This window comes from Geomonas propionica (assembly GCF_016458235.1).
GTDB lineage: Bacteria > Desulfobacterota > Desulfuromonadia > Geobacterales > Geobacteraceae > Geomonas > Geomonas propionica.
In genome coordinates this window covers 55943-103970 of sequence record NZ_JAEMHK010000020.1, presented here as the reverse complement: position 1 = coordinate 103970, position 48028 = coordinate 55943, and the positions used below count along the sequence as shown (strand labels likewise).

Below are 48028 nucleotides of genomic sequence, written 5' to 3'. Positions count from 1 at the left end.
CGTTTTTCTAAAAACGGAAGAGGTTTTTGGGAAAACGGATCCGGTTCACTCTAATCTGGAACCAGTTCGGTCTGATGAAGAACCATTTTTCCCGAAACGGGTACCGTTTTTCTGAAAACGGAAGAGGTTTTTGAAAAAATAGATCCGGATCACTCTAATCTGGAACCAGTTCGGTCCCATGTTGATCCGGTTCTCGGGAAACAGGAGTCGGATTTTCTAAAAGGGATGGATTGCGTCGCGGGTTCTGGTTAATGGTTCAGAGAGTGCCCGCTTGTATTAAGACGCCTTTGCGATACAACTAATTAAATGGGCCACCGCAGAAAAAGACAATCTCCTCACTGTGGCAGAGCAAGGATCTGATGGGGATTTCGGACTAAGGGGCAAATGAGCCCCCTGTCAGCTGCAAAAACCTGGTAGTGCCAGGCTTACCAACTGAGAACTCGACAACTTTAGTTGCACGGCCGGAGAGTTGCCTCTCCGTATTCCACCAAGGAGGACGGTATGAAAAGACTGGCTGTAGTACTAGTGGCGGTTGGACTGTTTGTGGCAATGCCGGCGTTTGCTGCCGAGCACGAAGGAATGAAGATGGACACCGACGAAGGTGTGAGGGAATGTGCCCTTCAGGCTGAATCCATTCAAAAGAAGATCAACCGGATTCAGGGGGAGATCAAACAAGGCTCCAAGAAGTACACCGCTGAGGAGCTTAAACAACTCCAAAATAAGCTGAAGGAGGCTAATGAGGTGTTGGACACCATCACTAGGCAGTAATGGACTTTCTAGGCGGGCTGATGCAGCCCGCTTTTTTTTAGTTTCATCTTAGTCTTGTTAAAACATTAGAACTCGAAAAGAGGGACTGGAACGCCAAGGGCGCCGCAAACGACACAGCAACCAGGCAGTACTCCATTTTAATGGTATACCCTCAACTGGTTCCATAGCACAAGTTAACGTGATCGGGTCCGGAAATCTACGCTTGCCAGGAAGGTTATTGAGGACAAAAAACGCGACTGCATCTTCCTGCAGCCGCGTTCTTTTTTCTTCTCACCGGGGAGACGCCTCACAAAACGATGATGGTGACGACCTGCGACCATGGGCCGGTCTTTCCGTCGACGTGGAGTCGGGCTCTGAAGGATACTCGGCTGGCCGGCTCAAGGCCGGTATATTCGATGCGTGCTTTCTGGTGGATACCCTGACCGCCCCATGACGACTCGTTGGAAGGATCGTACGACATCTGCAGTTCGCAGGGGGCGTTCTTCGGCCGGCTTATCAGGACCATGACTGCGCCCGATATCGGGCCCGATGCCGATTGGGCATGTTTCAAGGCAAGTGAGGGAATTTCCCAAAGCAGATTTGTCGACGGCTTGCTGGTTTGTTGCTTTTGCTTCAGTTCGAAACCCGTGTCGTTCAAAATGTTGGGGTCGTTCCTGTGCAGCGAGAGCATGGTGAAATGCTGGATATTCATGGCGAGGGCCAGCTTGCCCGTGTCCCAAAGTTCCAGCTTTTTCGCCTTCGCGTCACGGTTGCCCGTGGCGGCTGCGTCACGCCACTGCCCAAGTTCCGCCGCCAGTGCCCTTAGCTTCTCCCCCATCCAGAAGTACTCCGGCGTGCCGTCCTTGACGGCTGCATGCGCATCGACCTTGGCTGCATGGGTGAGTAAGAGGGCAATGAAGTCGTTGATACCCAAATCCTGGAAGTGTGCAACTAAGAGCTCCGGAATGACTGGCACGGTGGCACCTCCTTTTCTGGCTGGATTGAAAGCACGGAGTGAACCTTAAACGAGGCTAATAGTTTTGTCTAGAGGGCGGTGAAACTTTTTCTTACCACGGTTCCGGTAATGGAGGACGAACAAGAAAGGCACCCAGTGAGCGGGTGCCTTTCTTGTTTCACAAATCTGGCGGGGGGCAGTACGCCGGTTGGCGACTGGACTAATCCTGCACCGCCACAGCGACGAGCAGCGCGTCGTCTTCCTCTGCCGCCTCGGGCTCCGCACCCAGATCACCTTCCCACTTGGAGACGACAGCGGTGGCGATGCTGTTGCCGATTACGTTGGTCGCGGTGCGACCCATGTCGAGGAACTGGTCGATGCCCATGATGAGCAGCAGACCCGCCTCGGGGAGGTTGAACATGGGAAGGGTGGCGGCAACGACCACGAGCGAGGCGCGGGCGACGCCGGCCATCCCTTTGCTGGTCAGCATCATCACCAGGAGCAGGGCGATCTGCTTGGAGATGGAAAGCTCGATGTTATAGACCTGGGCGATGAAAATTATGGCGAAGGCCTGGTACATCATGGAGCCGTCCAGGTTGAACGAGTAGCCCAGCGGCAGCACGAAGCCGGACACCTTCTCCTTGACGCCGAAGCGCTCCAGGGATTCCAGGGTCTGAGGGTAGGCGGCCTCGCTGCTCGCGGTGGAGAAGGCGATCAGCATCGGCTCGCGGATCAGCTTGAGCAGGGTCCAGGTGGAGCTACGCAGGAAGATGTAGCCGGCTCCGATCAGCACGGCCCAGAGCACCACCAAGCCGATGTAGAAGCTCCCGATGAACTTGCCGTAGGTGGTCAGCACACCTAGCCCCTGAACGGTGATGCAGGACGCCATGGCGGCGAAGACACCCACCGGGGCGAATTGCATTACGTAGTCGGTCACCTTGAGCATGATGTTGACCAGTTCCTTGACGAAGGCGACCACGGTTTTGGTGGCGTCATCTTTGAACGAGGCGATGGCGAACCCGAAGAAAACGGAGAAGATCAGGATCTGCAGGATGGAGTTCTTCGCCATGGCATCGAGGAAGCTGGTCGGGAAGATGTTGGTGACGAAATCCTTGAAGTTGAGGGCGGCGACGTTGAGGTTGGTGGTGGCGCCGGTTGTCGGTGCGGGGAGCGAGGTGCCGACGCCGGGCTGGAACAGGTTGACGAACACCATGCCCAGCACCAGGGAGATCACGGAGGCACAGAGGAACCAGCCCATGGCGCGGATCCCGATCCGGCCGATCGCCTTGGAGTCGCCGTTGCCGGCGATGCCGGAGACGATGGTGCCGAAGACCAGCGGCGCGATGATCATCTTGATCAGGCGCAGAAAGACCGACGAGATGATGTCGAAGTACCCCGCAATGACTTTGGCGGCCTTGGCGTCAGGCGCATTGAGGTTACAGAAGTAGCCGACGACGATTCCTAGAATCATCGCCACCAGGATGTAGAGGGTCAGTTTGTTCTTTTTCATGCCGCATACTCCTTCAGGTTGAATTGCATCGTTATCCCCAATTTCACAGCTTCCCATAAAATAGTTTTCTACATCCTGCAGCACTGATGAGATAGCAAGACAACTGCCAACTCGTCTACAAAAGGATAAGTGGTCGTAATTCTGCACGTTATGAGGTGTGCGCGGGGGAGCGGGGATGCAAAGGGGGGTATAACCTGTGGGCGGCAAAGCGGGGGTCGCGCGGGAATTCACTTGGAATTATGGGTGGTTAGTCTGATTTGTCGGAGGTTATAACCTGGGCGCAGGTTATAGGGGTTATGCGGGAATAGAAGCGGCGGCTGCCCTCGCCGCCGCACAGGCGGCGGGAGAGGGTAAAACCTTGTTGGGTGTTGATGATTACGGCAAGGAATCCCCTGTCTTTTTAAGGCGTTTGCTCAGCGCCGGCTGGGAGACTCCGATGAGGCGGCAGGCGATGGACTGGTTCCCCTGCGCCCGGCGCATCGCTTCGGCGACCAGGAGATCGCTCACCTCGTGCATGCCGGGAAGCGGCTCGGTAGGGACGAACACATTCCGTTGTCCCTGCTCGTCCAGCCGCACCGGCCGGCTCTGATCTTTGCCGAGGACCCGCTTGAAGGTGTCCATGGAGAGCATGTGCGCTTCGTGGCGGCTCATGGCGTCGTACACCAGCGCGCGCAACTCGCGCACGTTGCCGGGGAAGGAATAGTTGGTCAGCAGGACTGGCAGTTCCTTGGGGACGGTAGGTTTCTTCTTGTTGAGCTCCCGGGCCGCCTCCTCCAGGAAGTGATCGAAGAGAAGCGGGATGTCGTCGGGGCGCTCGCGCAAGGCCGGGATGTGGATGTGGTGGCCGCACAGGCGGTAATAGAAGTCCTTGCGGAACTCTCCGGCGGCCTGCTTGGCCGCCAAGTCATGATGGGTCGCCACGACCACGCGCGCGTTCATCCGCTTGGGCACGTCGCTGCCGAGGGAGAAATATTCACCCTCCTGCAACAGGCGCAACAGTTTGACCTGCGAGGTTGTGGCCAGGTCCCCGATCTCGTCGAGGAAGAGGGTGCCGTCCGCCGCTCGCTCGATCATGCCGCTGCGGGGAAGCTCGGCGCCCGTGAAAGCGCCCTTGGTGTGACCGAAGAGGGTGTCGCTGAAGATCTGATCGTCCAGTCCCGCCACGTTCACCGAGACGAGTTGGCCGGGGCGTCGGCTCACCTTATGGACCGCCCGCGCCACCAGCTCCTTGCCGACGCCGCTTTCGCCGGTGATCAGGATCGGCTGGCTGCTCCCGGCCACCGCCTCGATGTACCGGAAGATGGAGAACATGGCCCGGTCCACGGTAAGGATGTCGGCGAAGGCCTCGGCGTATTCCAGCCGGTCGCTCAAAATGCGGGATTTCATCTCGCTGTTTTCCCGCTGCAGGTCGATCATCCGGATGGCGCGGTGGATCCCCTGGATCAGGCGCTCCTCCTCGACGGTCTTCACGAAGAAGTCGAAGGCGCCCTTTTGCATGCAGTCCACCGCGACGGAAACCTGGTTTAGCCCGCTCAGCACGATGACCGGGACCTCGGGGTGCTGCTCGATGATGGCGGGGAGCAGGTCCTGGCCGGAGAGGTTCGGCATGTTCAGGTCCAAGAGGACCAGGCCGATGGGGCGGGACCTGAGCAGTTCCAGCACTTTGGTGCTGTCGGAGCAGCGCACCACGTTGTTGATGCCTCCCGACATGGCGAGGGTCATGCTGATGCTGCGCAGCCACGCCTCCTCGTCGTCCACCAGCAGAATCTCGAAAGCGGGGTTAAGTGCGTCGATCATAGTCATGCTCCTTGAAGGGCGGGCAGCGCTACCCGCACCGAGGTACCCTCGCCCGGCTCGGACTCGAAAACCATGGTGCCCTGGTGTTCTTTGATGATGGAGGCTGATACCGAGAGCCCGAGGCCGGTCCCGCCGGTCTCGCGCTTGGTGGTGAAAAATGGGTCGGCGATGCGGTGCAGATCCTCGCTGGCTATGCCGACCCCCTCGTCGCGGACCTGCAGGAGGACTTCGTTACGTTCGGCATCAAAACTGGTGCTGAGGAAGATCCCCTTGGTCGGGTCGGGGAGCGCCTGGCAGGCGTTGAGGACCAGATTAACCACCACCTGCTCGATCCGTTGCGCGTTGCCCCGTACCGCCGGGAGTCCCTCGGCGAGGGTGGTGACGACGTTGCCGGTGGTCTTGCGGATGGAATTATCCACCAACCTGAGCGCCGCCCGGACCACGTCGTTCAACAGCACCGACTGGTCCATCTGCGAGGTGTCCTTGCGGGCGAAGTCCTTCAGGTCCTCCACGATGCGTTTGATCCTGGTGGCACCGTCCTGCATCTCGTCGATGAGCAGCGGGATGTCCTCCCGAAACTGAGAGTAGCGCAGCCCGCCGATCATGAAGTCCCCTTCCTTTTGAAACCTCTGTTCCAGGTGCTCTTCGGTGGAGCGGAAGATCTTCTTCAACACGGGCAGGTTGTAGAGTAAAAGGCCGGTCGGATTGTTGATCTCGTGGGCGATACCGGAGACGAGGACCCCGAGCGAGGCCATCTTGTCCGCCTGGATCAGTTGCTGCTGCTGCAACTGCATCTCCTGGGTGCGTAGCGCGACCTCCCTGGCGAGCCTGCGGTTGATGTAGCCGATGGCGCTCAGCAGCAATAAAAGCGGCAGCGCCGTGATGGCCGCGTAGGTGAGGATCTTGCGCCATGAGACGGTGGGAGGTTCCAGCGCGCCGAGCCACTTGTCATGGATCTTCTGGTAGCGCCCGGTATTTTTCAGGATGGCGAGCCCTTCACTGAACTGGGACAGGATCTGCTCGTTTCCCTTTTTCACCGCGTAGCAATACGGCTGACCGGCGAAAAGCCTGCCGACTGGGACGATATTGGAGAGGCCGAATTCGCGGCTTAAGTAGAGTCCTGGAAGGTTGCCGACCAGGGCGTAGTCGTGTTTGCCGGCGGCGAGTTGCCGCAGGGCGTCGATGTGGGTATCCACCGGGACGATCCGCGCGCCCACGTTTTTTTCCAGGAGGTAGTCGTGCATCATGCCGCCGTTTTGCACGAAGACCTCTTTCCCCTTCAGGTCGTTCAGGTCTCGAACCGGCTTGGTGCCGCGGCGGGCGAATACGGACTGGTTGATGATCGAGTGCGGCGGCGAGAAGTCGTAATCCTTGGCCCGCACATCCGCCTGGACCATCCCCTGGACGATGTCCACCTCGCCGGTCCGCAGCGCCCTGCGTATCTCGTCCCAGCGGCCGAGGCGGATCTCCACCGACATCCCCATCACTTCCGCGATGGCGCGGGTCAGGTCGACATTGAACCCGGCGGGGTGGCCGTCTTTGTCGATGAACTCGTAAGGGGGATAGTTGTGGTCGCCGCCGACGACGATGGTCCCGGCGGCCGCAGCCCAGGCTGAGCACGGCATTATTACGCACATGGCCAGCAGAAGAAGTGCCGGCAGGAAGCGCCGCGTGATAAGGAGGGCAGTTTTGATGTATCGCGAACGGATCAAAGGGAGTGGTCCTTCTGAGCCAGGTGGAGGTTGGAGGTGGGCTTCGGAGCGTCCCAAGTATAAGTCGCGAAAAAGATAAAAGTCAATCCGGGCTTTCTTTGAGGCTGAGTCGCTCCGCCCTTCATCAGGTTGCGGGAGACATTCACAAAAACAGCTGATATTCGGCGGAATACGTGATAGATTCCTGTCATCTTGGAAACGACAGGAGCAAGCGATGCAACTGGATATCCGCTGGCAGCAAAGGTTCCAGAACTTCGATAGAGCTGTAGTCCTTCTCCGCGAACCGATTGAGCGGGACGTGACGACGCTTTCCAACCTGGAAAAGGAAGGCACGATCCAACGATTCGAATTCGCTGTGGAACTCGCCTGGAAGACGCTGAAGGATTTTATGGAGTACGAGGGGGGATTGATTGCTCCGGTTACGCCCCGGAATGTGATCAAACAGGCGTTTGCTGCGCGCATCCTATCAGACGGACAGGTTTGGATCGATATGCTGGACCACCGGAATCTTCTGGCTCACACCTATGATGAGGCAACCTTCGACAAGGCTCTGCTCGCCATTCGCGACCGCTACCTGCATGCTATTGAGGAATTGCATCTCTGGTTCATTGAGCGGAGAGAGCTTTGAAGTCTGCACCTGAACTCCATGAGTCCGAATTGAACGCAATTCGACAGGTGTTGGCCCGACATCCCGCTATAACCGGCGCCATACTTTTCGGTTCCCGCGCCAAGGGAACCGCAACTCCCGCCTCCGATATCGACCTCGCCCTCGAAGGGATAGAAGACCCCCTGCAGGCCGAAGCCATCGCCAGCGAGCTTGATGAACTTCCGCTTCCTTACACGTTCGATGTCAAGGCCCTGGCTTCGATCCGGCACCGGCCGTTACGGGAGCATATCGAGCGGGTAGGGGTGAGGGTTTATGGGTAGCTTGCGATCTGATGAAGTGCTTTGATCTAAGGGGGCTATGATAAGAGGGAACGAAGGCAGCCCTACACGAGACGGTGGTGACTCGTGTAGGGCTGCCTTTTTCTTTACTGATTGCCGGAGCTAGCCCTACCAGGTCTGGGTGACCGTGTCGGGGGTGACGGCAAGGGTGGCACGCAGCCAGCTGAACTTCGATTTTAGTTGATCGAATTCGGGTCCGGACGTTATAAATGCGGCTTTGCCCTTGATCAGAAAACCTGCGCCCGGTCCGTGCAGCCCCTGCACCTTGCTGCTGCCCACGGTGATGAGGACTTCCGGGTTGAAGGCGACGTTGGCCTCGGTCCGGTTCATGTAGCCGGCGGGAATCAATATGCGCCCCTCGTCGGAGATGCGGATGTAGCTGTTCCAGGTGTTGACCAGGTGCGGACCATCCTCTCCCAAGGTGGCGATGGCGACCACGCCATCCTGTTTCAGAATTTCCAGCAGCTTTTCGGGAATCATTTCTTCTACCTCCTGTTATTGATCTTGCATAGCCACTGTGTGACTGGAAGGTTTATGTTCGTCCTCGATACCAACGACAAGGTCCCTCTTTATCGGCAACTCTACAACCAGATCAAGGAGCAGGTGCTGTCTGGGACGCTTCCTGCGCATGCCAAGCTCCCTTCTGTCCGGGACCTGGCGACAGAGCTTGCGACGAGTCGCAACACGGTCGAGGGGGCGTACCAGGAACTGTCCGCGGAAGGCTATATCTACTCCAGGCAGCGCAGCGGCTACTTCGTGTCCGCCATCGACCAACCGGCCGCGTCCGTGTCGCGAGTCACAGCAGCGCGCAAGCCGCAGCGCCCCTCCGGCTCGGAACCCATATTCAGGTTCGACTTCCATCCCGCGCGCCTCGACCCGGCGAGTTTCCCGGTGGCGCAGTGGCGCAGCTGCCTTCTGGAGACCCTGCGCGAGAGCCCGGTGGAACTTTCCCACTACGGCGGCTTCCAAGGTGATTGGAGTTGCGCTGCAATCTGCAACGGTACCTGGAGCGCTCCCGCGGGGTGATCTGCGACCCCGAACGGATCTTCATCTGCGCCGGCCTGCAACAGAGCCTGGACCTGGTGGCGCACCTGCTGCGAGGCGGTCACTCCACACTGGCGGTCGAGAATCCCGGATACCATCTGCCGCGAGTGGTGTTCCAAAACAACGGCTTCGAGATCCTCCCGGTCGAGGTCGGGGCAGGGGGGATGGACCTGGAAGCGTTGCGCGCGAGCCGGGGCAGCATCGCCTACGTCACTCCCTCTCACCAGATGCCGCTGGGCCAGGTGATGCCCATCGCCAACCGGTTGAATCTGATCGAGTGGGCCGACTCCGGCGGCAACGTGATCATCGAGGATGATTACGACAGCGAACTGCGCTATCACGGCAAACCGATTCCTTCCTTGCAGGGGCTGCGCCCCGACGCGGACATCATCTACCTGGGAACCTTCTCGAAAGTACTCTCGCCGGCGCTGCGCCTTTCCTACATGGTGCTGCCGAACGCCCTGCTGCCGGGTTTCAACGCCTTGTACCGCGACTATTTCCCCACCGTCTCGCTCCTCGAGCAGAAGGCGATGGCAAAGTTCATGGCGGAAGGACATTGGGAGCGCCACATCCGGCGCATGCGCATCGTTTACCAGAAAAAGCACGACGTCATGCTGAAGGCGATCGAGAAACACTTAGACGCCAGGGCCACCGTGATCGGTGCTGGTGCTGGACTGCACATGGTCCTTCAGTTGCGGGACATGCCGTGCACCGAGAACTCGATCATGAGCGCCGCCGCGGCAAAGGGAATAAACCTGTTTCCCTTCAGTGCGACCTGCGTCGGCGCCGCCCCTGCCGCGACCCGTCTCATGCTCGGTTTCGGCGGCATGGCGGCCGCCGACATCGAGGAGGGGATCAGGATCCTCGCCGGGGTATGCCTCAAAGTAGATGAAAATTGCCCCCGGGAACAGGGGCAGAAATGAATAATTTTGCGGGGGCAGGAGACACTACCGTTGCCGGTGACGCCGGTACCGGTGCCTTTTTTAGATGCTGCTTTTCTAGAAACGCAGCTTGAGAGTGTAGGCCTTGTCCCCTCTGCGCTCGAAGCGCTGGTCGCCGTCCAAGGCCGCTTCGGCTTCGCCCATGAAGAGCAGCCCGCCCGGTTTCAGCATTCCCGCCATCCGCCCGACCAACTCCTGCTGGGTCTGGGCATCGAAGTGGTCGCAGACTTCCCTGCAGAAGATCACCTCGTATTTCCCTTTCAGCACCCACTCCCGCGCCGCGAGGTTGCAGGGAAGGAAGGAGACCATGCGCCGGATCTCCGGCACGACTTGGTATGCCTCCTCGTGGCAGGCAAGGCGGACAAGGTATTTCTCCTTGTACCGCTGGGGGAGGTGCCGTAGCCGGTCCGCGGTGTAGACTCCGTCTTCCGCAATCGCCAAGGCGGAGAAATCGATGTCGGTAGCGAGGATCTTGATGGAGCGGACGTTGCCCCCCAATGCGTCGTGTGCGGTCATCGCCATCGAGTACGCTTCCTCTCCGGTGCCGGCAGCACAGGACCAAAGCAGGGCGCCGGGAACCTGGAGGGCTTGCAGGTACTCCTTCAGCGCCGTGAAGTGGTCTGCTCTGCTAAAAAAAGAGCTCGGGGCTGCACCGAGAGCGCTGGTGAAGGCGCCCCACTCGCTTTTGCCGCCCGTCATCAATCGGTCCAGGTACTGGGAAAAGCTCTGCGCCGAGGTGGCATCTATCCGTTGCGATATGCGGTTATAGACCAGGTCCCTGGTGTGATGCCCCAGAGTGACGCCGGTAGAGGAGCGGTACATATGGCGGATTCGGTGGAAATCGTTGCTGGTGTAATTAGTCTGTGCTGTCATGGCTTCTCCCTCTGAGTTTGTGTCCCCATTCGCCTGGACCTTTGCGTGCCTGTGTCGTCCGCTGTTTCAGTATTTGGTAAACACGATTCGTTCCCATTGGGGTTAACGGAGGGGGGGGATTGCCTTTTCCGGTGGTGGCGCCTTGTTAAGGTGCTGGAAAAGTTTGGAATTTGTTCGAGGAGGACGTGCGCGGTATGGCGTGAATCGGAGGGGTGGGGTCTTTAATGAGGGGCGCGAAGTTGTGGCATGCCACACTCTACCAGCCACAGTTTTGGGGTGCGCCCCAACAGCAAATCCCTCTGTCTCCCCTTCGCAAAGGGGAGGACATGAGTTCGCGTTCTGCGCTTCGTGGCCACCTGGTAAAGGGCCTCTGGACAAAAAAAGGCACCCGGTTTTCCGGGTGCCTTTTTTTGTCTGCTGCTGCAACAAAACTACGCGAGTTCGGTCTCTCCCATCAGGAAACGGTCGCATTCGCGCGCGGCACCGCGCCCTTCGTTGAAGGCCCACACCACGAGACTCTGGCCGCGGCGGCAGTCGCCGGCGGCGAAGACGCCCGGAATGTTGGTGGCGTAGCGGTTGAATTCGGCCTTGATGTTGCTGCGGCCGTCGCGCTCGAGGCCGAGCGCCTCGGGAAGTTCCTGCTCGGGGCCGAGGAAGCCCATGGCGAGCAGCACCAGGCCCGCCGGGCGAACCAGCTCCGTCCCCGGCACCGGGACCGGTATGAACTGTCCCTTCTCGTTCTGCTTCCATTCCACCTGGACGGTGTGCACCGCCGTCACGTTGCCGCTGGCGTCGCCTTCGAACTTGGTCGCGGTGGTGACGAAAACGCGCGGGTCGGCGCCGAACTTCGCCGCCGCTTCCTCCTGGCCGTAATCGACCTTGTGCAGCTTGGGCCACTCCGGCCACGGGTTGTCGGCGGCGCGGGTGTCGGGGAAGCGGGGCATGATCTCCAACTGGGTTACCGACTTGCAGCCGTGGCGCAGCGAGGTGCCGACGCAGTCGGTGCCGGTGTCGCCGCCGCCGATGATGATGACGTCTTTCCCCTCGGCGGAGATGAAGTCGGCACCCTCGTTCAGGACCGCCTTGGTGTTGGCGGTGAGGAAGTCCATGGCGAAGTGGATCCCCTTCAGGCTTCTCCCGTCGATGGGAAGGTCGCGGGGGAGGGTGGCGCCGGTGGCGAGGACCACGCCGTCAAAGTCGCCGCGCAGTTTCTCCACCGGGTAGTCGGCGCCGCCGATGGCGGTGTTGCAGACGAAGTTGATCCCTTCCTGCTCCATCAGCTTGACGCGGCGCAGCACCACCTCGCGCTTGTCGAGCTTCATGTTGGGGATGCCGTACATCAAAAGCCCCCCCGGAAGGTCGGCGCGCTCGAATACGGTGACCTGGTGCCCGGCCTTGTTGAGTTGGGCTGCGGCGGAAAGGCCGGCGGGGCCGGAGCCGACCACGGCGACCTTCTTGCCGGTCCGCACCTGCGGCGGGTTGGGGGTGATCCACCCCTCCGACCAGGCGCGGTCGATGATGCTCACCTCGATGTTCTTGATGGTGACCGCCGGATCGATGGAGCCCAGGGTGCAGGATCCCTCGCACGGGGCGGGGCAGACCCGGCCGGTGAACTCGGGGAAGTTGTTGGTCCGAAGCAGACGGGCCAGGGCCTGTTTCCACAGACCGCGGTACACCAGGTCGTTCCACTCGGGAATCAGGTTGTTGATGGGGCAGCCGCAGGCCATGCCGCTCACCAGCATGCCGGTGTGGCAGAACGGGATGCCGCAGTCCATGCAGCGGGCGCCCTGGGTGCGCAGATGCTCTTCCGGCAGGTGCAGGTGGAACTCGTTCCAGTCCTTGAGCCTCTCAAGCGGCTCGCGGTCGGCTGGCAGTTCGCGATTGTATTCCATGAATCCGGTAGGTTTTCCCATAGCTCTATCCTATCTGAAGTATCAGGTCGATTTGCTTTTCTAGTGTGCTGCCTGGTGCGCGTTCTCTTCGAAGGCGGCAGCCAGCGCGTCGTCGCCGGTCAGGCCGGCCGCCTTGGCGCGTTCCAGGGCCTGGAGTACCCGCTTGTAGTCCATCGGCATCACCTTGACGAACTTGTGGACGTGAGTCTTCCAGTCGTGCAGGATGCGCGTGGCGCGGGCGCTGCCGGTACGTCTGGCATGCTGCGCGATCATCTCCCTGAGGGTGTCCTGGTCCTTCTCGTCCAAGAGTTCCAGTGCCACCATCTCGGCGTTGCAGCGCTCCTTGAAGTCCCCCGCGCTGTCGAGGACGTAGGCGACCCCGCCGCTCATGCCGGCGGCGAAGTTCCTTCCGGTTTCACCCAGTACCACGACGGTGCCTCCGGTCATGTACTCGCAGCCGTGATCGCCGACTCCTTCGACGACCGCGTTGACGCCGGAGTTACGGACGCCGAAGCGCTCACCGGCCATGCCGCTGATGTAGGCGGTGCCACTGGTGGCGCCGTAGAGGGCGACGTTGCCGGCGATGATGTTCTCCTCGGCCTTGAAGGGGGAACCGTCCGGCGGATAGACCACGATGGTGCCGCCGCTTAGGCCCTTGCCGAGGTAGTCGTTCACGTCGCCGGTCAACTCCAGGGTCATCCCTTTGGGGACGAAGGCGCCGAAGCTCTGCCCCGCGGAGCCGCGGAACTTGAGCCTGATGGTGTCGTCGGGAAGTCCCTCGGAGCCGTGGGCGCGGGTGACCTCGTTGCCGACGATGGTGCCGACCACGCGGTCGATGTTGGTGATGGGAAGCTCCGCGCTCACCTTCTCGCCTTTCTCGATGGCGGGCTGGCAGATCTCCAAAAGCCTCGTCATGTCGAGCGACTTCTCAAGGCCGTGGTCTTGGGACTCGGTGCAGTAGCGGCTGCCCTTGATGCCGGTCTGCGGCTGGTACAGGACGTTACTGAAGTCGAGCCCCTGCGCCTTCCAGTGGGCGACGGCGCGCCTGGGCTCGAGGCGGTTGGCGCGGCCGACCATCTCGTTGAAGGTGCGGAAGCCGAGTTCTGCCATGATCTCGCGCACTTCCTGCGCGATGAAGCGCATGTAGTTGACCACGTACTCGGGCTTGCCGGAGAAGTTCTTCCTCAATTCCGGATCCTGGGTCGCGACCCCGGCCGGGCAGGTGTTGCTGTGGCAGACGCGCATCATGACGCAGCCCAGCGTAACCAGCGGCGCGGTGGCGAAGCCGAACTCCTCGGCGCCCAAAAGGGCGGCGATGGCAACGTCGCGGCCGGTTTTCAGCTGGCCGTCCACCTCGACGATGATCCTGCTCCTCAGGTTATTGAGCATCAGGGTCTGATGAGTTTCGGCGAGGCCCAACTCCCAGGGAAGACCCGCGTGCTTGATCGAGGAGAGCGGGGAGGCGCCGGTGCCGCCGTCGTAGCCCGAGATGAGCACGACGTCGGCATGGGCCTTGGCCACGCCGGCCGCGATGGTGCCGACGCCGACCTCGGAAACGAGCTTGACGCTGATCCGGGCGCGGCGGTTGGCGTTCTTCAGGTCGTGGATCAACTCCGCCAGGTCCTCGATGGAGTAGATGTCATGGTGCGGCGGCGGCGACACGAGGCCGACGCCCGGGGTGGTGTGGCGGGTCTTGGCAACCCACGGGTACACCTTGTGCCCCGGCAGCTCGCCACCTTCGCCCGGCTTGGCGCCCTGCGCCATCTTGATCTGCAACTCGCTCGCGTTGGTGAGGTAGTTGCTGGTGACGCCGAAGCGGCCGGAAGCAACCTGCTTGATGGCGCTGTTCTTGGAATCGCCCAGCTCGTTGGTCCAGGTGAAGCGTGACGGGTCCTCGCCACCTTCGCCGGTGTTGGAGCGGCCGCCGATGCGGTTCATCGCAATGGCCAGCGCCTCGTGCGCCTCCTGGCTGATGGAGCCGTAGGACATGGCGCCGGTCTTGAAGCGCTTCATGATATCTTCGACCGACTCGACCTCCTCGATGGGGACCGGGATGCGGATGTCGCGGTTGAAGTCCAAAAGGCCGCGCAGCGTGTAGAGACGCTCGTTCTGCTCGTCGATCAGCTTGGAGAAGACCTTGAACTCGTGGTAGTCGTTGGTCCTGGTGGCCTTCTGCAGCGACTGGATGGTGAGCGGGTTGAAGAGGTGCTCCTCACCTTCCTTGCGCCACTGGTACTGCCCGCCCGGGTCGAGGGTCGGATCGGCCGGCACGCGCTTCGGATAGGCCTTTCTGTGGCGGATCAGGAGTTCCTGGGCGATGCCGTCGAGATCGATGCCGCCGATCCTGGACGGGGTCCAGGTGAAGTATCTTTCGATCACGGACTGGTGCAGGCCGACCGCCTCGCAGATCTGCGCGCCGCGATAGCTCTGGATGGTGGAGATACCCATCTTGGCCATGGTCTTGACGATCCCCTTGATGGAGGCCTTGACGAAGTTCTTGACCCCCTTTTTGTAATCGAGCCCGGGGAGCATCCCCTGCTGGATCATGTCCTCGATGGACTCGAAGGCGAGGTAGGGGTTGATGGCGGTGACGCCGTAGCCCAAAAGCACCGCGAAGTGATGCACCTCGCGCGGCTCGGCCGACTCCAGGATCAAGGAGGCGTGGGTCCTGGTCGCGGTGCGGATCAGGTGGTGGTGCAGGCCCGCCACGGCCAGAAGCGCCGGCAGGGCCGCGTACTCTTCGTTCACGCCGCGGTCGGAGAGGATGAGGACGGTGGTCCCCATCTCGATGTGACGGATCGCGCTGTTGAAGAGGCTTTCCAGCGCCTTCTCCATGCCGTCGGCGCCGTCGGCCGCCTTGAACAGCAGCGACAGGGTCGCGGTCTTGAAGCCGGGGCGGTCGAGTTCGCGCAGCTTGCCGAGGTCCTCGTTGCTGAGGATCGGGTGCTCCAGGCGGATGACGCGGGCGCTGGTCGACGACGGCTTCAGGAGGTTGGACTCGGAGCCGATCCTGACCGCGGTCGCGGTGATGATCTCCTCGCGGATCGGGTCGATGGGCGGGTTGGTCACCTGGGCGAAGAGCTGCTTGAAGTAGCTGTAGAGGAGCTGCGGCTTCTCGGAGAGGACCGCGAGCGGCGTATCGGTGCCCATGGAGCCCAGCGGCTGGATGCCGGAGGTCGCCATCGGCCCGATGATGGTCTCCTGGTCCTCGAAGGTGTAGCCGAAGGCCTTCTGGCGCTGCACCAGGGGGGATTCCTCGACCGCCTGCCCCTTCGCCTTGGGAAGGTCGGCAAGGGGGAGGTGGTTCACCTTGACCCAGTCCGCGTACGGCTTGGCGGTGGCCAGATCGTTCTTGATCTCCTCGTCTGAGATGATGCGCCCCTGCTCGGTGTCGACCAGGAACATCTTGCCCGGCTGGAGGCGCCCCTTCTTGATCACCTTCTCGGGCGGTATCTGCAGCACGCCCGCCTCGGAAGCCATGATGACCAGGTCGTCGTCGGTCAGGTAGTAGCGGCAGGGACGCAGGCCGTTTCTATCGAGGACGGCGCCGATGATGCGGCCGTCGGTGAAGGTGAGGGCGGCGGGGCCGTCCCACGGCTCCATCAGGCAGGAGTGGTACTCGTAGAAGGCACGCTTCTCCTTGCTCATGGTCTCGTGGTTTTCCCACGGCTCCGGCACCATCATCATGACGGCGTGCGGCAGGGAGCGGCCGGTCATCAAGAGAAGCTCGAGGCAGTTGTCGAACATCGCGGAGTCGGAGCCGTTGGTGTTGATCACCGGCAGCAGCTTCTTGATGTCGTCGCCGAACAGTTCGCTGTTGAACATGGACTGGCGCGCATGCATCCAGTTCACGTTGCCGCGCAGGGTGTTGATCTCGCCGTTGTGCGCCAGGTAGTGGTAGGGGTGGGCGCGGTCCCAGCTCGGGAAGGTGTTGGTGGAAAAGCGGGAATGCACCACCGCGATGGCGGAGGTGACGTCCTCGTCGCGCAGCTCGGGGTAGTACTGGTCCAGCTGGGCCGGCATCAGCATCCCTTTGTAGACGATGGTGCGGGTCGAGATGCTCGCCACGTACCAGTAGGGATCGACTTCCTGATCGCGGATCTCGTGGATCGCCCGCTGGTTTACCAGGTAGAGTTTGCGGTTGAAGGACTCCTCGTCCGGGCAGCCGGCATTGCGCTTGAAGAAGATCTGGCGCACCAGCGGCTCGCCCGCCTTGGCGGTGTCACCCAGGGAAGAGTTGTCGGTCGGCACTTCGCGCCAGCCGATCACCTCGACCCCTTCCTCGGCGATGATGCGCTGGAAGATGTGCTTCGCGGCGCTGCGCTCGGTGGCTTCCGGGGAGGTGAAGAGCATGGCCACGCCGTAGTCGCCGGGAGCGGGGAGCTCGATGCCGGCTTCGGGGCAGACCTTGCGGAAGAAGGCGTCGGGGAGCTGGATCAGGATGCCGGCGCCGTCGCCGGTGTTGTACTCGCTGCCGACGGCCCCGCGGTGGTCCAGGTTTTCCAGGACGGTAATCGCCTGCTGGACGATCTCGTGGGACTTCTTCCCCTTGATGTTGGTGACGAAGCCGACGCCGCAGGCGTCGTGCTCGAACTGGGGATCGTACATCCCCTGCTTCTTGGGTAATCCGATTGTTTTCATTGATGCAACCTTTGCCGGTGGGTAGAGTTCGGTCGATGGATCAACCTTTATCAGCAGTTACCGTGCCATGTGTAACGTATACGTTCTGCCGGGGCGATTGACTCACAAATACAAGCGTTTTTACTGTTGGATTGTTTTAATTTTCTGCAGTTTGGCGCCGCTTTTGTCATACACGTGACTACAACTGTTACTCACTTGTGTACTCATAAGGGGGGTGGCCGTCGGGGATGAGGTTGGGCCGGAAGATAAGCCGTCAGCGTAGTGCTGCCAAGAGTGCTGCTCCTTTTCTGTCGCCAGGGATGGTGTCCCGCAGGCAGAGAGAGTAGGTTTATTGTCTCATCGGATCTTTCAGGAAACATTTAAGAGAAAAGGTTATCACGGCGTCTGTGTCAGTCCCTTGGTACTGAGCAGGGTGAGAGTGGTTTAAGGTAAAAAGCGGGATAAACAGCTAAAGCATCGTGGTTCTGCTCCGAAAAGGACTTCAGAAGCAGATGGCGTGGATGCCTGTCTGCCACCGAAAGCAATATAACGCTGGGGACGGTCATGAACTTTTTACTCGATCTCTACCTCCACCTCCGGATCCGGACCCGGATCATCCTGCTGTGCATCTGTTACAGCTTCTGCATCGTCTTCGCCGTGGTGGCGGGCAGATCCTTCTCGCTGTCGCTCTCGGTGGTCTCGACCAGCGTCTTCCTCGTCCTGGGCGCCTTCTTCAGTGCGCTCTTGTTTTGGTCGGTCAACGACGCGCTGCGACGCATCATCGACATCCTGAAGACCATGATCGACGGCGACCTCTCCCAGCCCATTGCCGCCAAGCGCAACAACGAGATCAGCACCATCATCCGATCCATCGATGCGCTGCAAACCACCATGCGGGACATCATCCGGCAGATTCAGCAGAACTCGGAGCAGGTGGCACTCACCTCGCACCAACTGCAGGAGAACGCGGAGCGTATCTCGGCCGGTACCGACGACGCCGCCGCGCAGACCAACGCCGTGGCCGTCGCCAGCGAAGAGATGGCGGCGACCTCCGGCGACATCGCGCGCAACTGCATGAGCGCCGCCGACAACTCCAAGCGCGCCAGCCAGACCGCCGGCCTCGGAGCCGACGTGGTGCGCGAGACCACGCTGGGCATGGAGCGGATCGCGAACCGGGTGCAGGGTGCCGCCACCACCGTGGAGGAACTGGGCGCCCGCTCGGACCAGATCGACCAGATCATCGGCACCATCCAGGACATCGCCGACCAGACCAACCTGCTGGCGCTCAACGCCGCCATCGAGGCGGCCCGGGCCGGGGAGCAGGGCCGGGGGTTCGCCGTGGTTGCCGACGAGGTGCGCGCGCTCGCGGAGCGGACCACCAGCGCCACCCGTGAGATCGGGGAGATGATCAAGGCGATCCAGGGGGGGACCCGCGGGGCGATCGCGGCCATAGAGGAAGGGGTGGCCGAGGTCGGCAAGGGGGCCGAGTACTCCGCGCGCTCGGGGCAGGCGCTGGAGGAGATCCTGGCCCAGGTGGGCGAGGTGAACGGCCAGATCGGGCAGATCACCGCGGCGGCCCAGCAGCAGACCTCCACCACCGACGAGATCACCCGTAGCATCCAGAAGATCACCGACGTGGTGCAGCAGACGGCGCGAGGGGTGAACGACACCGCCGCGGCGGCCACCACGCTGGCGCTGCAGTCGGAAGAGTTGGAGCGGCTGGTGCGCCAGTTCAAGCTGTAGGCGCCGGCACTGGTGCCACGCGCCTGTCGGTCCTGCTCGGGCCCGGTGCCTCGTGCCTTAGTGTCGCAGGGCCTTCTTGATGATCTCTTTTAGCGGGGCCAGGTGATAGGGTTTTTGAATGAAGCCGCTGGGAGGCGTGTCGCGGAATTCCTCGGCGACCTCCTGCTCGTTGTAGCCGCTGGAAACGACCACGGTTACGCTGGAATCGATCCTGCGCAGTTCGCGAAAGCATTGCCTGCCGTCCATCCTGGGCATGGTCAGATCCAGGATAACCAGCCTTACCTCCGGAGTCTCCCTGAACACCGCCAGCGCCTCCGCGCCATCCTTTGCCAGCACGGGCGTGAACCCCAGGTGCTTCAGCATCTCGGCCCCGATACTGCGTACCGTCTCCTCGTCGTCGACCAGCAGCACGTTTCCGCTACTGTGCCACTCCTCCGCGCCCGCTGCCTCGCCCTCGGTTCCTGCCGTCACAGCCTGAGAGACCCCCGCGGGTAAAAAGACCTTGAAGGTAGTCCCCTTGCCCGGCTCGCTGGTGATGCTGATGGTCCCCTTGTGTCCCTTCACGATTCCCTGTACCGCCGCCATGCCCAGACCGCGGCCTGTGAACTTTGTGGTGAAGAAGGGGTCGAAGAGCCTGGCCATGGTCACCTTGTCCATGCCGCATCCGGTGTCGGTGACCATGAGATAGATGTAAAGCCCCTCTGGGAGGTCCACCTCCTGCCAGGACTCCTGGAGATAGTGGCGGCCGTAGACTATGCTGCCGGTGGTGACGACGATCTCTCCCGTTTTGTCCCCTATCGCCTCCGAGGCGTTGATGACCAGGTTCATGACGATCTGCCGCAATTGGGTCGGGTCGGCGTCGACCGGCGGGAGCGGCCGATGCAGGTCGTACCGGAGCGTGGCCTTCTTGGAGATGGAGACCTCCAGCAGGTGCACCAGGTCCTCGAGCAGGCTGTTCAGGTCCACCGTCTCGATGACGAACTTACCCTTGCCGGAGTAGGCGAGCATCTGCTTGGTAAGCTCGGTCGCCCGGGCCGACGCCTGTTGAATCCGGTGCAGGTTGTCCGCCGCGGGGGCCCCTGGAGGCATGCGCATCAGGGCGAGGTCGGCGTTGCCCACGATGGCCATGAGGATGTTGTTGAAGTCGTGGGCGATGCCGCCTGCCAGTACTCCCAGGCTTTCCAGCTTCTGCGCGTGCAGTAGCTGCTGCTCCAGTTCGGCCGCCTGTTTTCTCTGGGTGATGTCCCGGGTGATGCCGTGATAGCCGGTCACCTCGTCGTTGGCCTCCCGCTCCGGGGTTATGGAAACCTCGGTCCAGATCAGGGACCCGTCCTTGCAGCGCTGCTGGATTTCGAGCGAGGTGGAGGGGGGCTGACCGGCGCGGTGCGACGCCATGGCCGCCGAAATGGCGTCATGCCAAGCCTCGGTCGTCTGCTCGAAAATGGTGTGACCGAGGATCTCCGCAGCCGGGAATCCGCGCAGCTTTTCGTCGGCGGGACTGATGTAGGTAAAACGGAACTCCCCGTCCAGCTTCCAGACCACGTCGGCGACATCCTCGGTAAGCAGGCGGTAGTGGCTTTCACTGCTGCGCAGTTGCGATTCCATCGCCTTTCGTTCCGTGATGTCCTGGATGATCCAGATCGAGCCGTCCTCAGGTGCACCGGGATTCACCATCTGCCCCATGAGGTTGCACCAGGTCAGGGACCCGTCCTTGCGCCTCATCTGGACATCCGAGCAGTAGATCTCCCCATTGTCCAGCGCCAGGTACCCCAAGTCTCCGACCCGCTGGTACCACCCGGCGTCCGGGTACAGCATCGAGGTGTCCCGGCCCAACGTTTCCCCAGAACCATACCCCGTGATCCGGTCGAAGGCGGGATTGGTCCTGTGAATTTTCCGGTCAATGAGCAGGCAGGCGCCCAGGGGCATGGTGCTGAGGATGGTGCGTTGCTCGCTGGCGAGTCGTTCCACCTGGCGGGTGCGCTCCTCGACCCGCTGCTCCAGGGAGTCGTTCAACTGCTTCAGTTCGGCCAGGTACTGCTCGATGCTGCCACTCATCTCCTTGAAGTTGGCAATGAGATCGCTGGTCTCGGTAACGGCGCTCTCGGGCCAGGTCACGCTTCCGCCCGATGCCAGCGTGGCCGGGACATCGCTGGTGATCCTGCGCAGGTTTTCGAAGGTTCCCATCAGGCGACGGCTGAGCAGGTCGGCGAGCGCCAGCGACAGGAGCAGGATCACGAAGAGTACGGTGAGCTTGCCGGTGTAGCTGTCGTTGAGCCGCTTTTGGAACGGGGCCACCGGCTGTTCCAGGATCAGCTTCCACTCGGCGGAAATGCCCACGGTCGCCTCTGCCACGTAGTACGACTTCTTCCACCGTTCCGATACCGGGACGTTGCGCGCCGCCACGGGAACCCACTGTGAGATCCCCCCATCGATCTGACTCAGGCTCCCCTTACCCCTGTGCAAAGGGGTCATGACCTTCTGGCCCGGCCTGTTGCTCATGATGACCTTGCCGTTTCTGTCCAGCAGCGTGTACAGCATCTCGCTGTGACTCGACAGCTTGTCCAGTTGGTCCTTGACCTGCTGCAGGCTCAGGATGCCGATGGCGTAGCCGTTGTAGTTTCCCCCCACGACCACCGGGGCGAGCACCGAGACGATCGGGTGCGGTGTCCCGATGCGCGCCATCACCACCTCGGAGAGCATCGGCTTCAAGGTCCGCTCCATTTGGGGGATGAAGGGGCGGTCAGCGAAGTTCTTGCCGATACAGGGTTGGCCCAAGTCATCGAAGAGTGGCCAGTAAGCGGTGGTGGTCGCATCCCGGTCCAGGAGGCCGGCGCGCGTGAGGTTGAGGTTGGTTTTCACCGTCTGCTCCACGAAAGGCTGCACCTGCCGTGGTGGGGAAGAGGCCGCTAATTGCGCCAAGCGCACCACCGGAGTCTTCTGGTTCTCCAACCAGGTCTCCAGCCGCTTTGATTCGCGACCGATGTCCTGCAGCAGTCCCTGCCGGATCATCCGGTCCGTTTCTGTGAATTCTGTGCGGCAGCCGATGGCCAAGAGCACCAGGGACGGGACCAGGACGAAGCAGGCCAGCAGGGTGGTGATCACCTCTCCGAAGGAGATGCGCACGGACTTGGACCTGAGGGCGAATCCGGTGAAGATGAGCCGGGCGATGATGGCGTTGGCAATGCCGTTAACCGCCTGCTTGGTCATCACGATGTAGGTGTTGCTCAAGGGGACCTGCATCACCACGTGGTAGAACAAAAAGACCAGGGGCATGCCGATCACGGTCCAGTACAACGCGTCGGCGGCGACCAGGCCCAGACGGCGCCGCTGCATCAGGAAGGCCACCAGGCCTGTTTCGGCGACGAGGATGATGGTGGCGTAGGGATGGTTCCACAGGAAATACGTGTAGCTCCCTATGACCAGTGCCGCGAGAAGGCCGGGGCCGCGGCCGAGGATCTGCAAGGCCAGCATGGCGAAGATGCTGCCGAAAAGGAAGTCGATGTTCAGGAAGATGGTGAACTTGAAGTAGTTGCCGGCAAGGCCCAGGATCACGAGGCCCAGAAGCGGCAGGAACCGCTGGCGGGTATAGGGTGCGCTTTGAAGCAAGATTACCCCCGAAGCGGTAGGTGGGGCAGACGCCATTGAGTTTAGCTGTCAGAGGCGATGTCTGCCAAGTGTATTATTGCAAGAGTAACCGTAATGAATAAACAACTGCCAATATAATAACAGGCTTTAACAGTATTTTACTAGTGAGGAATTTTGGTACCAGTCATTGCGCACCGTCCTATGACTTTGGAGTAAAGCAGGAGTGTTGTACGGGAGGCAGGGAGCCGTGGCCAAGGCTTGCGTCGGGGATTGATATATGCTATAGCTGGCCCACATCTGATCGGCCTGAACCGATGTCGTCGCCGCATGAAAGGCCACCCGTATCCTGTCCCCGCAACATATTTGTCAAAGGGGTTACCCAGCCAGGTAACCCCTTTTTCTGTCCGGAATCTGCAGCCATGTCGAAAAACGGTAAGTTGAAAAAAGCGAAGAAGGTGGAAAAACGCCGCCTCCAGATGGAGGAAGCCCTGGAGTGCCTGCCTCTCAAGGAGGCCGCTGAAAGCGATCCGGTTGCCAGCACCCCCTTGCAGGACACCGACGAATTTCAGCCGGTGCCGCCACCAAGGAAGCAGCCCAAGCAATGTCCTTTCCCCCCCTGCGGACGCTACCTGGACCCCTCCTGTCGAGTCTGCCCCTATTGCGGAACTCCTCTGTCGGAGTGAGTGCGCCGCATAGAAACCTATCCCCCTTAAACAAAAAGGGACGGCGTTAACGCCGTCCCCTTCTGGTCATACCGATCAGCCGTCCGGATTAGTATCTGCCGTGGCGGCTGGTGTCCTCGTCGAGGTCATCCTCGATATTTTTTTCTGCCTTGCCTACATTTTTCTGCACTTTGCCGGCTATCTTTTCGGCCTTGCCTTCATTTTCCAATGAAACATTCCCAAATACTTTACCGGTAGTTTCTTTTATTTTGCCTTTTGCTTCGTGGAGTACGCCTTTTGATGTATCTCTTGAGCTGGATCTCATGGCTAGTCTCCTTCTTTAAACCAGTTTTATAACCGCTGTAGTTGAGGTGATTCCCCTACTACAAACTGATTTTATCATGTATCCACTTCTGAAATATAGTACCTATATTTGTGATAATGAGAAGCGTCAGCAGGTGGTACTTGGCTCCGGTCGCCAGGCGTCAATGGGCGGTGTCGGGGATTTCGAAAGCGGGGCCGGGGATGAAGATACCCCTCCAGGGTCTCGGGGAGACAATGCGCAGGTCCAGCTTGAACTGCGAGGGCGTAGCATCCCCGGAACAGTCGTAGGTCTCGCCGTCACTGTTAGGAGGGCAGCAGACCCAGAAACAGGCGCCGGCCGCGTCGCGGTAGCCCAAAAGGAGCTGTTCGTGGCCGCAGCGCAGCCCTTGGGGTGGGGAGGTGCCGGGGCCGCACAGGTTTACGCCGATGAGCGCGTGCGCGGGGTGCGCGAGAGAACAGGTGAGGAGTGCGATCAGCAACGGCTTGCCAGGCATGGGATACCTCCTTTCGGGGCGGTGGTGGGAGTGAACCCGCCTTCGGCATCTGCAGATTCTGCCCCGAAAAACATACCCGCACCGCGACGAATAGCAAATGAACAGGAACGTTGGGCGGCGCCAAACCATTGGCCACGGAGAAAATCTGAGAAAATCTGAGAAAACAAAGGCGGAGGTACCCAAACCACGACCGGTGACAGAGTCGACGGTACTGTGATTGCTCTGTGACGGCTGGGCGGCATCAGGAAAAACGCAGCCTGCGGTTAGATTCGAGTAAAGTGCCCTGACACATTAAATTTTTTTTGACTTGCCGCGCTGCATCTACTACTCTTTGCCTCCAGTGTATTGTCATGTGATGTTCATCCTGCGGCTTTGCCGTAAATCAGGAGGCCGATATGCGACGGATCTTCACGCTGAAGAACCTGCTGCTGCTCAGCATCGTTCTCAACTCTACCTTCGCCCATGCAGCCTTTGACAGCAAGACCACACCTCCGTCCCTGCACAACGGCCGTTCTTCCCTCGCGGATTCCTCACGCCCCCCGAAGGCTGCCCCCAAATATAAAAGCGACGAGTTGCTGGTCAAGTTCAAGGCCGGAACCCCGGTGCAAAACAGCAAGAACGTGCACGCCAGGCGGGGTGGGGCCGTCATCAGGGAGTTTTCCCGGCTGCGTCTGCACCACGTCAAGCTGAAAAAAGGGGTGACGGTCGAGGAGGCGTTGCAGAGCTACCGGGCCGAGCCGGAGGTGGAATACGCGGAGCCGAACTTCCTGTACGAGACCATGCGTCAGCCGGACGACGCCATGTTCAACGACCAGTGGGCGCTGCGCAACTCGGGGCAGACGGGGGGGACTTCCGGTGCCGACATCAAGGCGACCGCGGCCTGGGACCTCTCCACCGGAAGCAACGAGGTGGTGGTGGCCATCATCGATACCGGCATCGATTACACCCACCCCGATCTCTCGGCCAACGTCTGGACCGGCGGCGGGCTGGATACCGCCAACCAGGACCTGGATCCTTTCGACGATCACGGCCACGGCACCCATGTTGCGGGCATCATCGGAGCCCGCGGCAGCAACGGTATCGGCGTGGCCGGCGTCAACTGGAACGTCAAGCTCACCGCCTGCAAATTCATAGGCGCTAACGGGTCCGGCGACACCGCCGCCGCGGTGCAATGCCTGGAGCACATCAAGGGGCTCAAGGATGCCGGCGCCAACATCGTGGCCACCAACAACAGCTGGGGGGGGGGCGGTTTCTCCCAGGCCCTCTACGACGCCATCGACGCCCAGCGGGACATTCTTTTCATCGCTGCCGCCGGCAATAACGGCTCCGACAACGAAAGCCTCCTCTTCTATCCGGCCGCCTTCGAACTCCCCAATGTCATCACCGTGGCTGCTACCGATCTCAACGACAACAAGTCCTACTTCTCCAACTACGGACTCCGCAACGTCCACGTGGGGGCGCCGGGTACGGACATCCTAAGCACGCTTCCCGCCGTCAACACCTGGAGCCTCACCGGCGGCTACGGCAACCTCTCCGGCACGTCCATGGCGGCGCCCCACGTGGCGGGGCTTGCCGCCCTGCTGAAGGCACAGCAGCCGGCCCGGGACTGGCGTACCATCCGCAACCTCATCCTGGCCGGCGGCGACCCGGTGCCGGGGCTGGCGGATAAGACTCTTACCGGGCGGCGCATCAACGCTCTTGGCTCCCTGAGTTGCAGCGACAAGCCGTTGCTGGTCCCAGTCCAATATCCGGCACAGTTCCCGGTGAGCTCCGGCACCTTCACGCTAGCCGCGCAGAGTATAAACTGCGGCAATCCCGCCGGCCCCGTGACCGTGACCACCTCCGCGGGGGAGACCATCACCCTCCAGGACGACGGCGTCTTTCCCGACCAGGCTGCCGGCGACGGCATCTTCTCCGCATCCTGGACGGTGCCGTCCTATCTCGTGCCGACCCCGGTGCAGGTCCTGAAGTTCTCCTCGCCCGCCGGGATGGTCTATGTGCCCTCCCTGTCCATCAACGGCTACCTCCCGGATGGGAACCTGGACCACGATTACCGGCACTACCTGGAGGCCACCAGCGGCGTCGCCCCCTACACGTGGGTGGTGCAGTCGGGGACGCTTCCGGACGGCCTGACCCTGAACAGTGCCACAGGCGAGGTGTCCGGTTTACCCCGGCGCAGCGGCATGTTCCCGTTTACCGTCACCGTCACCGACGCCATGGGACGCAGCGGAACCAAGCAGTATTTAGTCCAGATGTCGGACGGCCTGGTGGTCGAAGAGCGCTCCATGAGCTACCGCGCCGCCACCCTCAGCATTCCCAGGGATATTGCCGTCGACGGGGCGGGCAACACCTACCTCACCGGATTCCTCCAAACCGGCGCACAGGATGATTACCTGACACTGAAGTACAGCCCATCCGGGGCGCTGCTTTGGAGCAGGAGCTACGATAGCGGCATCAACGAACGGGCCACTGGGGTTGCCCTTGATGGCAGCGGGAACCTCTACGTAACCGGCGGCGTTTCCGACCCCTTCGATATCCCTCTCGGCATCACGCACCTCGCCTGCACCACGGTGAAGTACGACCAGCAGGGGAACGAAATCTGGAGCCGTAGTTTCGACAACGGAACCATAGACTCCGCCCAGGGGGTGGCAGTCGATGCCCTCGGCAATGTCTACGTCGCCGGGTACACCACCTACGACTATCCCTGGCGACACGATACCCTGCTGGTCAAGTACGACGCCGCCGGCAACGAACTCTGGACCAGAAGCTACGACTCTGCCGAAGTGGACCGCATCTTCTCCGTTGCCCTCGACGGAACCGGCAACGTCTACCTGACCGGACATAAAGGGGTGGTGGGAGCCGACGGCTGGTACAGTTACCAATATGAGACCTTGAAGTACAGCCCCGAGGGCGTGCTGCTCTGGGTCAGAAACTACGACGACCAGACCGCATACGCGGTCACTGTCGGCGCCGACGGCTCGGTGTACGTGGCGGGGGACTATTTCTGGGTGGTGAAGTACAACGGCGACGGCGCCCAGCTCTGGAGCAAGGCTGTGCCGGTGGACGGGGTGAACGGACAAGAACTGCATGTCACGAGCCTTGCCGTGGGCAAGAAGGGGCAGGTCTATGCGGCCGGCCGTTTCTTCGACGGCTTCGGCACGGCCTACGCCCTTGCCAAGCTGGACGCCAACGGCACCATCCTCTGGACCAAGCGGATCCAGGGGGACGCCAAGGATTACGCGTCGATCGCCCTGGCACTGGACCGCAACGACGCCTTCTACGTAACCCGCCCCTACGACGGCGGCATGCTGACCAGCGTCTATATCGAGCCGTTGTTCGCTGAGCCGCTCCCGGTGGCGGTGAAGGGGAAGCCGTACCGCCACGCACTGACATTCAAGGGGGGCAGCGCCCCCTACACCGTTTCCGTCGCGGTCGGGGCACTCCCCTCCGGGCTTGTCATCGACCCGGTGACTCAGGTCATCTCCGGCACCCCGACTGCCAGCGGGACCTTCACCTTCGCCCTGCAGCTGGGGGACGCGGCGGGTGCCCAGAACCTCGCCGACACGGTGCTGCGGGTCCACGAGCCCCTGGAACTCACCTACACCGACAACGGGACCGGCAGGGTCGACTTCTCCAACGGCGCGAGCTGTTCCGGTCCGTGCAGCCTTTCCTTCGAGCCGGGCACTCTGGTCACCATGAGCGCCACAACGGGGGGTGACTCCCTTTTCACCGGCTGGGGCGGCGCCTGCTCCGGTACCGGTGCCTGCACGGTGACTATGGACGGCACCAAGGAAGTGGGCGCTGGATTCAAGAAATTGACCACCACCCTCACCGTCAAGCGCTCCCCGGGACCGGGTTCGGGAACTGTCCAGTTTTCGCCAGGCATCCCCTGCACGGGCAGTTGTTCCCAGATTTATGACTTCGGTGCGGAGGTGATCCTGACCGCTATCCCCGCAGTAGGCTCGGTGTTTGTTGGATGGGGCGGGGCCTGCAGCGGGGTGGCGGCGTGCACACTGTCCATGATCACGGAGCGGTTGGTGTTCGCTAAATTCCAGCCTGCGGGGCCGGACTTGCCGCTCATCGCCAGCGGGGAGTGGTTCGGCGCCGTGCTCAGGGCGGACGGGACACTCTCCACCTGGGGCGAGAACGTGGACGGCGCCCTGGGCGACGGCACCTCGGGGTACCGTCTTGCGGCGACCGCCAACCCGGTGCTGGCCGGGGGCATAGCCGTTGCTGCCTACTCGCACACACTGGTCCTGAAAGAGGACGGCACCGTCTGGGGCTGGGGCAAGAACGGTTCCGGGCAACTGGGCGATGGTACCATCGTTAACCAACCTGTTCCGCATCAGGTGTCGGGCTTGGCGGGCATGGTCGGCATTGCCGCGGGCTCCTCGCACAGCGTTGCGGTGAAGAGCGACGGCACGGTCTGGGGCTGGGGAGCCAATGCCAATGGCGCCCTGGGTGACGGCACCACCACCCAGCGACTGACGCCGGTTCAAGCAGGCATCGCGGGGGTGGTCGCTGCTTCTACTGGGGCAGGGTACACCCTTGCTTTGAAAAGCGACGGCACGGTCTGGGGGTGGGGATTCAACCCGTCCGGCCAGCTTGGCGACAACACCCTCACCACCAGGTTGAACCCGGTGCAGACTAACTCGCTCACCGGAGTGGTTGCGGTCGCGGCTGGTTCGTCGCATGCGGTGGCTCTCAAGAGCGACGGTACCGTCTGGACCTGGGGCGACGGTTCCCTGGGAAGGCTCGGTACCGGCCCCACAGCCACCAGCAAGGTGCCCGCGCAGGTCACCGCCCTTTCTGGAGTCGTTGCCATAGCGACCGGGGATTACCACACCCTGGCGCTCAAGTCGGACGGCACGGTCTGGGCCTGGGGGTACAACCCCTTCGGCCAGATCGGCGACGGCACCACCACTGCCCAGCGCAACACACCGGTCCAGGTAACCGGTCTGACCGGGGTGGTGCGTATCGCTGCCGGCCCCACCCATTCCTACGCCGTCAAGGGTGACGGCACCGTCTGGGGCTGGGGCGACAACACCCGTGGTTCCCTCGGGGACGGCACCGCGGAACGCAGGTACGCCCCCTACCGGCTTCCCATACCGGCTGCGACCCTCGGCAGCGATTTCACCGCTTCCGCAACCTCCGGGCCTGCTCCGCTGGCGGTCACCTTTTCCGACCTCTCGACCGGGGCCCCCACCTCGTGGCTGTGGAATTTCGGCGACGGGAGCACCGCCACCTCGAAGAACCCCGTCCATGTCTACGGCACCCCGGGGAGCTACACGGTGTCCCTGACTACGACCAACCAGACCGGCAACGTCACCAAGAGCAAGGCCGGATACATCAGTGTCCTTACCTGCTCCAACCCGCCGGTGCGGGTGCAGTCGGCCCCGTCGGTGCTGTTCGCCGACCCCGAGACCGCCTTCCTGCAGGCACTCGATAACGACGTCATCCAGCTCCAAGGAGTTCCCTTCAGCGGCGACCTCAACTTCGACCGGGAGATCGTGGTGCGCCTGGAAGGAGGCTACGACTGCGCCTATAACACCAAGGCGGGGAGTGCCGCCATTACCGGGAAGCTGAAGGTGACCAAGGGGACGCTCAGGCTGGACGGCGTCCGGCTGAAATGATGCCGTAACAGCGGCCGACGCCGCCGCAGGTTGAAAACTGTTCTATATCTGACAAACTCTCCTGATTGGAAAATTCCAACCTTTCAAGGAGGCATAAATGGCTAGTGCAATGTTTTGTCGGCAATGCGAACAGGCGGCGCGCGGGGTAGGCTGCGACGTGATGGGTAACTGCGGCAAGAACCCCGAGGTGTCGGCGCTTCTGGACCTGATGATCCACGGGCTGCAGGGGGTCGCGCTTTACGCGAGCAAGGCGCGCGAGGCGGGGCGCAAGGATGAAGAGGTGGATCGCTTCATGCTGGACGGCCTTTTCACCCGGGTCACCAACGTCAACTTCGACCCGGACGACATCGCCCGGCGCCTGCAGAACTGCTACCGGATCAAGGAGAAGGCCAAGGCGCTCTATGAGCAGGGGGGGCAGGCACCGCAGCTGACCCAGGAGGCGGCCAACTGGCAGCCGGCGGGAGACACCCAGGGGCTGATCGCCCAGGGGCGGCAGCACGGAGTCCGCACCTGGCACCAGGACCCGAACATACTCTCCACCATCGAGATCCTGATCTACGGCCTGCTCGGCATGGGCGCCTTCGCCTGGCACGCCGCCGAGATGGAGAAAGAGGATGACGGCATCTACGAGTTCATCCACCGCTCGCTGGCCAAGACCACCGACCCGCAGGCAAGCCTCGAGGACTTCGTCGGCCTGTCCCTTGAGTGCGGCAAGTGGAACCTGCGCACCATGGAACTCCTCTACGACGGGCACGCCGAGCTGTTGCAGGCTCCCGAGCCGATGAAGGTGAATCTCGGCACCCGTGGCGGCAAGGGGATCGTGGTCTCTGGCCACGACCTCCCCATGATGGAGGAGATCCTGAAGCAAAGCGCGGGCAAGGGGATCAACGTCTACACCCACGGCGAGATGCTCCCCGCCAACGGCTACCCCGGCCTCAGGAAATACCCCCACTTCGCCGGTCATTTCGGCACCGCCTGGCAAAACCAGGCCCGCGAGCTCCCCGGCTTCAACGGGGCCATCATCTTCAACACGAACTGCATCCAGAAGCCGGAGGCCAGCTACACCGACCGCCTCTTCACCTGGGGCGAGGTGGCCTGGCCGGGCATCCCGCATCTGGAGGGGTACGACTTCACCCCGGTGATCGACAAGGCGCTCGCGCTGCCCGATCTCCCCGAGAACCCGGGGCAGGAGATCCTGGTCGGCTTCGGCCACGAGGCGGTCTTCAAGGTGGCCGGCGCCGTGGTGGACGCGGTGAAAAACGGCGACGTCCGTCACTTCTTCCTGATCGGCGGCTGTGACGGGGCCAAGGCCGGGCGCAACTACTTCACGGAACTGGCGGAAAAGGTCCCGAAAGACTGCGTCATCCTGACCCTCGCCTGCGGCAAGAACCGCTTCAACCGGATGGAGTTCGGCGACATCGGCGGCATCCCGCGCCTGCTCGACGTGGGTCAGTGCAACGACGCCTATTCCGCCATCCGCATCGCGGTGGCCCTCGCGGACGCCTTCCAATGCGAGGTCAACGAACTGCCGCTGTCCATGATCCTTTCCTGGTACGAGCAGAAGGCCCACGTGATCCTGCTCACCCTTTTGCACCTGGGCATCAAGGGAATCCGTCTGGGCCCCTCACTCCCCGCCTATGTCTCGCCGGCGGTGCTCGACTTCCTGGTGCAGAATTACGACCTGGGTCCCATCTCCACCCCGGAGCAGGACCTGCAGCACGCGCTGGGACAATGACAGTTTCCTCCTGAGACGGTGGAGGGCGGCAGCGCCCTCCACTATCTTGTCCGCCATCCACCCGATCGAGCCGCTCCCTCAGCACATCTTTATTCAGTTCTTCCTGCCCTGTGCCGATAGGTATGACTGGACAGTCCCAGTTTTTCTATCTGAGGGAGCGGCATGCAACTCTGGCTTAAACTTCTACTAAGTTACCTCGCCATCATCTGTGCCACGGTTCTCATCTCCATCGGTGGTATCTCCGGTGCTCAAAAAGTAAGGGACAGCTTCTACAAGGTGAACGAGGAGGTCATCCCCCACCTGCTTGCCCTTAAGGATCTCCGCTACGCGGGGCTGCGCATCGTATCCTCCTCCATGGAGTACGCCTTCCTCACCTCGGTCGAGCCTGCGGGGGGGCAAGGGAAGGAGGACCTGCAGGCCAAGGAGGAAGAGGTGCGGCTTCTCACCGATGGGCGCGCCAGCTTTCTCTCCAGCTTGGAACTCTGCAGCAGGACCCTGGTACATGGGGCGGAAAAGAACCCCAGGGCGTTGGAGCTGAGCGGACAGGCCCTCTTGAAGGGTTCGCAGGATTACATCTCGGTGGTTGACGCGAGGGGGACCGGTGCGCAGCTGATCGAGTCCAAGGAGCGCTTCGAGCAGGCGGAGAAGGATTTTCTGCAGGCCGTGAACGCGGCCCACGACAGTGAGATGGTCGAGCTGCACCAAAACCTTGCCGCAACCCTGCACAGCATCTCCACTTCCATCGCCTCGGTGGTAATACTCTCCGTGGTGGCGCTCTCCGCAGCTGTCCTGTTGAGTGTCGCCATCCCCTTGAAGGTCTCGCGCCGTATCCGCATCCTGAAGGACGCCGCCGCCGCGATTGCGGCAGGCAAACGCGACGTAATCGTCCCGGTAACCGAACACGACGAGATCACAGCGGTGTCCGACTCCTTCAACACCATGGTGCAGCGCTTGCGAGGCTCCGAGGAGCAACTAAACGCCACCAACAAGTACCTGGACAGCATCATCGCTACCATGCCCGAGGCTCTTACCGTGGTCTCCCGCGACGGGGCCATTCTCGACATGAACCGGGCCACCGAGGAGGTGTTCGGCTTCGCCAGGCATGAACTCGTGGGGCTCGACTTCACCTCACTCTTTGTCGACGCGAGCCTCGGACTCGATTTCATCGGCGCGGTGCTGCGCCAGGAGGGGCTGGTCGAACGGGAGGCAACCCTTCTCACCCATGACGGACGCGCCATCCACGTAAACCTGTCGGCCACCATGCTGGAATTAAACGGCGAACGGGACCGTTTCCTCTGCCTGAGCCACGACATCACACTGCGCAAAAAGGCTGAGGAGGAGGTTCACAACCTAGCCTACTTCGACCAGCTGACCGGCCTGGCCAACCGGACCCTGTTCTACGACCGCTGTTCCCAGGCCCTTGCCCGCGCCAAGCGCTACGGCGAGATGTTCGCCATCCTCTTCTTCGACCTGGACCACTTCAAGGACGTCAACGACACGCTGGGGCACCACGCAGGCGACCAGTTGCTGCAGCTCGTGGTGCAGCGCTTCGGGAGCGTGATGAGGGCGAGCGACACCTTCGCGCGCATCGGAGGGGACGAGTTCGCGCTGCTTTGCTGTCAGGTGTCGGGGATCGACGGTGTCGCCAAACTGGCGGAAAAGCTGCTCGAACTGGGCAAACAGCCGTTCGAGGTAGAGAACCGGCAGATCTACTCCGGCGCCAGCATCGGCATCGTGCTCTTCCCCGAGGACGGGGACGACATTGCTACCCTGCTCAAGAACGGGGACCTGGCCATGTACGCCGCTAAAAGCGCCGGGGGCGGGCGGTTCCAGTTCTTCTCGGAGGGGCTGAACCAGAAGGCGCAGGAGCGGGTGGCGGTCGAGGCAGCCTTGCGCGAGGCGCTCAAAAAGAATTTGCTGACAGTGCACTACCAGCCGCAGCTTGAGCTGCGGGAGGGGAGGGTGGTGGGCATGGAGGCCCTGGCACGCTGGCACGACGAGACGTTGGGAACGGTCTCACCGGCGCGCTTCATCCCCATCGCGGAGCAGACCGGCCTGATCCATCAACTGGGGGCGTGGGTTTTGCGGGAGGCCTGCGTCCAGTGCAAGCGATGGCATCAGGAAGGCTTCCCGTTATCCGTCAGCGTCAATGTCTCGATAAAGCAGGTGATGCAGGAGGGGTTCTCGGAGATGGTGGTGGGGACGCTCCTCGAGGTCGGGCTGGAGCCTAAGTACCTCGACCTGGAACTGACCGAGAGCATGCTAATGGAGAAAGCGGCGGAATCGGTGGCGCTTCTGCGCATGTTCAAGTCGCTCGGGGTGCAGATCTCCATCGACGACTTCGGGACCGGTTACTCCTCGCTCAGCTACTTGAAGAACTTCTCGGTGGACCGGATCAAGATTGATCAGTCCTTCGTCAGGGACGTCACCGTCCGGGACGATGCCGTCGGCATCATCAAGGCCATCGTCGCCATCGGGCACAGCATGGGGCTCCAGGTGATCGCCGAGGGGGTGGAGAGCCTGGAGGAGGAAGAGAAGCTCCAGTTGTGCAAGTGCGACCAAGTCCAGGGGTACCTGCACGCGCGGCCGATGCCGGCTCCGGAGGCCGGCGCCTTCCTGCGCGACGCGTTTGCCCGTACCGCCGCGGGAGCCGGGAAAGAGGAGAGCTTGTGAGGGGCCATCGGTACACGCGGGAGGCGCGGATAACTTTCCTACGAAGCGCAGCACGATAACTCGCGTCCTCCCCTTTGCGAAGGGGAGACAGAGGGGATTTGATGTTGGGGTAGACCCAGTTGAAAGGGGCATTCCAGAAACTGCGCCATCTGGGAATGGCTTTGATTCAGGAAGAGATGTTGCTGGTGTGCAGCAAAGAGCAATCCCCCCTGTCCCCCCTTCGCAAAGTGGGGAACTCTAGGCCACCTGCACCGTTAGTGGTCAACATTCCCACACTCCCTGAAGTTTTCAGATGAACCTTTGCGAAGGGGGAATGAAAACGGCACCCAGCCGTGAGGCGGGGTGCCGTTTTTAGTTTTACCCGGAGCGTAACCTCCGCCCTACTACGACCGCTACGGCTTCAGCACGGAGGGCTCGAAGTTGTAGGTGGCGAAGTAGTCCTCGACGGTCTCGGCGCGGCGGATCAGCTCCACCCGGCCGTCGGCGCGCAGCATGAGCTCCTTGGGACGCAGCCGCCCATTGTACTGGAACCCCATGGCGTGGCCGTGGGCGCCGGAGTCGTGGATGACCACCAGGTCGCCGTCCACGATGGGGGGGAGTTCGCGCTGGATGGCGAACTTGTCGTTGTTCTCGCACAGGGAGCCGACCACGTCGTAGACTTCGCTGCGCTCAACGCCGTCCTTGCCCAAGACGTCGATGTGGTGGTAGGAGCCGTACAGAGCGGGGCGCATCAGCGAGGACATGCAGGCATCCAGGCCGATGTACTTTCTGTAGGTGTCCTTGCTGTTGATGGCGGTGGCCACCAAGGCTCCGTGCGGGCCGGTCATGAAACGGCCGCTCTCCATGAACATGGCGGGCGCGTGGCCGTGACGGGCGCGGAAGCCGTCGAAGATGGCAGTGATCTCCTTGGACATGGTGGGGAGATCGAGCGCCTTCTGCTCCGGACGGTAGGGGATGCCGAAGCCGCCGCCGATGTTCACGAATTCGAAGGTGATGCCTAGCGCCGCCTCGACCTCCTCGGCCACCTCGAGCACCATGCGGGCGGTCTCGACGATGTAGGTGTAGTCCAGTTCGTTGGAGGCGACCATGGTGTGCAGGCCGAAACGCTTGGCGCCGCGCGCCTGTGCTTTCCGGTACGCCTCGACCACCTGCTCGTGGGAAACCCCGTACTTCGCCTCTTCCGGGTTGCCGATGATCACGTTGCCGGTGCGGCGCGGGCCGGGATTGTAGCGGAAGCAGATCATCTCCGGGAAGACCGGCACCTTGTCGACGAGCGAGATGTCATCGAGGTTCAGGATGCAGCCGCCGTCCTGGGCCGCGAAGGCGAACTCCTCCGGGCTGGTGTTGTTGGAGGTGAACATGATGTCTTCCGGCTTCGCACCCAGTTCGCGGGCCTGGATCAGCTCGGGGATGGAGCTGCAGTCGAAGCCGAAGCCCATCTCCTTCATGAGCTTCAGGATCTCCCGGTTGGGGAGCGCCTTGACCGCGAAGAATTCGCGGAAGCCGGGGATGGAAGAGAAGGCCTGTTTCAGCTGGGCGCCGGTTTCCCTGATGCCCGCCTCGTCGTAGATGTGGAACGGTGTCTGGAAATGCTGCTGGATTGCGGGGATCCGGGGGAACAGGCGTTCTTTGAAAGAAGCGGACATCGGCATGACTTTGATTCTCCTTCTATGGTGTTAGCTGCTTAGCGTGATTAGCTGTGACGGCTGTTGCCGTTATGTTCCGTGAGGTCGACGCGCCGGGTTTCCTTGACCGTGTCCAGGACCACCTGGGTCCGGATCGACTTCACTCCCGGCAGGGGCCGGATCTGCTGCAGGATCCTGGCCAGGGTGGTGTGGTCGGCGGTCCTCAGCTTGACCAGGAAGCCGTCTGGCCCGACCACCTGGTGCACCTCCTGCACAGAGGTGATGGCGGCCAGCGCGCTCGCGATCTGCGCATCGGTGCCGTCCGTCTCGACCTGCACGAAGGCGGAGAGCCCCTGGTGGAAGCAGGCCGGGTTCAGCCTCACCTCGTACCCCTCGATGATGCCCCGCTCCTCGAGCTTGCGGATCCGTTCCAGGACTGCCGAAGGGGCCATCCCTACCTGCCGCGCGACCTCAGCGTTGGGGATTCGTGCCTTCTCCTGAAGAATCTCCAGTATGTGGATGTCTATTTCGTCGAACATTCTTGTTTACACCTTTAAATACGAATTTTATTCATATTGTATTACGATGTAAAGAATTTTTTTCGGGAAAGGCTGCCGCGGCGGACGGTACTGGAGAATGTGCTGGCGCCGAAAGGCGCGGGGACCGTACAATAGGAGTCAGGCAGGAAAAAACAGTGCATTATCTACGCTGTTGAGGAGGCCGTATGAAGAGGACGATGCTGTTTCTGATGATGGTCTTATTCTCTGTGGCCGCCGTCGGTAATGCGGCGGAGAAGAAGGTAACCAAGGCAAGCAATCCTGTGGTGCAGCAGGTGACGCAGCAGGTGATCGTACTACCGAACCAGGTGCAGTGGCATGCCGGTCCCCCGGCTATCCCCGGCGCACAGATGGCCGTTCTGGACGGGGACATGCACAAGGCAGGCTTTTTCGTGGCGCGGATCAAGTTCCCCGCCGGGGCGAAGATCGCTCCCCATTATCATGGCAACGTGGAACGGGTGACGGTAATCTCCGGCACGGTGAAGCTGGCCATGGGAGTGACGCAGGACAATCCGACCGTGCTTCCCGCGGGAAGCTACTTCTCGATCCCGCCCAAGACCGTGCACAACGCCTGGGTGGATGAGGAGACCGTCCTGCAGATCGCGACGCGCGGCCCCTGGAGCATGCACGCCGTGACCGGCGCCAAGTAGGGACTCAGCACACAATACGAGCAGCACAAAAAGCAAAGGGACCAGCCGTCAGGCTGATCCCTTTTTTGCGTTAGCTATTTAGGCGCTTGCCTCGCCGGCCCGTTTCCAGCGCCGGTGCATCCAGTACCACTGGGTCGGGTGGGCAGCCACGAAGTTCTCCACGTAGCGCGAGAGCGCCTGGGTTTCCTTCTGGATACCGTGGTCGCTCATGTCCCCGCAGAAATGGTGCTCGGGGTAGAAGGTGATGACGTGGTGCTCCGCCTCGCGGTGGATGAATACGGGGAGCAGCGGGGCCCCGCTTTTGCGGGCGATGAGCACCGGTGCCTTGGTCGCCCATGCCTTGCGACCTAGCATGTTGACCAGCACGCCGTCTTCCGGGCCGGCCGCCTGGTCCGCGAGGATGCCGACCAGTTCCCCCGACCTCAGCGCCGAAAGGATCCCTCTGAAGGCTCCCTTCTTGTAGATCACGCGGCTTCGGTAGCCCATGCGCATCCGCTCCACCATGCGGTTGAAGAACGGGTTGTTCTGGCGCCTGGCTACCACGACGCCGTCACCGAACATGCGGCTGAAGGCAAGCGCCATCAGCTCCCAATTGCCGCAGTGGCCGCTGAAACAGATGATCCCTTTCCCCTTGGCCCGAGCCCTCTCGTAGTGCTCCAGGCCGCGCACCTCGATGCCGGCGATGAGGTGGTCGCCGCGGCCATGATAGAGTTGGCAGATCTCGATCAGGGATTTGCCCAGGTTGCCGTAGTTCTCGGAGGCGATAGCTGTCGGCTCACCGTGCCCTATCTGCCACAGCGGGTGCCCCTTCAGGTAGGGGAGGGCCTGCTTCAGGTTGTCCAGCACGATGGCGCGGCGGGAGGGGAGCAGGCTCCACAGGACGCGTCCTACCATCGCCCCGCAGCATTGGAATATCCCGATCGGGATCAGGGCACCGGCCAGGGTGAGACTGTAGAAAACTGCCGCCTGCAGCCTCCAGAATGCTTGTTGCATAAGATACCTATCTAACTTTCTCGCTCGGTCGATGCGCTCCAGGTGCGACTAAGGCCCGACTTCGTCGGTCTGGTCTGCCTGAAGGTCGGTCTCGTCTGCGAGGGGCGTCTCTGATTTTTCCTGTTTGCGCAGCGCCTTTTCCTGCTGCTTTTTTATCCGGTCCAGTTCTTTCTGGCGCTTTTGAAATTTGAAGTTTGGTTGTGCCATCAGGCCTCCTCGGAATAATTGGTGCGCAGCTCGATATAGTTCCCTTTTGGTAACTTTTCCGCCCTGTCGAAAGCCCAGGCAATGCTGAACCTCCACCATTTAAATAGCAAGCCTATTTCTGGAGTTTGGGGATTTATAATTTTTTTAATCGGTAAGTAGCTAAACCTGTTAGGTAACCTGACGTCGCTGGTCCACTAATTCGTGCCCTCATAGATGCTTGAAAAAGTGATTTTCCCGGTTTCAAAGTATCTGTTTCATATTTAAATAGCTTGCTTTATGAATACCAAGCTGTTACGGTGTCCAAAGTTCCGGATTTTCCGGACATATTCGCAACACACTTTTGGAGATGGAAAGACATGGCAAACGGTACTGTAAAATGGTTTAACGACAGCAAGGGGTTTGGTTTTCTGGAGCAGGAGAACGGTGAAGACGTATTTTGCCACTTCTCCGCTATTAGCGGCGACGGGTTCAAATCCTTGGCTGAAGGTGATAGCGTGACTTTCGACGTGGTCAAAGGGCCCAAAGGCCTCCAGGCAGCCAACGTCAAAAGGGTTTAACTGAAGCACCCCTGGCGAGGCAATCAGGTTCTGCCTGGCCTGCCCCGTACAGCTCTTCTAAGGACGTGGCCCCCTTGAACCAACCTCGGGGGCCACATCTTTTTGTCCCTCCTCCAGATCACCGCCACACCCGCACCACCGGGCTTTGTGACAGCGTCAACAGGTACTTTATCCGGCGCTGTACCTCCGGGCCACACCCCGGAAGTGACATTGTCCCGTCGCACGCCACAACCGGTCCTTCCGGTGTGCCGCCTTTCATGCTGCTAACCAAGAAAGGAAACGATATGTCCATCAAACGAGGTGATGTAATAAGCCATTGCGGAGCGAGCCAGTGGGGTGTAGGCAAGGTCACCGAGGTCTGCGCGACCTGGGTCGCCATCCACTTCAACGACGGCATTGTCAGAAAGATCGTCAGCTCCCACCTGGAGGACCTGCATCCGGCGGATCCGAAGTCGTTCGTGCCGCAGGCGGTGGTAGAGCAGAAGCTTCCGCACAGGGCGCTGGTGCCCAAAGAGAAAAAGACGACGCGCAAGGCCGTCGCGCGGTAGGGACACTACGCGAACACCCGGCCCGTGCCGGGTCGCCGCATGAAAAGAGGGATGAGCCGATGCAGGCTGATCCCTCTTTTGCGTTGTAACGGCGGCGTTGCCGGAAGCTAGGCGGGGGCGAGCTGGAGGCGGACCTGTCGCGCCGCCTGCACCATGTTGGCCAGTGATGCCTCTATCTCAGGCCAGCCGCGTGTCTTCAGGCCGCAGTCTGGGTTCACCCAGAGCCGCTCCACCGGCAGGACTTCTGCCGCAAGCCGTAAGAGCGTCGTCATCTCCTCGACGGTGGGGACGCGCGGCGAGTGGATATCGTAGATGCCGGGGCCGACGTCGTTGGGGTAGCCGTGCTGCCGGAAATGCTCCAAGGGTTCCATGCGGGAGCGCGAGGATTCCATGGAGAGGACGTCGGCGTCCATGGCGACGATGGCGGGGAGGATGTCGCCGAATTCGGAGTAGCACATGTGGGTGTGGATCTGGGTCTCGTCGCGAACCCCGGCGGTGGCGAGGCAGAAGGAGGCGACCGCCCACTCCAGGTACTCGGCCCAGTCGCGCCGGCGCAGCGGCAGCCCCTCGCGGATGGCGGGTTCGTCCACCTGGATCATGGCGATGCCCGCCTGCTCCAGGTCGGCCACCTCGTCGCGCAGCGCAAGTGCGATCTGCCGGCAGGTCTCGGCGCGGGGCTGGTCGTTGCGCACGAAGGACCACTGCAGGATGGTGACCGGGCCGGTGAGCATCCCCTTGACCGGGCGCTTGCTGAGCGACTGGGCGAAACTGCTCCATTCCACGGTCATGGCACGCGGGCGTGCCACGTCGCCGTAGAGGACCGGCGGCTTGACGCAGCGCGACCCGTAGCTTTGTACCCACCCGTTCTGGGTGAAGGCGAAACCGTCCAGTTGTTCGCCGAAATACTCGACCATGTCGGTGCGCTCGAATTCGCCGTGCACCAGCACGTCCAGCCCGAGCTGCTCCTGCCTCTCGATGCAGCGCCTGATCTCGGCGCGCAGGAAATCCTGGTACCCTTGGCTGTCCAGCGCGCCGCTGCGCCACTTCGAACGCGCCTCGCGCACCTCCCTGGACTGGGGGAAGGAACCGATGGTAGTGGTGGGAAGCATGGGCAGGCTGAAGCGCAGCCTCTGTCTGGCGCTCCGCTCCGCGAAGGGGGCGCTGCGCCTGGCCATGGCTTCGGTCACCTGCGCCGCTCGGTGACGCACCATGGGGTTGTCGGCGGCTGCGGCTGCCCGACGGCGGGCGAGCGCCGCTGCGGCCTGCTCGAATACCGCCCCCTGCGGCTGTTCCTGCTCGGCGGCGTCGGCAAGCAGGCGCACCTCGGCGACCTTCTGTGCCGCAAACGCCATCCAGCTTTTCAACTCCGCGTCGAGCCTGGTCTCGGCATCCAGGTCCACCGGAACGTGCATGAGCGAGCAGGAACTGGCGACCATGACCCGATCGCTGCCGAGGGTAGTAACGGCGCGCCGGACCATGCGTTGGGCCTGTTCCAGATCGGTGCGCCAGATATTGCGCCCGTCGACGACCCCGAGCGACAGTTTCATCCGTCCCGGTAGCCCCGTCAGCATGGCTTCGAGGTCCGCCGGTGCGCGCACCAGGTCGACATGGAGCGCCTCGCATCCCGATTCCATGATGAGACTCGCGTTTTCCCCGATCGACCCGAAGTACCCCGCCACCAGCAGGGCGGGACGTTTGGCCACCGCGGCCAGCCGCCCCAGGGCGGTGCGATATGCCTGCGCGCTACGCTGGTCCAGGTCGAAGCACAGGCATGGTTCGTCGAGTTGGAGCCAGGTGACGCCGTGGCCGGCGAGAAGCGCCAGCAACTCCTCGTAGACCGGGAGCAGGCGCGGCAACAGGTCAAGGGTTTCCATGCCGGAGACGTTGTCGGCAAACTTGGACAGCTTCAGGAAGGTGATCGGACCCGGAAGCACCGGGCGGGGCGTCACCCCCAGAGCCTGTGCTTCTGCCAGCTCCGCCGCTATCTTGGTGGGGTCCAGGACGAAAGACTGGCCCGCGTCCAGTTCCGGGACGATGTAGTGGTAATTGGTGTCGAACCACTTGGTCATCTCCAGGGGAGAGAGGTCTATGCCGGCGCCGCGGTCTTGGACCCCGTGGGCCATAGCGAAGTAGCGGTTCAAGGGGGCGGCGATGCTTCGGAACCGGGGCGGTATGGCGCCGACGGTGACGGCCATGTCCAGCATGTGATCATAGAGCGAGAAGTCGTTGCACGGGATCTGGTCCAGGCCGGCCTGCTTCATCATGGACCAGTGCCGGGTACGGATTTCTTGCGCAGTCGCCAGAAGCGATTCCGCCGGGGACGCGCCGCTCCAGTAAGCCTCGAGCGCCTTCTTCAACTCTCTCGCGATACCGATTCTGGGGTGGCCTAGCACCGTTGCAAGGACTGGCATGTGTTTCTCCTCTGCATACTGTGATCGAATGAAAGCCGCCGCATTTCAGCGAACGACAAGTTGACAATTGTATCAGCTTCGCCTGGATGTGCAGCTTACCGGTCGCCTCTGCGGGGGCACTTTTTCAAACAGGAACCGGCGCATCCGAGGTTGATGACTTCTGCAAGCAATTTGTCATTGACTAGACTACCCATCAAATATAATGTGTTCCACGGTAAAAAAGGGTAAAGGGGCACCCAGGTTGATCCTGGCGACCCTGCTCTTGTGCGGAGCGTCCGCCCAAAGATCCAGATCGCGAGGTCTCACACATGAGGAAATACCTGCTGTTATTTCTCGCCTTGGCCTGTGCTTCCACCTCGGATGCCGCCCTTAAGGGAACCCATCGCGTCATTTCCGGCCCCTTTCACACCGGGCCCGAGGTAACCAGGACCTGCTCCGGGTGCCATGAAAAACTGACCAAACAGATTACCGAGACAGTGCACTGGAACTGGAGTAAAAAGCAGACCCTGAACGGCAAGACCGTCGACTACGGCAAGAAAAACGCGCTCGGCAATTCCTTTTGCCTCGCCGTCCCCTCGAACCTTCCCGGCTGTACCAGTTGTCATGCCGGTTACGGCTGGCAGGACGATTCCTTCGACTTCACCAAGACCGAGAACATCGACTGCCTCATCTGCCACGACACCAGCGGCACCTACAAGAAGTACCCCCTGGGGGCGGGGCACCCGGTTTACCAAGGCGAGCACAAGGAATATCCCGCCGGCAAGGTGTGGGAACCGGTGAACCTGGGATTGGCCTCGCAGTCCATCTCGCGCCCGACCCGCGCCGCCTGCGGCAACTGCCACTTCTACAGCGGCGGCGGAGAAAACTACAAACACGGCGATCTCGATGCGAACCTCGCCGACCCGACTCCCGACTTCGACGTCCACATGGGAGCCAAAGGACTCACCTGCGAGTCCTGTCACAAGGCGGCCAACCACGACGTGAGGGGTGAGGCGATCTCCGTGTCTCCGGGCTCCGGCCCGCGCGCCATGGGGTGCACCGATTGCCATAAGGGTGATCTGCACAAGATTGCCATCCTCAACAAGCACATGAAAAGGGTCGCCTGCCAGACCTGCCACATACCGACCTACGCCAAGGGAAGCCCCACCGTGCTTTCCTGGGACTGGTCCACCGCGGGCAAGGACCAAAAGACCGGCGGCGATCCACTCAGGTCTTATGACAAGACGAGGGGAGATCTGGTGTTAGGCAAGGACCTAACCCCCAACTTGATGTGGTACAACGGGACGGTGGAGCGGGTTTTATTGGGAGAGAAGATCGACCCCGCCAGGGTGGTCCGGCTTTCGGCGCCGCGCGGAGAGCGTAGTGACCCGAATTCGAGGATATTCCCCTTCAAGGTGATGCAGGCCAAGCAGCCCTACGACCTGGAGAACCTGACCATCGCCGTCCCCAACCTGATCGGTCCTGCCGAAAGCGACAGCGCCTACTCCGTCAAATTCGACTGGAACAAGGCCATCACCGCAGGCATGAGGGAGGCGGGACTTCCCTACAGCGGCAAGTACGGTTGGGTGGAGACCACCACCGTCTGGTCGTTGAACCACATGGTCGTGCCCAAGGACAAGGCGCTCAGGTGCCAGAACTGCCACGGCGAGAACGGACGCATCGACTGGAAGGGACTCGGCTACGCCAAGGATCCCCGCGGCTAGCGCGAAAGCCCGCCAGCCGATAAGAATAGGAATAAACTAAACGAAGAAGGGATCAGCCACCAAGCTGGTCCCTTCTTTTTTGTGGAGAGAGTGCCTAAACCAAGGGAGTGAGGAAGGAAGGAGGGGAGGAAGGACGAGGGGAAGGAGGGGACATGCCGTCTTCCCGCCACGTACGTATGCTGCCACCGAAGCACTGCACGCGAACCCGCGTCCCCCCCTTTGCGAAGGGGGGACAGGAGGGATTTGCCTTTGTCATTTGTGATAGTTGCCCGACCTACAGCCAAATTGCCCGCGGCAGCCTCTCGCCGGCCAGGTATCGCTCCACGAACTCGGGGTGTTCGAGAAAGGCGAGCACTCCGGTGCCGAGCTCTATGCTGCGGTCGTCCAGCCCGACCTGACGCAACCCGGAGGCGAGGGCGGTGAAGGCGGCGTCAAAGACCGCCTTGCGGAACAAATCTGCCGGGACCAGCCGGTCCTCGTCCGTCACCGCCGGGAAAAAGGCCTCCCTGCAGCTCTGGCTGTCCAGCGAAGTTATTGCTCTGCAGGCGAAGGGGCGCACGGGGTGGATGCTGCAGCCGCCGTAAGTGTCCAGCAGCGGGCAGAACATCTGCTTCAGGATGCGCTCGTCGTCGTCCATCCAGCGCGCCCATGAGCGGTGCGCGGCAAGCCGCTTTTGCAGCCCGGCCAGTTCCTCACCGGAAAGGTTTGCGCCGAGCCAAAGCGCTATGGTCATCGCCTCCGGAAGCAAGACCGCGACATTGAGGACGCAGCAGTGCGGGCAACCGGCGGCGCAGGCGTAGAGGCGCTCGGTGCAGAAACCTTCCACTGCATGCGTGCAGGCCGCCAAGATTCGCGCCACCGTTGCCGGGTCGGCGCTTTCTCCCAACGCCTCGACCACCTGAGTGATCATCTGGGACCGAAATTCCTCTTCGTGCCATGAGTCGATGCTTTTCATATCGCAAGATTGTACTCAAGGATAGGAAACTGTCACGTGATCAAAATTCTGCAGATCTGTGACGGCGGCATCTCCACTGTCATAAAAGACACCTGTACCGGTTTCTTCTGTCACCAGATTCTTAAATTATTCTTTGACATTGACCTTCATGTACACTAATCTTGCCAAAATTTCAGCAACACCCCAAACTTCTGTCTCAGCTGCACTAGGACTGTAGACTCTATTGAACATGTGAGGTTTTGAATGAGCACCATACGCATGCTGTTAGTGGCACTCGTACTGGCTTGTCTGATTGTTCCTTCCGTCTCATTCGCAGACTCCGACGAAGCGTCGATGTTTGCCCAAGCCAAGAACCACTACAAGGAGAACAGTTACTATTTCGCCTCCACGTGGTTAGAGCGGATCCTGAAGAAATACCCGAATTCCCCGCAGCGTGAGGAAGTCCTTGCCATGCTGGCCAAGTCCTACGCCGCCACATCCAGGGACGACAAGGCGGTACGAACGCTGAAGACGCTGCTGAAGGATTTTCCGAAGGCGGCAGATAAGTTGGAACCCGGCCTGCTGAAGATGGTTCAGGATCAGAGTCAGCAGCCGCCGCAGCTTGCGGAGCCCGAGGCCGCGGCGCCCGCCGTAGCCGCTCCCGCTGTTGTCGCTCCCACTGTTGTCGCTCCCACTGTTGCAGCTCCCACTGTTGCCGCTCCCACTGTTGCCGGTGGGGCCGAAAAAGCTGCGACCGAGAAGGCCGCCACCGAGAAGGCTGTTGCAGAGAAAGCTGCTGCAGAGAAAGCCGCTGCAGAGAAAGCCGCTGCAGAGAAAGCCGCTGCAGAGAAAGCCGCTGCAGAGAAAGCCGCTGCGGAGAAAGCTGCTGCCGACAAGGCTGCTGCGGACAAGGCTTCTGCGGACAAGGTTGCTGCGGACAAGGTTGCTGCTGAGAAAGTCGCTGCTGACAGAGCGATAGCTGACAGAGCGATAGCTGACAGAGCGATAGCCGACAAACTCGCCGCGGACAGGGTGGCTGCTCAGAGAGTAGCTGCTGAAGAGGCGGTTGCTGGAAAAGTGGCTGCAGACCAAGTAGCTGCCCCGAAGGCCTCGGCCGCAAGACCGGCGACCATCGAGGAGGCAGTTGCTGAGCGAACTGCGGTCATCAAGGCTGCAGTGGAGAAAGCCTCAGTTGAGAAAGCCGCCGCCGAGAAGGCTGCGGCCCAAAAAGCTGCTGCCGAAAAAGCCGTAGCTGACAAAGCCGCTGCCGAAAAAGCCGTTGCGGATAAGGCTGCGGCCAAACAAGCAGCTGCAGAGAAGGCCGCTATGGACAAAGAGGCTGCCAAAAAAGCGGCTGCGGAAAAAGCTGCTGCCGACAAAGCCGCTGCCAAGAAAGCGGCTGAAGAGAAGGCCGCGGCCAAGAAAGCGGCTGCGGAAAAAGCCGCTGCCGACAAAGCGGCTGCCAAGAAAGCGGCTGCGGAAAAAGCCGCTGCCGACAAAGCGGCTGCCAAGAAAGCCGCTGCGGAAAAGGCTGCTGCTGACAAAGCTGCCGCCAAAAAAGCGGCTGAAGAGAAAGCCGCGGCGAAGAAAGCTGCTGCGGAAAAGGCCATTGCCGACAAAGTTGCCGCCAAGAAAGCTGCTGCAGAGCGAGCCGCTGCCAAGGCCGCTGCGAAGACCACCTCCGATAGTGCGGCCAACGCTGCGGCACCTGCTGCTGCATCCGCTGCCGCACCTGCAGTTGCGGAACAACCCCAACCGCAGACAATGGCAAGTGCAGCTTCTCCCGTCGGCTATACCCTTGATTTCGGCAGTTTTGTACTGAAGTCGGAGATGGTTCAGATCAAGAAAAAGATCAAGAGCGCGGGGATGAAGCCGGTAGTGGCGTCCGGTCCCAAGAGAAAAGAGCAGATGAGCCGGATCCATGCCGGTGAGTACTCTGACCAGCAGACCGCGGAGAAAATGTTGCAGAAACTGCGCAAGGCGAAGGCCGAGAACTTCATCCTTCAGGACAAGAATGGCAAGTTCAACGTCTATGCCGGGTCGTACTTCGACAAGGTTGGCGCCGTGGATGAACAACTGAGGCTGGCCGGGTTCGGTATCACAACGGAACTGAGGCCGACAGTGGTTCAGGTGCCCACCTTCATCCTGACAGCCGGTTCTTTCAAAAGCGAACAGGACGCAGCGCTCAAAGGGGCCGAACTGGAAAAGCTCGGCGTCAAAACCGCAGTGGTGCCGCGGACCAAATAGACGCAGGGATACAAAAAGCTTGAAAGCAAAAGGGGCGGCCGTTACGGCTGCCCCTTTTCTTGTTTTGGGGGAGGCATCCGGTCTGGCTGCCCCTTCAAGTTCTATTCCTCAGCGATGGTAACGGGCGGGACCCCGCCCGGGGAGATCATCAAGCCTGCTGATTACCAGCCGCCTCGGCGTTGCAACGCTCAACCGCGTCCCTAAGCCAGGCGATCTCTTCGGGATGGAACTCCTTGGAGTATTCGGTGCCGACGTTAAGCGCCCAGTTCAGGGGCTCCACCGTGGTCAGTGCGAGCAGGTGACCGGGGACCTCGATATAAGGGGCTGCGGGCTCCCAAGCCTGAAGGCGCTCCACCGTGCTGAAAAGCATCAGGTAGTCTTTACCGTCAGCCTCGGCGATCAGCGGCACCACGCCGCCCGCTTCTTCCTTCTGCTCGCTTTCCGCGAGAATGGGGACGAAAAAGGAGGCGTTGAGAAAGATGTCATAGAATGCGGACTGCTTTTTGCCGTCCGTCGTGTTCTGGCGCATGGTTACCAGCGCCTCGTCTAGTTTTTCCATCTGGGTTCCTTTGGGATCGTTATCGGAGGGGAGCGTAGTGTTTACCACTGGCACCATACCGAACGAGGTGGATCATTTCAAGGATAAAGATAAAACGATTTGTCACCCCTGTAGCTTGTCGAGGAGTTTATCCTGATACTCGGGGAGTAGGTCCAGTGAGAGAGGGCGCTTACGGGTCATCTCGAGCTTCATCAGTTTGAAGTTAAGTTCTCGCACCTTCTTCATCCGCTCTTCGCTCTCCTCCATATCCAGGATTAGCCGACGCAGTGAAGCCACCTCGTTGGTCAACTCCACCTCGGGAGGAACGCAGCCTGCGTTTTTGAGTACCTTGTAGGCCATGCGCAATTCTTCGGGTACCGCAGACAGGTCTTCCTGCACCAGAGGCTTGCCGCGCCCGGGGAGGTTGTCGAAGTCGCCGCGCTCGATGGCTTCCTGGATTCGTCTTTCTGCTATGATGGCGAAAATTTCCATTCCGAGATTTTGGCAGAACTACCGACAGATAGTCAACTGCCGTATCGGCTGGATGATGTGGTCGCGGTGCCATTATCCGGCAAACATGAGTGGCTTTGCGACCGCATCCATTACCGCTAGGAGGGCGAATGATTATTCGCCCCTACAGTTTGACGGTACTTTGAAAGACGAATCAACCGTTTTGCCACCAGCGGCGTACTCCTCCGTACATGTGTTAAACTCCTCTCCTGGCCTGGTCAGCAGGCGGGGGAGGCCAATCGTGTTTCAGAAAGCTCCGCAAAATGCTCCCATCTTTATCGTGATGAATGCCGGTTCCGGCGATCGAGACGCCGACAGCCGTGAGCAGGTCATCGCACAAGTGCTGTCGCGTGCCGGCCGAACCTTCACTCTGTGGCGCGTCGGCAAGAGCACCGGGATCGCCGACACTGCGCGGGAGGCGGTGCGGCTCGCCCGGCAGCAGGAGGGGATCGTGGTGGCGGCGGGGGGAGACGGGACCATCAACACAGTGGCGCAGGAGGTTCTCGGCACGGGATGCCCGTTCGGCGTGCTGCCGCAGGGGACCTTCAACTACTTCGGGCGCAGCCACGGCATTCCGCTCGATACCGCCGAGGCTGTCGAGACGCTGGTCCGCGGCAGGTTGCGGCTGGTCCAGGTAGGGCTGGTCAACGACAAGGTGTTCCT

Annotated in this window: 35 protein-coding genes (1 of these 35 only partly in view); 16 read left to right on the top strand and 19 right to left on the bottom strand. The window is 61.3% G+C overall.

Annotated features, from left to right (window positions below):
- Positions 1-501: 501 nt before the first annotated feature.
- Positions 502-768 carry a hypothetical protein gene (locus tag JFN90_RS20800; RefSeq protein ID WP_199397037.1) on the top strand — a complete coding sequence of 89 codons (267 nt, stop codon included), beginning with the start codon at positions 502-504 and terminating at the stop codon, positions 766-768.
- Between the two features lie 286 nt (positions 769-1054).
- Here JFN90_RS20800 and JFN90_RS20795 read toward each other — a convergent pair whose 3' ends face one another.
- The 4 genes from JFN90_RS20795 to JFN90_RS20780 all read right to left on the bottom strand — a co-directional run bounded on the left by JFN90_RS20795 (position 1055) and on the right by JFN90_RS20780 (position 6634).
- The gene (locus JFN90_RS20795; protein WP_199397036.1) at positions 1055-1723 is read right to left on the bottom strand and encodes a hypothetical protein; all 669 of its coding nucleotides are present in this window, start codon (positions 1721-1723) and stop codon (positions 1055-1057) included.
- Between the two features lie 199 nt (positions 1724-1922).
- A complete protein-coding gene (locus JFN90_RS20790) occupies positions 1923-3212 on the bottom strand; it encodes a dicarboxylate/amino acid:cation symporter (protein WP_199397035.1) in 1290 nt (429 codons plus the stop codon).
- A gap of 375 nt (positions 3213-3587) precedes the next feature.
- A complete protein-coding gene (locus JFN90_RS20785) occupies positions 3588-5009 on the bottom strand; it encodes a sigma-54-dependent transcriptional regulator (protein ID WP_199397034.1) in 1422 nt (473 codons plus the stop codon).
- Positions 5010-5011: 2 nt separating this feature from the next.
- Complete coding sequence (locus JFN90_RS20780; protein ID WP_236019102.1) at positions 5012-6634, bottom strand: transporter substrate-binding domain-containing protein; 1623 nt, start codon at positions 6632-6634, stop codon at positions 5012-5014.
- A gap of 301 nt (positions 6635-6935) precedes the next feature.
- Here JFN90_RS20780 and JFN90_RS20775 point away from each other — a divergent pair, with 301 nt between their 5' ends.
- Both JFN90_RS20775 and JFN90_RS20770 read left to right on the top strand, forming a co-directional pair.
- Complete coding sequence (locus JFN90_RS20775; RefSeq protein ID WP_199397033.1) at positions 6936-7349, top strand: nucleotidyltransferase substrate binding protein; 414 nt, start codon at positions 6936-6938, stop codon at positions 7347-7349.
- A gap of 29 nt (positions 7350-7378) precedes the next feature.
- Positions 7379-7648: a nucleotidyltransferase domain-containing protein gene (locus JFN90_RS20770; RefSeq protein WP_199397032.1), complete on the top strand. Its 270-nt coding sequence runs from the start codon at positions 7379-7381 to the stop codon at positions 7646-7648.
- A 126-nt stretch (positions 7649-7774) separates the two neighbouring features.
- Here the strand turns inward: JFN90_RS20770 and JFN90_RS20765 are convergent, their stop codons facing one another.
- The gene (locus JFN90_RS20765; RefSeq protein ID WP_199397031.1) at positions 7775-8146 is read right to left on the bottom strand and encodes a pyridoxamine 5'-phosphate oxidase family protein; all 372 of its coding nucleotides are present in this window, start codon (positions 8144-8146) and stop codon (positions 7775-7777) included.
- A gap of 54 nt (positions 8147-8200) precedes the next feature.
- Between JFN90_RS20765 and JFN90_RS22320 the strand changes: the two genes are divergently transcribed.
- Together JFN90_RS22320 and pdxR are read left to right on the top strand one after the other, a co-directional pair.
- Entirely contained in the window at positions 8201-8692 is a 492-nt protein-coding gene (locus JFN90_RS22320) for a GntR family transcriptional regulator (protein WP_236019101.1), read from the top strand.
- The gene (gene pdxR, locus JFN90_RS20760; RefSeq protein WP_236019100.1) at positions 8647-9633 is read left to right on the top strand and encodes a MocR-like pyridoxine biosynthesis transcription factor PdxR; all 987 of its coding nucleotides are present in this window, start codon (positions 8647-8649) and stop codon (positions 9631-9633) included. Before JFN90_RS22320 ends, pdxR begins: the two co-directional genes overlap by 46 nt.
- 75 nt (positions 9634-9708) lie before the next feature.
- On the opposite strand, the gene JFN90_RS20755 is transcribed toward pdxR, so the two are convergent.
- The 3 genes from JFN90_RS20755 to gltB form a co-directional block, all read right to left on the bottom strand.
- Positions 9709-10524: a CheR family methyltransferase gene (locus tag JFN90_RS20755; protein WP_199397030.1), complete on the bottom strand. Its 816-nt coding sequence runs from the start codon at positions 10522-10524 to the stop codon at positions 9709-9711.
- Positions 10525-10955: 431 nt separating this feature from the next.
- On the bottom strand, positions 10956-12437 hold the full coding sequence (locus JFN90_RS20750) for a glutamate synthase subunit beta (protein WP_199397029.1): 1482 nt from the start codon (positions 12435-12437) through the stop codon (positions 10956-10958).
- A gap of 39 nt (positions 12438-12476) precedes the next feature.
- A complete protein-coding gene (gene gltB / locus JFN90_RS20745) occupies positions 12477-17057 on the bottom strand; it encodes a glutamate synthase large subunit (protein ID WP_199397028.1) in 4581 nt (1526 codons plus the stop codon).
- 543 nt (positions 17058-17600) lie between these two features.
- Here gltB and JFN90_RS20740 point away from each other — a divergent pair.
- Positions 17601-18779 carry a methyl-accepting chemotaxis protein gene (locus JFN90_RS20740; protein ID WP_199397027.1) on the top strand — a complete coding sequence of 393 codons (1179 nt, stop codon included), beginning with the start codon at positions 17601-17603 and terminating at the stop codon, positions 18777-18779.
- Positions 18780-18836: 57 nt separating this feature from the next.
- On the opposite strand, the gene JFN90_RS22315 is transcribed toward JFN90_RS20740, so the two are convergent.
- Complete coding sequence (locus tag JFN90_RS22315) at positions 18837-22385, bottom strand: PAS domain S-box protein (RefSeq protein ID WP_236019099.1); 3549 nt, start codon at positions 22383-22385, stop codon at positions 18837-18839.
- A 398-nt stretch (positions 22386-22783) separates the two neighbouring features.
- Between JFN90_RS22315 and JFN90_RS20730 the strand changes: the two genes are divergently transcribed.
- Positions 22784-23047, top strand: coding sequence for a hypothetical protein (locus JFN90_RS20730; protein ID WP_199397026.1), 264 nt, complete (start codon positions 22784-22786; stop codon positions 23045-23047).
- 88 nt (positions 23048-23135) lie between these two features.
- On the opposite strand, the gene JFN90_RS20725 is transcribed toward JFN90_RS20730, so the two are convergent.
- Positions 23136-23351: a CsbD family protein gene (locus JFN90_RS20725; protein ID WP_199397025.1), complete on the bottom strand. Its 216-nt coding sequence runs from the start codon at positions 23349-23351 to the stop codon at positions 23136-23138.
- A 160-nt stretch (positions 23352-23511) separates the two neighbouring features.
- Positions 23512-23844 (bottom strand): hypothetical protein, encoded by a 333-nt coding sequence (locus tag JFN90_RS20720; RefSeq protein WP_199397024.1) that lies wholly within the window; start codon positions 23842-23844, stop codon positions 23512-23514.
- 395 nt (positions 23845-24239) lie between these two features.
- On the opposite strand from JFN90_RS20720, the gene JFN90_RS20715 reads away from it, so the two are divergent.
- From JFN90_RS20715 to JFN90_RS20705, 3 genes are all read left to right on the top strand, one after another.
- Entirely contained in the window at positions 24240-29477 is a 5238-nt protein-coding gene (locus JFN90_RS20715) for an RCC1 domain-containing protein (RefSeq protein WP_199397023.1), read from the top strand.
- A 97-nt stretch (positions 29478-29574) separates the two neighbouring features.
- Positions 29575-31212, top strand: coding sequence for a hydroxylamine reductase (gene hcp / locus JFN90_RS20710; RefSeq protein WP_199397022.1), 1638 nt, complete (start codon positions 29575-29577; stop codon positions 31210-31212).
- Positions 31213-31374: 162 nt separating this feature from the next.
- Positions 31375-33885 (top strand): putative bifunctional diguanylate cyclase/phosphodiesterase, encoded by a 2511-nt coding sequence (locus JFN90_RS20705; RefSeq protein WP_199397021.1) that lies wholly within the window; start codon positions 31375-31377, stop codon positions 33883-33885.
- Positions 33886-34277: 392 nt separating this feature from the next.
- On the opposite strand, the gene JFN90_RS20700 is transcribed toward JFN90_RS20705, so the two are convergent.
- Complete coding sequence (locus tag JFN90_RS20700) at positions 34278-35537, bottom strand: diaminopimelate decarboxylase (RefSeq protein ID WP_199397020.1); 1260 nt, start codon at positions 35535-35537, stop codon at positions 34278-34280.
- Positions 35538-35578: 41 nt separating this feature from the next.
- Positions 35579-36049, bottom strand: coding sequence for an Lrp/AsnC family transcriptional regulator (locus tag JFN90_RS20695; protein ID WP_199397019.1), 471 nt, complete (start codon positions 36047-36049; stop codon positions 35579-35581).
- Between the two features lie 185 nt (positions 36050-36234).
- Here JFN90_RS20695 and JFN90_RS20690 point away from each other — a divergent pair, with 185 nt between their 5' ends.
- Entirely contained in the window at positions 36235-36717 is a 483-nt protein-coding gene (locus JFN90_RS20690; RefSeq protein WP_199397018.1) for a cupin domain-containing protein, read from the top strand.
- A gap of 78 nt (positions 36718-36795) precedes the next feature.
- On the opposite strand, the gene JFN90_RS20685 is transcribed toward JFN90_RS20690, so the two are convergent.
- Together JFN90_RS20685 and JFN90_RS20680 are read right to left on the bottom strand one after the other, a co-directional pair.
- Positions 36796-37710 carry a lysophospholipid acyltransferase family protein gene (locus JFN90_RS20685; protein ID WP_199397017.1) on the bottom strand — a complete coding sequence of 305 codons (915 nt, stop codon included), beginning with the start codon at positions 37708-37710 and terminating at the stop codon, positions 36796-36798.
- Positions 37711-37758: 48 nt separating this feature from the next.
- Positions 37759-37917, bottom strand: a complete 159-nt coding sequence (locus JFN90_RS20680) for a hypothetical protein (RefSeq protein ID WP_199397016.1) — start codon at positions 37915-37917, stop codon at positions 37759-37761.
- 356 nt (positions 37918-38273) lie between these two features.
- Between JFN90_RS20680 and JFN90_RS20675 the strand changes: the two genes are divergently transcribed.
- Positions 38274-38474, top strand: a complete 201-nt coding sequence (locus JFN90_RS20675; protein WP_199397015.1) for a cold-shock protein — start codon at positions 38274-38276, stop codon at positions 38472-38474.
- 284 nt (positions 38475-38758) lie between these two features.
- Positions 38759-39022: a DUF3553 domain-containing protein gene (locus tag JFN90_RS20670; protein ID WP_199397014.1), complete on the top strand. Its 264-nt coding sequence runs from the start codon at positions 38759-38761 to the stop codon at positions 39020-39022.
- Positions 39023-39129: 107 nt separating this feature from the next.
- Here the strand turns inward: JFN90_RS20670 and metE are convergent, their stop codons facing one another.
- A complete protein-coding gene (metE, locus tag JFN90_RS20665; protein ID WP_199397013.1) occupies positions 39130-41433 on the bottom strand; it encodes a 5-methyltetrahydropteroyltriglutamate--homocysteine S-methyltransferase in 2304 nt (767 codons plus the stop codon).
- A 308-nt stretch (positions 41434-41741) separates the two neighbouring features.
- Between metE and JFN90_RS20660 the strand changes: the two genes are divergently transcribed.
- Positions 41742-43136 carry a tetrathionate reductase family octaheme c-type cytochrome gene (locus JFN90_RS20660; RefSeq protein WP_199397012.1) on the top strand — a complete coding sequence of 465 codons (1395 nt, stop codon included), beginning with the start codon at positions 41742-41744 and terminating at the stop codon, positions 43134-43136.
- Between the two features lie 274 nt (positions 43137-43410).
- Here the strand turns inward: JFN90_RS20660 and JFN90_RS20655 are convergent, their stop codons facing one another.
- On the bottom strand, positions 43411-44046 hold the full coding sequence (locus JFN90_RS20655; RefSeq protein WP_236019098.1) for a YkgJ family cysteine cluster protein: 636 nt from the start codon (positions 44044-44046) through the stop codon (positions 43411-43413).
- A gap of 288 nt (positions 44047-44334) precedes the next feature.
- On the opposite strand from JFN90_RS20655, the gene JFN90_RS20650 reads away from it, so the two are divergent.
- A complete protein-coding gene (locus tag JFN90_RS20650; RefSeq protein WP_199397010.1) occupies positions 44335-46317 on the top strand; it encodes an SPOR domain-containing protein in 1983 nt (660 codons plus the stop codon).
- 148 nt (positions 46318-46465) lie between these two features.
- Here JFN90_RS20650 and JFN90_RS20645 read toward each other — a convergent pair whose 3' ends face one another.
- Both JFN90_RS20645 and JFN90_RS20640 read right to left on the bottom strand, forming a co-directional pair.
- Positions 46466-46876 (bottom strand): SseB family protein, encoded by a 411-nt coding sequence (locus JFN90_RS20645; RefSeq protein WP_199397009.1) that lies wholly within the window; start codon positions 46874-46876, stop codon positions 46466-46468.
- A 102-nt stretch (positions 46877-46978) separates the two neighbouring features.
- Positions 46979-47347: a DnaJ family domain-containing protein gene (locus tag JFN90_RS20640; protein ID WP_199397008.1), complete on the bottom strand. Its 369-nt coding sequence runs from the start codon at positions 47345-47347 to the stop codon at positions 46979-46981.
- A 259-nt stretch (positions 47348-47606) separates the two neighbouring features.
- Between JFN90_RS20640 and JFN90_RS20635 the strand changes: the two genes are divergently transcribed.
- Positions 47607-48028: the 5' portion of a diacylglycerol/lipid kinase family protein gene (locus tag JFN90_RS20635; protein ID WP_328755965.1), read on the top strand. The gene runs 529 nt beyond the window's last position; only the first 422 of its 951 coding nucleotides appear in the window; its start codon is at positions 47607-47609; its stop codon lies off the right edge, out of view.

Excerpts from the sequence above, each read along its gene's own strand:
- JFN90_RS20800 (WP_199397037.1), top strand. The coding sequence starts at position 502 with ATGAAAAGACTGGCTGTAGTACTAGTGGCGGTTGGACTGTTTGTGGCA.
- JFN90_RS20790 (WP_199397035.1), bottom strand. The coding sequence starts at position 3,212 with ATGAAAAAGAACAAACTGACCCTCTACATCCTGGTGGCGATGATTCTA.
- JFN90_RS20785 (WP_199397034.1), bottom strand. The coding sequence starts at position 5,009 with ATGATCGACGCACTTAACCCCGCTTTCGAGATTCTGCTGGTGGACGAC.
- JFN90_RS20780 (WP_236019102.1), bottom strand. The coding sequence starts at position 6,634 with ATGCCGTGCTCAGCCTGGGCTGCGGCCGCCGGGACCATCGTCGTCGGC.
- JFN90_RS20775 (WP_199397033.1), top strand. The coding sequence starts at position 6,936 with ATGCAACTGGATATCCGCTGGCAGCAAAGGTTCCAGAACTTCGATAGA.
- JFN90_RS20765 (WP_199397031.1), bottom strand. The coding sequence starts at position 8,146 with ATGATTCCCGAAAAGCTGCTGGAAATTCTGAAACAGGATGGCGTGGTC.
- JFN90_RS22320 (WP_236019101.1), top strand. The coding sequence starts at position 8,201 with ATGTTCGTCCTCGATACCAACGACAAGGTCCCTCTTTATCGGCAACTC.
- JFN90_RS20755 (WP_199397030.1), bottom strand. The coding sequence starts at position 10,524 with ATGACAGCACAGACTAATTACACCAGCAACGATTTCCACCGAATCCGC.
- JFN90_RS20750 (WP_199397029.1), bottom strand. The coding sequence starts at position 12,437 with ATGGGAAAACCTACCGGATTCATGGAATACAATCGCGAACTGCCAGCC.
- gltB (WP_199397028.1), bottom strand. The coding sequence starts at position 17,057 with ATGAAAACAATCGGATTACCCAAGAAGCAGGGGATGTACGATCCCCAG.
- JFN90_RS20740 (WP_199397027.1), top strand. The coding sequence starts at position 17,601 with ATGAACTTTTTACTCGATCTCTACCTCCACCTCCGGATCCGGACCCGG.
- JFN90_RS20730 (WP_199397026.1), top strand. The coding sequence starts at position 22,784 with ATGTCGAAAAACGGTAAGTTGAAAAAAGCGAAGAAGGTGGAAAAACGC.
- JFN90_RS20725 (WP_199397025.1), bottom strand. The coding sequence starts at position 23,351 with ATGAGATCCAGCTCAAGAGATACATCAAAAGGCGTACTCCACGAAGCA.
- JFN90_RS20720 (WP_199397024.1), bottom strand. The coding sequence starts at position 23,844 with ATGCCTGGCAAGCCGTTGCTGATCGCACTCCTCACCTGTTCTCTCGCG.
- JFN90_RS20715 (WP_199397023.1), top strand. The coding sequence starts at position 24,240 with ATGCGACGGATCTTCACGCTGAAGAACCTGCTGCTGCTCAGCATCGTT.
- hcp (WP_199397022.1), top strand. The coding sequence starts at position 29,575 with ATGGCTAGTGCAATGTTTTGTCGGCAATGCGAACAGGCGGCGCGCGGG.
- JFN90_RS20705 (WP_199397021.1), top strand. The coding sequence starts at position 31,375 with ATGCAACTCTGGCTTAAACTTCTACTAAGTTACCTCGCCATCATCTGT.
- JFN90_RS20700 (WP_199397020.1), bottom strand. The coding sequence starts at position 35,537 with ATGCCGATGTCCGCTTCTTTCAAAGAACGCCTGTTCCCCCGGATCCCC.
- JFN90_RS20695 (WP_199397019.1), bottom strand. The coding sequence starts at position 36,049 with ATGTTCGACGAAATAGACATCCACATACTGGAGATTCTTCAGGAGAAG.
- JFN90_RS20690 (WP_199397018.1), top strand. The coding sequence starts at position 36,235 with ATGAAGAGGACGATGCTGTTTCTGATGATGGTCTTATTCTCTGTGGCC.
- JFN90_RS20685 (WP_199397017.1), bottom strand. The coding sequence starts at position 37,710 with ATGCAACAAGCATTCTGGAGGCTGCAGGCGGCAGTTTTCTACAGTCTC.
- JFN90_RS20680 (WP_199397016.1), bottom strand. The coding sequence starts at position 37,917 with ATGGCACAACCAAACTTCAAATTTCAAAAGCGCCAGAAAGAACTGGAC.
- JFN90_RS20675 (WP_199397015.1), top strand. The coding sequence starts at position 38,274 with ATGGCAAACGGTACTGTAAAATGGTTTAACGACAGCAAGGGGTTTGGT.
- JFN90_RS20670 (WP_199397014.1), top strand. The coding sequence starts at position 38,759 with ATGTCCATCAAACGAGGTGATGTAATAAGCCATTGCGGAGCGAGCCAG.
- metE (WP_199397013.1), bottom strand. The coding sequence starts at position 41,433 with ATGCCAGTCCTTGCAACGGTGCTAGGCCACCCCAGAATCGGTATCGCG.
- JFN90_RS20660 (WP_199397012.1), top strand. The coding sequence starts at position 41,742 with ATGAGGAAATACCTGCTGTTATTTCTCGCCTTGGCCTGTGCTTCCACC.
- JFN90_RS20655 (WP_236019098.1), bottom strand. The coding sequence starts at position 44,046 with ATGATCACTCAGGTGGTCGAGGCGTTGGGAGAAAGCGCCGACCCGGCA.
- JFN90_RS20650 (WP_199397010.1), top strand. The coding sequence starts at position 44,335 with ATGAGCACCATACGCATGCTGTTAGTGGCACTCGTACTGGCTTGTCTG.
- JFN90_RS20645 (WP_199397009.1), bottom strand. The coding sequence starts at position 46,876 with ATGGAAAAACTAGACGAGGCGCTGGTAACCATGCGCCAGAACACGACG.
- JFN90_RS20640 (WP_199397008.1), bottom strand. The coding sequence starts at position 47,347 with ATGGAAATTTTCGCCATCATAGCAGAAAGACGAATCCAGGAAGCCATC.